General features: G+C 65.3%; 45 protein-coding genes. 14 read left to right on the forward strand and 31 right to left on the reverse strand.

The window, feature by feature from the left end; translation table 11 throughout:
• The coding region (locus tag AB4Z10_RS28515) for an integrase core domain-containing protein (RefSeq protein WP_441473775.1) at positions 1 to 246 on the forward strand (246 nt) is incomplete at its 5' end.
• A gap of 100 nt (positions 247 to 346) precedes the next feature.
• Here AB4Z10_RS28515 and AB4Z10_RS28520 read toward each other — a convergent pair.
• A complete protein-coding gene (locus tag AB4Z10_RS28520) occupies positions 347 to 1,285 on the reverse strand; it encodes a helix-turn-helix domain-containing protein (protein ID WP_441473776.1) in 939 nt (312 codons plus the stop codon).
• A 270-nt stretch (positions 1,286 to 1,555) separates the two neighbouring features.
• Between AB4Z10_RS28520 and AB4Z10_RS28525 the strand changes: the two genes are divergently transcribed.
• Positions 1,556 to 1,933, forward strand: coding sequence for a MarR family winged helix-turn-helix transcriptional regulator (locus AB4Z10_RS28525; RefSeq protein WP_441473777.1), 378 nt, complete (start codon positions 1,556 to 1,558; stop codon positions 1,931 to 1,933).
• Positions 1,934 to 2,333: 400 nt separating this feature from the next.
• Positions 2,334 to 3,524 carry an MFS transporter gene (locus AB4Z10_RS28530; RefSeq protein WP_441473778.1) on the forward strand — a complete coding sequence of 397 codons (1,191 nt, stop codon included), beginning with the start codon at positions 2,334 to 2,336 and terminating at the stop codon, positions 3,522 to 3,524.
• Between the two features lie 200 nt (positions 3,525 to 3,724).
• Here AB4Z10_RS28530 and AB4Z10_RS28535 read toward each other — a convergent pair whose 3' ends face one another.
• Positions 3,725 to 4,615: a LysR family transcriptional regulator gene (locus AB4Z10_RS28535; protein ID WP_441473779.1), complete on the reverse strand. Its 891-nt coding sequence runs from the start codon at positions 4,613 to 4,615 to the stop codon at positions 3,725 to 3,727.
• Between the two features lie 258 nt (positions 4,616 to 4,873).
• Between AB4Z10_RS28535 and AB4Z10_RS28540 the strand changes: the two genes are divergently transcribed.
• Complete coding sequence (locus AB4Z10_RS28540) at positions 4,874 to 5,983, forward strand: alkene reductase (RefSeq protein WP_441473780.1); 1,110 nt, start codon at positions 4,874 to 4,876, stop codon at positions 5,981 to 5,983.
• 135 nt (positions 5,984 to 6,118) lie between these two features.
• Here the strand turns inward: AB4Z10_RS28540 and AB4Z10_RS28545 are convergent, their stop codons facing one another.
• The 10 genes from AB4Z10_RS28545 to AB4Z10_RS28590 all read right to left on the reverse strand — a co-directional run bounded on the left by AB4Z10_RS28545 (position 6,119) and on the right by AB4Z10_RS28590 (position 16,579).
• Positions 6,119 to 7,090: a tripartite tricarboxylate transporter substrate binding protein gene (locus tag AB4Z10_RS28545; protein WP_441473781.1), complete on the reverse strand. Its 972-nt coding sequence runs from the start codon at positions 7,088 to 7,090 to the stop codon at positions 6,119 to 6,121.
• Positions 7,091 to 7,114: 24 nt separating this feature from the next.
• Complete coding sequence (locus AB4Z10_RS28550) at positions 7,115 to 8,623, reverse strand: aldehyde dehydrogenase family protein (protein WP_441473782.1); 1,509 nt, start codon at positions 8,621 to 8,623, stop codon at positions 7,115 to 7,117.
• Between the two features lie 187 nt (positions 8,624 to 8,810).
• The gene (locus AB4Z10_RS28555; RefSeq protein ID WP_441473783.1) at positions 8,811 to 9,824 is read right to left on the reverse strand and encodes a LysR family transcriptional regulator; all 1,014 of its coding nucleotides are present in this window, start codon (positions 9,822 to 9,824) and stop codon (positions 8,811 to 8,813) included.
• A 90-nt stretch (positions 9,825 to 9,914) separates the two neighbouring features.
• Positions 9,915 to 10,874 carry a D-2-hydroxyacid dehydrogenase family protein gene (locus AB4Z10_RS28560; RefSeq protein ID WP_441473784.1) on the reverse strand — a complete coding sequence of 320 codons (960 nt, stop codon included), beginning with the start codon at positions 10,872 to 10,874 and terminating at the stop codon, positions 9,915 to 9,917.
• A gap of 82 nt (positions 10,875 to 10,956) precedes the next feature.
• Positions 10,957 to 12,342 (reverse strand): dicarboxylate/amino acid:cation symporter, encoded by a 1,386-nt coding sequence (locus AB4Z10_RS28565; protein ID WP_441473785.1) that lies wholly within the window; start codon positions 12,340 to 12,342, stop codon positions 10,957 to 10,959.
• Positions 12,343 to 12,448: 106 nt separating this feature from the next.
• Positions 12,449 to 12,799, reverse strand: a complete 351-nt coding sequence (locus tag AB4Z10_RS28570; RefSeq protein ID WP_441473786.1) for a cupin domain-containing protein — start codon at positions 12,797 to 12,799, stop codon at positions 12,449 to 12,451.
• A 4-nt stretch (positions 12,800 to 12,803) separates the two neighbouring features.
• The gene (locus AB4Z10_RS28575) at positions 12,804 to 13,844 is read right to left on the reverse strand and encodes a quinone oxidoreductase family protein (RefSeq protein WP_441473787.1); all 1,041 of its coding nucleotides are present in this window, start codon (positions 13,842 to 13,844) and stop codon (positions 12,804 to 12,806) included.
• A 25-nt stretch (positions 13,845 to 13,869) separates the two neighbouring features.
• Positions 13,870 to 14,784 (reverse strand): beta-keto acid cleavage family enzyme, encoded by a 915-nt coding sequence (locus AB4Z10_RS28580; protein WP_441473788.1) that lies wholly within the window; start codon positions 14,782 to 14,784, stop codon positions 13,870 to 13,872.
• A gap of 10 nt (positions 14,785 to 14,794) precedes the next feature.
• Complete coding sequence (locus tag AB4Z10_RS28585; protein ID WP_441473789.1) at positions 14,795 to 15,601, reverse strand: SDR family NAD(P)-dependent oxidoreductase; 807 nt, start codon at positions 15,599 to 15,601, stop codon at positions 14,795 to 14,797.
• 39 nt (positions 15,602 to 15,640) lie between these two features.
• On the reverse strand, positions 15,641 to 16,579 hold the full coding sequence (locus tag AB4Z10_RS28590; protein WP_441473790.1) for a dioxygenase family protein: 939 nt from the start codon (positions 16,577 to 16,579) through the stop codon (positions 15,641 to 15,643).
• Between the two features lie 144 nt (positions 16,580 to 16,723).
• Here AB4Z10_RS28590 and AB4Z10_RS28595 point away from each other — a divergent pair, with 144 nt between their 5' ends.
• Entirely contained in the window at positions 16,724 to 17,764 is a 1,041-nt protein-coding gene (locus AB4Z10_RS28595; protein WP_441473791.1) for a LacI family DNA-binding transcriptional regulator, read from the forward strand.
• A 279-nt stretch (positions 17,765 to 18,043) separates the two neighbouring features.
• Here the strand turns inward: AB4Z10_RS28595 and AB4Z10_RS28600 are convergent, their stop codons facing one another.
• Both AB4Z10_RS28600 and AB4Z10_RS28605 read right to left on the reverse strand, forming a co-directional pair.
• Positions 18,044 to 19,006: an LLM class oxidoreductase gene (locus AB4Z10_RS28600; RefSeq protein ID WP_441473792.1), complete on the reverse strand. Its 963-nt coding sequence runs from the start codon at positions 19,004 to 19,006 to the stop codon at positions 18,044 to 18,046.
• A gap of 39 nt (positions 19,007 to 19,045) precedes the next feature.
• Positions 19,046 to 19,714: a DsbA family oxidoreductase gene (locus AB4Z10_RS28605; protein WP_441473793.1), complete on the reverse strand. Its 669-nt coding sequence runs from the start codon at positions 19,712 to 19,714 to the stop codon at positions 19,046 to 19,048.
• 98 nt (positions 19,715 to 19,812) lie between these two features.
• On the opposite strand from AB4Z10_RS28605, the gene AB4Z10_RS28610 reads away from it, so the two are divergent.
• From AB4Z10_RS28610 to AB4Z10_RS28645, 8 genes are all read left to right on the forward strand, one after another.
• Positions 19,813 to 20,736: a LysR family transcriptional regulator gene (locus tag AB4Z10_RS28610; RefSeq protein ID WP_441473794.1), complete on the forward strand. Its 924-nt coding sequence runs from the start codon at positions 19,813 to 19,815 to the stop codon at positions 20,734 to 20,736.
• Between the two features lie 98 nt (positions 20,737 to 20,834).
• Entirely contained in the window at positions 20,835 to 22,016 is a 1,182-nt protein-coding gene (locus AB4Z10_RS28615; RefSeq protein ID WP_441473795.1) for an FAD binding domain-containing protein, read from the forward strand.
• A gap of 204 nt (positions 22,017 to 22,220) precedes the next feature.
• Entirely contained in the window at positions 22,221 to 23,438 is a 1,218-nt protein-coding gene (locus tag AB4Z10_RS28620; RefSeq protein WP_441473796.1) for an ABC transporter substrate-binding protein, read from the forward strand.
• A gap of 34 nt (positions 23,439 to 23,472) precedes the next feature.
• Positions 23,473 to 24,363: a branched-chain amino acid ABC transporter permease gene (locus tag AB4Z10_RS28625; protein WP_441473797.1), complete on the forward strand. Its 891-nt coding sequence runs from the start codon at positions 23,473 to 23,475 to the stop codon at positions 24,361 to 24,363.
• Positions 24,364 to 24,380: 17 nt separating this feature from the next.
• The gene (locus tag AB4Z10_RS28630) at positions 24,381 to 25,358 is read left to right on the forward strand and encodes a branched-chain amino acid ABC transporter permease (RefSeq protein WP_441473798.1); all 978 of its coding nucleotides are present in this window, start codon (positions 24,381 to 24,383) and stop codon (positions 25,356 to 25,358) included.
• The gene (locus tag AB4Z10_RS28635; protein WP_441473799.1) at positions 25,355 to 26,107 is read left to right on the forward strand and encodes an ABC transporter ATP-binding protein; all 753 of its coding nucleotides are present in this window, start codon (positions 25,355 to 25,357) and stop codon (positions 26,105 to 26,107) included. The genes AB4Z10_RS28630 and AB4Z10_RS28635 overlap by 4 nt, the downstream gene beginning before the upstream one ends.
• Positions 26,107 to 26,811, forward strand: coding sequence for an ABC transporter ATP-binding protein (locus tag AB4Z10_RS28640; protein WP_441473800.1), 705 nt, complete (start codon positions 26,107 to 26,109; stop codon positions 26,809 to 26,811). The genes AB4Z10_RS28635 and AB4Z10_RS28640 overlap by 1 nt, the downstream gene beginning before the upstream one ends.
• 241 nt (positions 26,812 to 27,052) lie before the next feature.
• Complete coding sequence (locus AB4Z10_RS28645) at positions 27,053 to 27,298, forward strand: DUF2188 domain-containing protein (protein ID WP_441473819.1); 246 nt, start codon at positions 27,053 to 27,055, stop codon at positions 27,296 to 27,298.
• Positions 27,299 to 27,511: 213 nt separating this feature from the next.
• Here the strand turns inward: AB4Z10_RS28645 and AB4Z10_RS28650 are convergent, their stop codons facing one another.
• The 10 genes from AB4Z10_RS28650 to AB4Z10_RS28695 form a co-directional block, all read right to left on the reverse strand.
• On the reverse strand, positions 27,512 to 28,600 hold the full coding sequence (locus AB4Z10_RS28650; RefSeq protein ID WP_441473801.1) for an alkene reductase: 1,089 nt from the start codon (positions 28,598 to 28,600) through the stop codon (positions 27,512 to 27,514).
• Positions 28,601 to 28,628: 28 nt separating this feature from the next.
• The gene (locus AB4Z10_RS28655) at positions 28,629 to 29,039 is read right to left on the reverse strand and encodes a cupin domain-containing protein (RefSeq protein ID WP_441473802.1); all 411 of its coding nucleotides are present in this window, start codon (positions 29,037 to 29,039) and stop codon (positions 28,629 to 28,631) included.
• A 45-nt stretch (positions 29,040 to 29,084) separates the two neighbouring features.
• Positions 29,085 to 30,338: an FAD binding domain-containing protein gene (locus AB4Z10_RS28660; RefSeq protein WP_441473803.1), complete on the reverse strand. Its 1,254-nt coding sequence runs from the start codon at positions 30,336 to 30,338 to the stop codon at positions 29,085 to 29,087.
• A 77-nt stretch (positions 30,339 to 30,415) separates the two neighbouring features.
• Complete coding sequence (locus tag AB4Z10_RS28665; protein WP_441473804.1) at positions 30,416 to 31,138, reverse strand: ABC transporter ATP-binding protein; 723 nt, start codon at positions 31,136 to 31,138, stop codon at positions 30,416 to 30,418.
• Positions 31,128 to 31,865 carry an ABC transporter ATP-binding protein gene (locus AB4Z10_RS28670; protein WP_441473805.1) on the reverse strand — a complete coding sequence of 246 codons (738 nt, stop codon included), beginning with the start codon at positions 31,863 to 31,865 and terminating at the stop codon, positions 31,128 to 31,130. The genes AB4Z10_RS28665 and AB4Z10_RS28670 overlap by 11 nt, the downstream gene beginning before the upstream one ends.
• Positions 31,862 to 32,848: a branched-chain amino acid ABC transporter permease gene (locus AB4Z10_RS28675; RefSeq protein ID WP_441473806.1), complete on the reverse strand. Its 987-nt coding sequence runs from the start codon at positions 32,846 to 32,848 to the stop codon at positions 31,862 to 31,864. Before AB4Z10_RS28675 ends, AB4Z10_RS28670 begins: the two co-directional genes overlap by 4 nt.
• A complete protein-coding gene (locus AB4Z10_RS28680; RefSeq protein WP_441473807.1) occupies positions 32,845 to 33,696 on the reverse strand; it encodes a branched-chain amino acid ABC transporter permease in 852 nt (283 codons plus the stop codon). Before AB4Z10_RS28680 ends, AB4Z10_RS28675 begins: the two co-directional genes overlap by 4 nt.
• 47 nt (positions 33,697 to 33,743) lie before the next feature.
• On the reverse strand, positions 33,744 to 35,285 hold the full coding sequence (locus AB4Z10_RS28685) for an aldehyde dehydrogenase (protein ID WP_441473808.1): 1,542 nt from the start codon (positions 35,283 to 35,285) through the stop codon (positions 33,744 to 33,746).
• Between the two features lie 17 nt (positions 35,286 to 35,302).
• The gene (locus AB4Z10_RS28690; RefSeq protein WP_441473809.1) at positions 35,303 to 36,286 is read right to left on the reverse strand and encodes an amidohydrolase family protein; all 984 of its coding nucleotides are present in this window, start codon (positions 36,284 to 36,286) and stop codon (positions 35,303 to 35,305) included.
• Between the two features lie 36 nt (positions 36,287 to 36,322).
• Positions 36,323 to 37,549, reverse strand: a complete 1,227-nt coding sequence (locus AB4Z10_RS28695; RefSeq protein ID WP_441473810.1) for an ABC transporter substrate-binding protein — start codon at positions 37,547 to 37,549, stop codon at positions 36,323 to 36,325.
• A gap of 167 nt (positions 37,550 to 37,716) precedes the next feature.
• Here AB4Z10_RS28695 and AB4Z10_RS28700 point away from each other — a divergent pair, with 167 nt between their 5' ends.
• Positions 37,717 to 38,415, forward strand: coding sequence for a TetR/AcrR family transcriptional regulator (locus AB4Z10_RS28700; RefSeq protein ID WP_441473811.1), 699 nt, complete (start codon positions 37,717 to 37,719; stop codon positions 38,413 to 38,415).
• Between the two features lie 153 nt (positions 38,416 to 38,568).
• Here AB4Z10_RS28700 and AB4Z10_RS28705 read toward each other — a convergent pair whose 3' ends face one another.
• The 7 genes from AB4Z10_RS28705 to AB4Z10_RS28735 form a co-directional block, all read right to left on the reverse strand.
• Positions 38,569 to 38,868 (reverse strand): helix-turn-helix domain-containing protein, encoded by a 300-nt coding sequence (locus AB4Z10_RS28705; RefSeq protein WP_441473812.1) that lies wholly within the window; start codon positions 38,866 to 38,868, stop codon positions 38,569 to 38,571.
• Between the two features lie 181 nt (positions 38,869 to 39,049).
• Positions 39,050 to 40,234: a trans-sulfuration enzyme family protein gene (locus AB4Z10_RS28710; RefSeq protein WP_441473813.1), complete on the reverse strand. Its 1,185-nt coding sequence runs from the start codon at positions 40,232 to 40,234 to the stop codon at positions 39,050 to 39,052.
• A gap of 84 nt (positions 40,235 to 40,318) precedes the next feature.
• Positions 40,319 to 41,479 (reverse strand): amidohydrolase, encoded by a 1,161-nt coding sequence (locus tag AB4Z10_RS28715; protein ID WP_441473814.1) that lies wholly within the window; start codon positions 41,477 to 41,479, stop codon positions 40,319 to 40,321.
• Positions 41,480 to 41,499: 20 nt separating this feature from the next.
• Entirely contained in the window at positions 41,500 to 42,159 is a 660-nt protein-coding gene (gene ehuD, locus AB4Z10_RS28720; protein WP_441473815.1) for an ectoine/hydroxyectoine ABC transporter permease subunit EhuD, read from the reverse strand.
• Positions 42,149 to 42,808, reverse strand: coding sequence for an amino acid ABC transporter permease (locus tag AB4Z10_RS28725; protein WP_441473816.1), 660 nt, complete (start codon positions 42,806 to 42,808; stop codon positions 42,149 to 42,151). Before AB4Z10_RS28725 ends, ehuD begins: the two co-directional genes overlap by 11 nt.
• A 17-nt stretch (positions 42,809 to 42,825) precedes the next feature.
• Positions 42,826 to 43,707 carry an ectoine/hydroxyectoine ABC transporter substrate-binding protein EhuB gene (gene ehuB / locus AB4Z10_RS28730; RefSeq protein WP_441473817.1) on the reverse strand — a complete coding sequence of 294 codons (882 nt, stop codon included), beginning with the start codon at positions 43,705 to 43,707 and terminating at the stop codon, positions 42,826 to 42,828.
• A 32-nt stretch (positions 43,708 to 43,739) separates the two neighbouring features.
• Positions 43,740 to 44,222, reverse strand: a 483-nt coding sequence (locus tag AB4Z10_RS28735; RefSeq protein ID WP_441473818.1) for an amino acid ABC transporter ATP-binding protein, incomplete at its 5' end; no start/stop codon positions are given.

Consider the following 44,222-nt stretch of genomic DNA (forward strand, 5'->3'; position numbering starts at 1 on the left):
ACGCTCGACACGCTCGACTTCTCCCGCCCGGGAAAGCCGACCGACAATGCCTTCATCGAAGCCTTCAACGGCCGTTTCCGCAGCGAGTGCCTGAACACGCACTGGTTCCTGACGCTTGCAGATGCGGCCGAAAAGATGGAGGCTTGGGTCAGATACTACAACGAGGATCGGCCGCACGGGGCCATCGGCAACAAGCCACCGATCCTGCTGCAAAATCCCGGCGGGACACCCAGCTCACCGCCGTGATCGAAGGCCGGAAACTCCAGCCTCCGGCGGTCCAGCAAACGGTCTCGGATCAACCCAACTCAGGACTCTCCCTCAGACCGGAGGAGAAAAGGGTCTCAGGTCAGGCGTCTTCGGAGAGCTGAGCGGTCCGCGATCGCCGCCATGCGCCGGGGCTTTCCCCGGTCATCTGCCCGAAGACGCGTGTGAAGTGGCTCTGGTCGCCGAACCCGCAAACGAGAGCGATATCCGATAGCGGCAAATTTCCCTTTGTCAGGAGCTTTTTTGCCTCTTCGATACGGAGTTGCGTGAGATAGCGCTGTGGCGCGACGCCCATGCTGCGACGGAAGGCTCTGGCGAAATGGCTCGGGCTTAGCCTGCACTCGTCGGCGATCTGCGCGATTTTCAGGTTGGAAGCGAGACGGGCGGCCATCATTTCCGTAGCTCGCCGTCTCTGCCACGGAGCCAATCCAGTCGCATGTTCTTTTTCAGGAGGCTGCAGATGTCCGTAGCTCTCCATAAAATGCGTCAGGAGCGCGATGGCCAGCTGATCGATCAGGAGCTGATTTGAGTTCGGCGCTGCGGCGGCGTGGATGAGGGCGTTGGATAATCCCCAGAGAACGTTGTCAGGAATCCCAGTCTGCCAGCTCAACGACGTGATTGCTCCTACGCTGCACTGTTTGGCGAATGATGCCAGGCCAGCGACGGAGACGTAGAACTGGAGGGCGTGGAACTCGCCGCTGAACTGCCATTGTGGACGATCGCGTAGATCGACGATCTCCACCTCCCTGGCGTGGACAGGGCTAGAGATATCCAGGTGTCCGCGAAGCCAACGCGAGCGGCGTTGTAGATCGCTGAACTGATAGAGGATTGAAAACGCCGCATCGGAGGCAATCGGCAGGGTTCGTTCCCTTGATTGCCGACAGCAACGCAGGTGGGTTGCGACGAGCGCCGGCTGTCCCTCGACCTCGAAGGAGGCGAGGGCGTTCCCTGTCATACCGAAATGGTCCACGGCACTCTGGCCGTAGAAGCCCCGATGAAGGGTCGACAGCGCTTCGCCCATGACCATCACACCATGACCGTTGCCGGCATCCCGACACGTAGAACCGCGCGATCCGGACGCGGCGGCCTGCCTCACAGAGCAATCCGGAATGTCACCAGAAACACTTGACGTCGGCACGATTATTTATCCCGCGACATAATTCGGCCGTCAAGTTCCAATTTGATGGGAATGCGCTAGCCTGACGAGAATGAATCGAGTGCCAGCCGGCTGGGACGGAACATGCTATCGCTAGACCAACACATCTGCTTCGCGGTCTATTCGACCGCACACATGTTCAATCGCGTCTATCGTCCATTGCTCGACGAATTGGGGCTGACTTACCCGCAGTATCTGTGCCTTGTCGTGCTCACCGACGAAGGTGCGCAACCCGTTGGCGCGATCGGAGAGCGTCTTAAGCTTGAATCGAGCACGCTCACGCCGATGCTCAAGCGTTTGGAGAAGGCGGGGCTTATCTCTCGCGCTCGGGCCGTGACTGACGAACGTGTCGTCACGGTGGATTTAACCGCCTCGGGTAGAAAACTTCTCGAAAAGGTCCCTCCGATCAACATTGCGATTGCAGACGCCATCGGCGAGACCGAAGAACAGCGTGAAAAAATTCGGCAAGCCATTCTCGCAATCCGGGATCGGCTGGAGGCGAAGGCCGGATAGGCGCTGCCGCGGTCCGGTAAGTCGAAACCTACCAGGACCGAAGATGCCAGACCCAATGGCAGCCCAGCAATTTGTCGCTGAGAATTTTAGGGACCTCCTGCGCCGCTGGCACGGCTTTGACGCGCATGTCGGTCATTGGTTTCGATCATGATGGCTAAGGAGCCGCGCCGCGAGGCTGACAAGGGTCGCCGCGTCGAACCGACGGCCCAACGCTAAAAAAGGGCTCAGCAACCTTGGGCAGCCGCCGCAAACGCTAGCGGCAGCACGGGCATTTCGCGTCCTTATTCCATCAAAGCTCGATGTATAGGACCATCAATCTGGGTCAGTAAATCGAAGCGTGCAGGGCAGTTAAGTTCCGAAACACAAGGCCAAGATGACATCGGAACGAAAGAGATCCCCCATGGCTAGCATCACTGTCGAGACCCCATCGAGAGGTCTCTCGCCCCTCACGACCTTCGCGATGGCCGGTGCCGCCGGCATCGCGGTCGCCAACATCTATTACAACCAACCCATGCTCGGGCTGATTGAAGCCGACATCCCTGGCTCGCTGACAGCGCTCGTCCCGACCGCGACCCAGTTGGGGTATGCAGCAGGCTTGTTTCTGCTGGTACCTCTCGGCGATGTCGTTGAACGCAGACGCCTGATCGTTCTTCAATTCGGACTGCTCGCGCTTTCCCTGATTTTGGCGGCTATGGCGCCGAACGCGGCGATGCTCGTGCTCTCTTCGGTCGCCGTGGGTCTGACGGCGACCGTCGCCCAACAGATCGTTCCATTTGCCGCGCATTTGGCGTCGCCGGAGCGACGGGGAGCGACGGTTGGAACCGTCCTCGCCGGAATTTTGACCGGTATTCTTCTCAGCCGAACTTTGGCTGGTATCGTCGCAACTCACGGCGGCTGGCGTGAGATGTTCTGGCTGGGCGCTCCCATGGCGCTCCTGGCTGCCGGTCTCGTGATATTGGCCCTGCCTCGCAGTGAGCCCGATTCTCAACTCAGCTACGGGCGGCTGCTCCGCTCGATCGCCGGTCTTTGGCGCGAGTTTCCGCAGCTGCGGCTGGCAGCCACGACGCAGGCCCTGATCTTCGCGGCCTTTACAGCCTTCTGGACCGTGTTGGCGTTCCGTCTTCAGGCGCCTCCCTTCGGCATGGGTGCTGATGTTGCAGGACTGTTTGGGGTTGTGGGCGCAGTCGGCATCTTCGCAGCTCCGCTGGCCGGGCGTTTCGCGGACTCGCATGGGGCGGCGCCGGTGGTTGCGCTGGGAGCCGTGCTCACCGTCATGTCCTGGCTGGTGTTCGGGCTGTGGACCTCCTTGCTGGGTCTGGTCGTCGGCGTGATCCTGCTCGACTTCGCCATGCAGTCGGCGCTCGTCGCGAACCAGCACATCGTCTTCGCCCTGCGGCCCGAGGCCCGTGCACGACTGAACACCATCTTGATGGGCGCGATGTTCCTGGGCGGGGCGGCCGGATCGGCCGCGGGCACTGCGGCCTGGCAGTTCGGAGGCTGGACCGGTGTCGTGGCGCTGGGACTCGTGCTCGGGCTTCTCGCGGCGCTGCTGCAGGTTGTTAGAACCCGCCCGCTTGCACGCAAGCACTGACCGTACGACGCGGCGCCTCGACGAACGCCGAGGCGCCGCCCAAATCTCCAATGTCTACCCGCCCGCAAGTCGAGAATAGCAGTGTTCCGGCCAGGAGGTGCGCTGTTCGGCCCTGCTGGAATGCTGCAATTTAGGGGCGCGAAAAACGCACGGTGAAAACAACTCGCCGCGTCCGAAAAAAAGGCAACGAAGCGAGCTGCTCAGTCCAGTGGCCAGAGGTTGTCATCAAGCCTGGCTCGAAGCTGCTCGACGAATAGTCTGACCTTTGACGGCAGAAATTGGCGGCTCGGATAGACTGCGGAGACTGACAGGGTTTCGGCAATTGCATCATGCAACGGCAGGGGAACCAGCGAGCCGTCCTTTATCTCGCTGTGCACGTCCCATTCGGAGAGAAGCGCGATACCGAGGCCTTCGACGCATGCACGGTGCAGTATCTCGATCGAGTTCGCCGTAAACCGCCCGCCGGCAAGCTGTGTAACCTGCTTGCCTCCTTGACGAAACGACCAATGGGTTTGGCCGGCGAGCGACAGGCATTCATGGTTCGCGAGGTCGCTTAGCTGTCCCAGGGGGCCCGCGCGTTCCAGATAGCTGGGGGCGGCGACGAGTATCCGCGTACTGTCGAACAAGCGCCGGGCGATCAGGTCGCTGTTTCGAAGCTGAGCGATTCTGATCGCAAGATCGTAGCCCTCGCCAACGAGATCGACCAAGCGGTCTGTAACCAGAAGGTCGACCTTGATCTTCGGGTGCTGGTTCATGAACGTGGCGATGAAGGGCACGATGACCTTTCGCCCGAATGCGGCCGAGGCGGTCACGCGCAAAAGACCGCTCGCGTCCGTGTTGCCGGCGATGCTCGCAATGGCCGCCGCTTCCGCTTCCAGCATGGCTTGCGCGTGGGGAAGAAATGCCACGCCAGCTGCGGTCGGAGATAGGGACCGGGTGTTGCGCTGGAGGAGACGGACGCCAAGCCGTTGTTCCAGTGAAGCCAAGCTGCGCCCAGCGGCCAACGATCCGAGACCCAAGCGACGCGCCGCGCCGGCAAGGCTCCCGGCGGAAACCGCTTCAACGAAAACGGCGAGAGAGACTGAGTCCATTCAGGTTTTCCGTAAAGCAGGGCGCCAAAACTGGCGCTGACGCGCTGTGACGATCGCCCGGCGCAATTGCCCCGTCATCGATCAAGACTTGTCGCCTCAAACGCCCTGACGATACCGGGAGGGAGTTGATGTTCCCGTGGGGCGACTGCCCGGAGCGTCTGCCTTTGCTCGCCACGCAAAAATGAACTCCGGCAACGTTGGATTATCATGCAGGCCCGACGGTTACATCTCTTGGCGACATCAGCCGAGAGATGAAGCATGACCCAGATCTTTGAACCTTTGACACTGCCTTCGCTGCAGCTGCCGCACCGGATTGCAATGGCTCCTCTGACGCGATCGCGCGCTGGCAAGGGGAACGTGCCGACCGCGATGATGGTCGAATATTATAAGCAGCGAGCGAGCGCGGCGCTTATCGTGACCGAAGCGACTCAAGTATCTCAGCAGGGTCAGGGCTATGCCTGGACGCCTGGCATTCATACGCCTGAGCAGGTTGCCGGGTGGAAGGCTGTCAGCGATGCCGTTCACGCCGCGGGCGGGCGGATATTCTTGCAGCTCTGGCATGTGGGGCGCGTGTCGCATCCGAGTTTTCAGCCAGGCGGAGCAGCTCCGGTTGCGCCGACCTCTATGGAAGTCCAGGGCAAGACCTTCATCGTCGATGAAAACGGGCAGGGGGCTTGGACCGATATTCCCGTCCCGCAGGAACTTGCCATCGAAGGTATCGAGGCGATCGTCGAAGACTATGTGTCTGCCGCGCGAAATGCGCTCGCTGCCGGAATGGACGGGGTCGAAATTCACGCCGGAAACGGTTACCTCCTCGATCAGTTCATCAATAGCGCCAGCAATCGCAGGACCGACCGGTATGGCGGGAGCTCGGAAAATCGGGCCCGGCTGCTCATCGAGGTGGTCGATCGGATCAGCCAGGTCGTGGATTCGCGGCGAGTTGGTGTTCGCTTGACGCCGATGGGCCGTTTCATGGGAATGGACGATGAGACGCCTGAGAAAACCTTCGGCTACATCGTGGACGAGCTCGACAAGCGCAACCTCGCCTATCTGCACCTCGTCGAGCCGGAAATCGTCGGGACCGAGAAGCACGCCGTTCTCGATCCGCGCTGGGATGCCATCATTCGCGATCTGCGCCGACGCTTTCATGGCGTCCTGATGCTGGCGGGAGGCTATGACGGTTCCAAGGCGGCAGAGGCGCTTGAGACGGGCAGGGCGGACATCATCGCCTTTGGCCGGCTCTTCATTGCCAATCCGGATTTGCCCGAGCGTCTGAAGCAGGTCGCGGAACTCAATGTGCCGGACAGCGCGACATTCTTCGGAGGCACGTCGCGTGGGTACACGGACTATCCGTCGCTCTCCGCTTAGAGCGCTTTCGCGCGAACTGGACACCGGTTCGCGTGAAAGACAATGCGATAAAACAAAGCCTTGGAGCATTTCCTTGATGCACGGAAATTCTCCAGGGCACGATCGGATCGGCACAGGCGGGAGGCCGCGCTCCCCTCAGTCCAGCTTCAGCTTGCGCTGGGTGACGAGGCGCGTCCACTTGCCCTGCTCGGTCCGGAGCGTGCTGGCGAACTGGTTCGGCGTGCTTGCCACGCCGGTGAGGCCCTGCTCCTGGAGGCGCGCTGCCAGGGCGGGCTCCGTCACGATCTTGCGGATTTCGGCGTGGAGCCGGTCAATGATCGGCTGCGGCGTGCCGGCCGGAGCGAGCAGGCCGACCCATGAGTTGACGGTGAAATCGGGATAGCCGCTCTCCGCCACGGTCGGCGTATCCGGATAGGCGGGAACCCGTTCCGCTCCCGTCTGTGCCAGTGCGCGCAGGGCGCCCGCCTTGACATGCGGATGCGCGAGCGAAGCCGACAGGAACATCATCTGCACCTGCCCGCCGACCAGGTCCTGCTGGGCCGGGCCGCCGCCGCGATAGGGCACATGGGTGATGGTCGTGCCGGTGGCTTCTTGGAACAGCTCCGCCGTCAGGTGATTGCTGGAGCCCGCGCCGACCGACGCATAGTTGAACTTGTCCGGCTGCGCCTTGAGCAGGGCGACGAACGCCTTCAGGTCGTTAGCCTGGACACGCGGATTGACGACCAGGACCAGCGGATTGCTGGCGATCTGCGTCACAGGCTTCAGATCCTTCAACGAATCGAAGCTCAGCTTCGGAAAGACCAGCGGATAGGTCGCATAGCTGTCAAAGATCATAAGCAGCGTGTGCCCGTCCGGCTCCGAGCGGGCGACCTCGGCCGATCCGATCGTGCCGCCCGCGCCGCCGCGATTGTCGATCACGACAGGCTGCCCGAGCGCTTGTTGCAGGGAGGGCTGCAACTGGCGGGCGACGGTGTCGACGAGGCCTCCGGCGGGGAAGGCGACGATCAGGCGGATCGGCTTGCTCGGCCAGCTTTGCGCCTGCGCGAGTGCGGGCAGCATCAGCAGCAGGGCGCCTGCGGCAGCCAGCTTGAGAGCCTTGCGGATCATGGGGTGGTTTCCTCCCTGGTGTTTTCAGCGCTGGAAATGGGGTGGGATCTCGGCGTCCACGTTCACCCAAACGCTCTTGACCTGCGTATATTCGTGCATCGCGTCGAAGCCCATCTCGCGGCCGTAACCGCTCTTGCCGACGCCACCGAAGGGCGAGCCGGGGTTCACGCGCTTGTAGCTGTTGACCCAGACCATTCCGGCATTGAGATCGCGGGCGACGCGATGCGCGCGGCTCAGATTCTGTGTCCACAGGCCGCTGCCCAGGCCGTAATCGGTGCCGTTGGCGATCTGCAGCGCCTGCTCGTCGGTCGAGAAGGTCAGCACGGTGGCGAAGGGGCCAAACACCTCCTCTTGTGCGACCCGGTCGCGGAAGGACTTCGCCCTGACCACAGTCGGCTCGACATAGCAGCCCCCGGCAAGCGCGCCTGCCGGTGCCTTGCCGCCGGCCAGGATATCGCCACCCTCCTGCATGGCGGTGTCGACATAGGACAGGACACGTTCGCGATGCTGCATGCTTGTCAGCGGACCCATCTCGGTGGCCTCGTCCAGCGGGTTGCCGAGCCGGATCGAGCGTGTCAGCGGCAGGAACTGGTCGAGGAAGGCGTCGGCGATCTTCTCGTGCAGCAGTAGGCGCGCTCCGGCGATGCAGGCCTGACCCTGATTGTGGAAGATCGCCCAGGCGCTGCCGTTCACGGCAGCTTGCAGCGGCGCATCCTCGAAGATGATGTTGGGGCCTTTGCCGCCGAGTTCGAGCTGGACCTTCTTCAGATTGCCGCTGCTGGCCTGGACGATGCGCCGGCCGGTGGCGGTGCTGCCGGTGAAGGCGATCTTGGCGATGTCGGGATGCTCGGCGATGTATTGTCCTGCGACGCTGCCGAGCCCCGGCAGCATGTTAACGACGCCGTCGGGTAGGCCGGCCTGCGCCATCAGTTCGGCGATCTTGAGCGAGGTCAGCGGCGTGATCTCGGCCGGCTTCAGGACGATGCAATTGCCGGCCGCAAGCGCCGGGGCCATCTTCCAGCTCGTAAACATCAGCGGGAAGTTCCAGGGCACGATCTGCCCGACGACGCCGACCGGCTCGCGCAGGGTGTAGTTGAGGAAGCCCGGCTCGACGGGAATGGTCTCGCCCTGGAACTTGTCGGCCATGCCGCCGAAATAGCGGAAGCAGGCAGCGGTGCGGGGAACGTCGAGACGCCGCGAATCCCGCAGCGGATGACCGGTGTCGAGCGTTTCCAGCCGCGCGAGGTCTTCCGCATGCGCCTCGATCAGATCGGCCAGGCGCAGCAGGATGCGCCCGCGTTCGGCCGCCGCCATCCGGTTCCAGGCCGGGAAGGCGCGTTGGGCAGCGACGACGGCGGCGTCCACATCCTCCCGCCCCGCGACCGCGACCTGCGCGATCACGCTGTTGTCGTGCGGATTGAGCGTTGCGAGGGTTTCGCCGGAGATTGCGTCGGTGAAACGGCCGTCAATGAAGAGCTGATGCCGGATGGGCGTCGTCAACCCGAGTTTCGCTTCGAGATCGGCGAAGCTCATGGGGCGACGTCCGATTGCGGGATCGTTGCGCGATTGCCGTATCTCATGACCCCTCTCGCGACATGACAGTGCCTGTCACGGCCGCTCGGGGGCGGTCATGTCCGATCGGTGAAGGTGCCTTCGCCGGGCAGCTGTGTTGTGGTGACCGGCCGACCTTAGGGGAGGCGCGCAGTGTTCGATAGCTGCCTCACGCCGAGCGCATTGTTCGGTGATCCCGACTAATCGCCATGAGGTCCGCGGCGAGTGCGGCGCCGTTTTCATCGTGCGGCGTCGCCGGAAGTAGACCCGCTTCGATCAGGGCCTCGTCCCAGGGCGGCAACCCGCCGAAGGTTGCGCGGATATGGTCGATGAACAGCTTAAGCTTGAAGGTCTGGCGTGACGTCACTGCATAGACCGCGTTCAAGGGGAAGGACGACAGGGAGTATTGCGGCAGCACGAGCTCCAACCGGCCCCTCTGGATCTGTTCGCTGGCGAGCAGCGTCGGCAGGCAGACAATGCCGGCCTGTTCCTGCGCATATTCGCAGAGCAGATGAACGCTGTTGGTCAGCAGCGTCGGGGCAAGGTCGACGATCTCGGCCTGCCCGTCGCGGTGAAACGTCCAGCGGTCGCGCGTCGGATAGCCGGAATAGAGGCCGAGCCGATGATGATGCAGATCGCGCGGGTGCAGCGGCGTGCCATGAGCTGCAAGATATTTGGGCGCCGCGCAGAAGACGCGCCTGACGAAGAACAGAGTTCGGGAGATGAACTCGCCGGATGTCGGCTGGAACATCTGCAGCGCGCAGTCCACGCCTGCCTTGATCGGGTCGACGACGACGTCGCTGACCGTCAATTGCATCTGGAGCTCGGGGTGAGAACTCTGGAAATCCCGGAGCAGCGAGGCGAACCGCCCCAGAACCAGCCCCGTCAGCGCATGGACCTTCAGAGTGCCGGCCGTTCCAGCCGGATCGATGCGCATCTCGCCGAGCAGATCCTTCGCCTGCCGGACAAGCGCGGCGCATTGAGGCAGGAAGGACTGCCCCAGCTCGCTGAGCCGCACCGCACGGGTGCTGCGATGGAGCAGCGGGCCGCCGACGAACTCCTCAAGCTGCTTGATGCGGTCCGTCACGACGGAGCGGGAAACACGCAGCTGTCGCGCCGCCTCGACGAAGCTGCCTGTCTCCGCGACGCGGACGAAGGTTTCGATACTCTCAAGCCGATCCATGATGCGCAACCCAGGAGAGCAAATTGCCGGAGAAGCGCGAACCGATCATGCGCGCTCGGTTCAATTCGGCCACTGCGTCTCTCGCCGCCTTCAGGGCGATGCGCGATCGTCCAACCATTTCAGGATGTTCGCGACGGTATCGCCGTAGAAGCGCTCATACAGGTTCTGCGAGACGTAACCGATATGGGGGGTGGCGAGCAGGTTCGGCAGGTTGCGGAACGGATGGTCCGGGGGGAGAGGCTCCTGATCGAAGACGTCGATGGCGGCGCCGGCGATCGTCTTCTTCTCCAGAGCGGCGATCAAATCGGCCTCGACGACGATCGGCCCGCGCGACGTGTTCACGAGCCGGGCGGTAGGCTTCATCAGCGCCAGCTCCGCCGCGCCGACGAGCCCGCGGCTGCGGCCGCTCAGGACCAGATGGACGCTGAGGAAGTCCGCCTGGCGGAACAGATCCTCCTTCGAGACCCAGGTCGCACCCGCTTCCTCGGCCCGTTCCGCGGTCAGGTTCTGGCTCCAGGCAATCACGTTCATGCCGAAGGCCTGGCCGATCCGGGCGACGGCGGTGCCGATATTGCCGAGGCCGAGAAGGCCCAGGGTCCGTCCGCTGAGATCGCCGCCGATACGGCGCTGCCAGCCGCCGGCACGAAACGAGGCGTTCTCGTCGACCAGTCCACGTGCGCTTGCCAGGATCAGCGCCCATGTCATTTCGATGGTCGGCGCTGTGGAGTAGCCGGTAAAGGCGACCTGTATACCGCGCTCCTCAGCCGCCTTGGCATCGATCGAGGCGTTGCGCGCGCCGGTCGAGGCGATCAGGCGCAGCCTCGGGAGGCTTTCAATGATCGCGCGCGTCATCGGCGTGCGCTCACGCATGATGCAGACGACATCGAACGGCTGAAGGCGCGCGATGACTTCAACCGGATCGGCGAGATGGTCGTTGAACACGGTGATCCGCGCTCGCCCGTCGAGCGCGGACCAAGCCGCCATCGACAAGGCCACGTTCTGATAGTCGTCTAGCACGGCGACGTTCACGGGGGTGGAGGGGGCTGGCATGCGCTCGTCCTCATGATCTCGGGCAGTGCTTTGGCTCGCGGGACGCTAGCCGCCCCGCAAGCTTGCGACAATCGTTGACGCCTCAGGCTTGCCCCGTGGCGCCGCTCAGCGCCTCGCCCGTGCGGACGGCGAGGCCGTGCGTGCCGGGGGCAATCGCTGGATGCTCCTCTGTCGCCGTATCGGGCAAGGCTTCTCCCGACAGCGCTGCCTCGAGCTTCGCCTGATCGAGCTCGCCCTCCCAGCGGGCCATGACCAGCGTCGCGACCCCGTTGCCGATCATGTTCACCAGGGCGCGGGCCTCGCTCATGAAGCGGTCGATGCCGAGGATCAGCGCCATGCCGGCGACGGGGATCGCGGGCACCACCGAGAGCGTGCCGACCAGCGCGATGAAGGAGGCGCCGGTGACGCCGGAGGCGCCCTTCGAGGTCAGCATCGCCACGGCGAAGATCGCGAGCTGCTGGTGCAGGCTGAGGTCGGTATTGGTCGCCTGCGCCACGAAGAGCGCGGCGAGCGTCATGTAGATCGAGGTGCCGTCGGTGTTGAAGACATAACCCGTCGGCACGACCAGCCCGACGACCGGTTTCGAGCAGCCGGCGCGCTCCAGCTTCTCCATCAGGCTCGGCAGGGCCGAGTCGGAGGAGGAGGTGCCGAGGACGATCAGGATCTCTTCCTTGATGTAGGCCAGGAACTTCAGGATGCTGAAGCCGGCCCAGCGGGCGATGAGGCCGAGGACGCCAAGGACGAAGATCGCGCTGGTCAGGTAGAAGGTCGCAATCAGCAGGAAGAGCGGCCCGAGCGAGCCGACGCCGTAGCGGCCGATCGTGAAGGCCATGGCGCCGAAGGCGCCGATCGGGGCAAGCTTCATGATGACGTTGATCGCGCCGAAGACGAGCTTCGCGCCGGCATCGATGACATCGCGCACCGGCCGCGCCCGCTCGCCGAGATGGGAGAGTACATAGCCGAACAGGATCGAGATCAGCACCACCGGCAGGATGTCGCCCTTGGCGAAGGCGTCGACGACGGTGTTGGGGATGACGTTGAGCAGGAACTCGGTGATCGTCTGCTCGCCGGCCTTGCCAGCATAGGCGGCCACGGCTTTGGCATCGAGCGCCGAGGGGTGCGCGTTGAAGCCCGCGCCCGGCTTGACGACATTGGCGACGACGAGGCCGATGACCAGCGCCAGCGTCGAGACCACCTCGAAATAGATGAGCGCCTTGCCGCCGACGCGGCCGACCTTCTTCATGTCGCTCATGCCGGCGATGCCGGAGACGACGGTACAGAAGATCACCAGCGCGATCACCATCTTGATCAGCTTGATGAAGCCGTCGCCGAGCGGCTTCATCTCGACGCCGATCGACGGCCAGAAATGGCCGAGCACGATGGCGAAGGCGATGGCGATCAAGACCTGGATGTAGAGAATATTGTACCAGCGCTTGGCCGGGCGGGGTGAAGGATGATCTGCAGCCATTTTGGTCCTCCCTGGGCGCACGAGGGCGCCGCCGCGGACGGACGCGCCCGCGCTTGGTTGTGTTTCTTGGCTAGGCGTTTCGCAGTCTCTTCGTGGTCGCGCCGATTCAGGCCGGCGTCGGAGGCTGGAGCGACATGACGAGCAGGATCGAGGCGGGCGCGTTCGTTTCGTTGCTGAGCTGGCGCCCCTCGCCGGGCGCGATCCGGCAGGAATCCCAGCGGCTCAGGCTGACTCTGTCCTGTCCGTTCGAGACGGTGACGGTGCCGTCGAGCACGACATAGAGCTTCTCGACGGCGGAAGCGTCGAGCGTCGTGCCGCCGCCGGGCGCGATGGTCGAGACGCCAAGCCACGCCGTGTCGGCCGGGCCGGCCTCGCGGCCCTGCAGCCGAACCATCTTCATCAGCGCATGGCCGGGGGCGTCATAGGGCGGGGCCTCGCCGAAGCGCACGACATGCATGGCGTCAGGCTCCCGGCACCAGCACGACGCGTTCGCGTGAGGAGCCCATCACCGCCTGATAGGCGGCGTGGGCGTCCTTGAGCGCATAGACCGCGCTGTCCTTGATCGGGAAGGGCTTCAGGAAGCCGACAGCGAAGCCCGGAGCGAGATCGCGCAGGATCGCACCGGTTTCGACCGAGCTCAGCGCGATGGTGTCGATGCCGACATAGGTGTGACGGCCCTTGTAGAAGGCCAGGATATCGAAGGTGACGAAGCGGTCGATCACGGCGATGAAGATCGCCCGGCCGCCGACGGCCATGGATTTCTGCCCGATCTCGTAGAAGGGGTCGCCCACCGTGTTGAAGACGATGTCGGCGCCCTTGCCGCCGGTGAGCTCGCGCACCCGCGCCGGCACATCCGTGCCGCTGGCGGAAATGACCTCGACCGGGCCGCTGGCATGGCCGGCATAGGGTTCCTGCCGGCGGGTGATGCCGATGACCTTGGCGCCGCGCCAGCTCGCGATCTGCGCAGCGGCCTGGCCGACCTTGCCGTTGAGGCCGAGGATCAACACGGTCTCGCCAGCCTTGGGCAGGCCGGCGCGCCGCAGACCCTCCCAGGCGGTGACGAAGGGCACGCCGATGCCGGCGGCCTCGCGCATCGTGACACCCGCGGGGATCTCGACGACCGCATCGGCCTCGACGATCAGATGGCTCGCCTGGGCGCCGTCCTGGCGGATGCCGAGATCGCCGGAGGAGCCGAAGACCTGCTTGCCGAGGAGGCCGGCCGGCCCGGCGACGACCGTGCCGGCGAAATCGCGGCCCGGCGTGCGTGGGAACACGGCATAGGGCATCAGCCCCGTCGCAGCCTTGGCGTCGGACGGGTTGACGGCCGCGGCCTGGATTTCGACCAGAACCTCATGGGCGGCGAGCGGGCGTAAGGGGCGTTCCTCGATCGGCAGCGCGATCTCTTCATAGCTCGCGGCCTTGGTATGGAGCCGCAGGCCGCGCACGGTCTGCGGGCGGGTGGCCTGGGCTTCGCGAATGAGGGCTTGGGTGGCAGGGGACATGATGGTTCGCTTCCGATGAGAGAGGTCAGGCCACCCGCTTCGCGCCGGCGGCGTGGTCGGGCAGGCCGATGAGGGCGCGGGCTTCCTGCGGGGTGGCGATCTGGCCGCCGAGGTCCTCAACGATACGGCGGGCCTTCTGAACCAGCGCCGCGTTCGAGGGAGCGAGGACGCCGTGGTCGATATAGACACCGTCCTCCAGTCCGACGCGGACATGGCCGCCGGCGAGATAGGAGAGCGCTACGCTCTGGAAGGCCGAGCGGCCGATGCCGATCGCGGTGAAGAGCGCGCCTTCAGGCAGAAGGCCGCGGGCATAGAGCACGGTCTCGGGCGAGGGCTGGAAGCCGTAGCGCACACCCATCACGAAGGAGGTCAGCGGCTTCGGCTGCAGCGTGCCGTCCTTGATCAGGTCGGTGAGCAAGGCGATGTCGCCGGAATCGAACAATTCGATCTCCGGGCGCACACCGGCCTCCGCGATTACCCTGGCCATGCGGCGGACGTTGCCGGGCGTGTTGATCACGACCTCGCCGCCGGAATTCATGGTGTTGAGGTCGAGCGTGCAGATATCGGGCTTCAGCGCCGCGACGTGGGCGACGCGCTCTTCAGGCACCATCAATGTCGTGCCGGGGCCAGCGACTTTCGGATCCTGTTCGGAGGGTACGAAGCGCCCGCCCGGACCGGTCGTGAGGTTGATAATGAGATCGGGATTGCCGGCGCGGATGCGCTCGACCACCTCGCGATAGAGCGCAAGCTCCATCGAGGGCCGGCCACTCTGCGGATCGCGGACATGGATATGGGCGATCGCCGCACCGGCTTCCGCCGCTTCGAGCGCGGAATTGGCGATCTGCTCCGGCGTGATCGGCAGATGCGGGCTCTGCTCGGGCCTGGTCAGGTTGCCGGTGATCGCACAGGTGATGAAGACTTTCGGGAGGGGCGCGCGCATCGGTTCGCCCTCAGAGCGCCCGGCCGCCATCGACCTGGACGGTATGTCCGGTCGAGTAGCCAAGCATGGTGGCGCAGGCGGTGATGGCGGCGGCGATGTCCTCGGCCGCGCCGATGCGCTTCAGCGGCGTCGAGGCGCTGACCTTGTCGTTGAAATCCGCGCCGCGGCCAGGGACGAACTCGGTGTCGACCACGCCCGGCGAGACAGCGAGCACGCGGACCTCCGGCGCTAGCACGCGGGCCAGCGCCTTGGTCATCACGTCGATGCCGGCTTTGGCGGCGCAATAGGCGATCGAGGAGCCGACGGCGGTGAAGGCGGCGATCGACGAGATCGAGACCACCAAGCCGTCACCCGAGGCCTTTAGCATCGGCGCGAAGGTGCGGATCGTCGCGAATTGCCCGCGCCAATTGACCTGCAGCATGCGGTCGATCAGCTCGTCGGTGAGCGCGTCGAGGTCGGCATGGGGCACCGGCTTGGTGTAGCCAGCCGCGTTGATCAGGATGTCGAGCTGGCCGAAGCGGGCCTGAATGGCGTCGCGCAGGGTGATGAGCGAGGCGGTGTTGGCGACGTCGGCGACATAGGCGGCGTGTCCGTCGCCGAGATCCGCGATGAGGGCTTCGGCGGCCTGCGTATCGCGTTCGCTGTCGAGATGGGTGACGATGATGGTCGCGCCGGCGGCGGCGAGCATGCGGCTGGTGGCGGCGCCGATGGCGCCTGCGCCACCGACGACGAGTGCGACCTTGCCGTCGAGCGAGCGTGGATAGAGCTTCCGGATCGGTGCCGCGGCGAGGGCATCCGGTTGGGCGAGATGAGACATGGCTGTCCCTGCTCCTGACTGTGAAGGGGAATGCGCGGATCAGCGTATCGGGGGGACCGGCAGCTTGGCTTCGCCGGGTTCCATCACGAAGGTGTAGTCGAAGAGGTACCAGGGCCCATCGACATCGGCGGCGGGCGCGGGGCCGGTGCCGGGCCGAAAATCGCCGATGAGATGGCGGGTCACGCCGAAGACGACGTCCGTTTCCAGATGCTCGTCGTCATCGACGAAGACCTGCGTGATCAGCGTCTTGTAGCCCGGCTTGAAGCCGAGGAAATGCAGATGGGCCGGGCGGAACGGGTGGCGCTGCTGGGCCCGGAGCAACTCGCCGACCGGGCCGTCGGTCGGGACCGGATAGCCGGCGGGCTTCACCGAGCGGAAGGCGATGCAGCCATCGGCATCCGTGGTGAACTTGCCGCGCAGGTTCATCTCGGCTTGGCCGGGATCCTGGTTCTCGTAGAGCCCGACCGGCGAAGCCTGCCAGACATCGACCTCGACGCCGGCGAGCGGGCGGCCCTCGGGATCGGTGATCCGGCAATTTGCGAAGAGGGCGGGGCCGGGCGTCTCTGAGCGGATGATCGAGCCGCCGTTCGGTGTCGTCGGCGAATGCATCCGCCAGAACGGGCCGAGCAGCGCAGCGGCCGTTTCGGTTGCGCCATTCTGGCCGTTGTTCAGCAGGCAGACCAACGTCGAGAAGCCGATCGCGTCGGAGAACAGCACGGCTTCGTTATGGCTGTCATTGGTCGCCTGGCCGATGCGGTTGAGGACATCGAGGCCGAGTTCGAACTCGTCCTCGGTCAGCCGGACCTCCCGGGCGAAGGCATGCATATGTCGCACGAAGGAGGCCATGACCTCCCTGAGCCGGGCATTCGGGGCTCGCGACATCGCGTCGAGCACGACCGGCGTCACGGCATCCTGGGTCTCGATGATGTGGGAGCGGAGTGCGGTCTCTGCTCCCACGGGGGTTGCCCTCGCATTCATCGGTGTTTCCTCCGTCGCCTGTGCCGCGTCAGCGGTGCATTGTTGTGCGATCGATTGCATTAACAGTTATGCGATCGATTGCACGTTGTCAAGCGAGCCAAAAAATGCTCAGTTGCAGGCGACGATTCAGCCGGCGGAAAACTGATGAAATCCATGACCTTGGCGTCTGGCGGGCCACGTGTGGCGACACTCCAGTCGATCGCCGAGGCAGCCGGCGTGCACCGCTCCACGGCGGCGCGCGCGCTCGATCCCGCCCAGGCCCATCGGATCTCGCCGGAAGTGGTGGAGAAGGTGCGGACGGAGGCGCTGCGGCAGGGTTATCGCCGCGACGCCATCGCGGCCTCGCTGCGGACCGGCCGGTCGCGCCTGGTCGGCGTCGTGCTGCCGGACCTCGCCAATCCGGTCTTCGCGCCAATCCTCGATGGCATCGGCGCCGCCTTGGCCCAGGGTGGCTATTCGATGCTGGTGGCGGAAGGCGGGGCCGACGAGGGACGCCAGGTCGCGATCGTCGAGGAGTTGATTGCGCGTCGGGTCGACGGGCTGGTGCTCGCGACGGTGCGGCGCTCCGATCCGGTCCTGACCGTCTGCCTCGGCGCCGGCGTCCCGACCGTGCTGGTCAACCGGGCGGAGGATGATTTGCGCGCAGCGACCGTGGTTTCCGACGATATCGGCGGCATGCGGCTGGCGGTCGAACATCTGGTCGCGCTCGGCCATCGCCGGATCGGACACCTGGCCGGTTCCGAAGCGCTCTCCACCGGTGTTCTGCGTCGGCGGGGCTTCGAGGCGGCGATGGCGGCGGCGGGGCTCGATGCTTCGGCCGTTTCGGTGGCCCCCGCCTACAGCCGCCCCCTGGGGCAGGCGGCGACGGCGTTTCTCCTAGACACATGGCCCGGCCTGACCGCGGTCGCGGCGAGCAACGACTTGCTCGCGCTCGGCGCCTATCAAGAGCTGAAGCAGCGCGGGTTGTCCTGCCCCGACGATATATCGGTCGTCGGCTACAACGATATGCCGCTGGTCGACATGGTCGATCCGCCGCTGACCACCGTACGGATTGCTCATGCCGAGATGGGCCGGACCGCAGCGCAACAACTGTTGGAGCGTCTCTCGGACGCGGATGTTGCTGCGCGCATGCAATTCATGCCCGTCGAACTTGTCGTGCGCGCTTCGACGCAGGAGCCGAAATAAGGTTCCTCGCGACGCGGTCGCGTCCATCCCACTCGCTGTCATTCAATCGGAACGCGGTCGAAGAACTGCCTTCGGGCATGGTCGAAGGCTCAGCTCGGCCGGACTAAACCACTGTATGATTTCGTTCGGCACGAGATCAGCGCACTTGTCTGCAGACCACATCCACCATCGGCTGGATCGAAATGCGGATAAGAGGATCGAGGCTTCGCGAAAGAGCGGCAACGAAGCGCCGGCCCTGGCTGACACCCCTCGTCGCTCTTGGCCTGAAGGCCCCGGCAATCACCTGTYGGCGTGAGACGGAAACCCTGGCAGCACGAATTCCGCAAGCTCTTGCAGAACCCCCTTAGCCGGGCGCTGACTATGGCGCAGGTTGAAGGCGACGTGATGAACACCTTGCGTAGAAAAAGCAACGAGTCGCTCGATCAGGCGTTTCCGGCCGATTTGGTAGCCGAGAAAGATCGGTGACGGCTCGGTGTCGGGACCGTCTGTCAGGTCGATGAACATGGATTGTGCGAAGGGCCGAAAGGCGCCGCCGCCTTGGGTCTCGACCGCACGCTGCCAGAGATCGATGCGGGGCTTCTGCTCGGCGACGGGCCTGAAATAGGAGACCCAGCCATCGAGATGGCGCGCGATCCACTGGATGCTCTGCTGGGCGCTGCCCACTGCCAGGATTGGCAGGTGGCGCCCCGTTGCCTTCGGAAGCAGATCGAGGCCCTGCATCTCGCCGAAAGACCCGGCCAGGGCAGGGTAGTCCTCGGAGGTCGTCCGGCGGATGACCTCGACCGCCTCGCGAAAGATCGTGCCGCGCTCCTCATGGGAGCGGCCGAAGGCCGGAGATTCCCCCGCGCGATCGCCCGAGGCGGCGCCGAGCAGGAACCGCCCCCCGCTGATCACATCCACCGACGCCGCCGCCTTGGCGGTATGCAGCGGGTGGCGCAGCGGCAGGACGATTCCGGCGGCGCTGAGCGCGATCCTCTGCGTCACCGTCGCGAGCTGACCGAGCCAGACCCAGGGGTCGTAGATCTGCCCGGCGTCGTTGAAATCGGGATCGAACAGCGGCACGTCGCGGATCCAGAGCGTGGCGAAGCCGGCCCGGTCGGCCGCGACGGCAAGGTCGAGCTGGCCGGTCATGTCGGGCACGCCGTTGGTCAGCGGCGCCATCGGCAGCATCAGACCAAGCGTCATGCCGCCCGGCCGGAACATGCGCGCAAACCCTTTGTGCTGGAACGGTGTATCGGGCACGCGCATGTCTCCTTGGCGAGGTGGCCGGGATCGGGATCGTCAGCCGATGCTGCAAGCGCCGTCGACAAAGGCGGCATCCTGTTCGGCGGCGCGTCGCAGCGCGGCCTCGAAGGTCGCGACCGATTGTGCCCCGGAGATGATGTCGCCGCCGATGATGAAGGTCGGCACGCTGCGCAAGCCGGCCGCGCCTTGCGCCTCTTCATGGGCACGCACATCGGTGGCGGCTTCGCCATCGCGCAGGAAGGCCTCGGCCTCGGCCCGGTCGAGCCCCTGTTCGGCAGCGATTTCGACCAGTGTATCGAGATCACCGATGTCGCGCCCTCGCTCGAAATAGCCCGACAGAAGTGCTTCTGCGAGCAGCGTCGCGACGCCGTGACGCTCGCCGAGGTGCATCAGCCTGTGGGCTGCGAAGGTGTTCGGCGTCTTCTCCATGGCGGCATAGTCGAAGGCGGCTTCACCGTCCTTGGCAGCCGCGACCGTTTGCGCGTCCAACATGCTGCTGCGCTCCCAACTGCCGAATTTGAGCGAACGATAGGTGCGCCGGTTCATGCCTTCGGCCGGCATGGTCGGATTCAGCTCGAAGGGCTTCCATTGGATGTCGACGGCGACATTCTCGGGCAGGGATTCGATCGCCCTGGCCAGCCGGCGCTCGCCGATGAGGCACCATGGGCAGATGAAATCGGAAACGATCGTGACGGGAATGGACATGGTGGGTCTCCTTCTGCGACCCAATGTCGGTGTTGCTCCCTTCAGTGATAATAGACTGGTTGGCGAGATCATTATTGCTCACAAGGCAAAGGTGGGACATGGACAGATTTGCCGCGGCAAGCGCCTTTGCAGCCGTCGTCGAGCATGGTGGCTTCGCCCCGGCGGCTCGCCGCCTCGGCGTGGCCCCATCCTCTCTGACCCGGCAGCTCAATGGCCTCGAGGAGGCGCTCGGCGCGCTGCTTCTCAACCGTTCCACGCGCAGCGTTACGCTCACGGATGCCGGGCGGCGCTATTATGAGGATGTCCGCCGCATCCTTGAGGATCTTGAGAAGGCCGATCGGGCGGTAGGCGAGCGGGCCGGCCCGCCGAGCGGGCTGTTGCGGGTGACGATGCCGGTCGCCTTCGGCCGCCTCCATATCGCCCCTGCCTTGCCAGGCTTCCTGCGGCGCTGGCCGCAGGTTCGGGTTGATATCCAATTGACCGATGCAATGACCAATCTGGTGGAAGACCGGATCGACATCGCGATCCGCTTAGGGCCGCTGCAGACATCGAGCCTCGTCGCGCGCAAGCTTGCGCCGCATCGCCGCGTCATCTGCGCCAGCCCCGATTACCTGGGCGAACGTGGCGTGCCGCGCGAACCCCTCGACCTCGCGCACCACAATTGCTTGCTGTTCGACTATCAGACGCTCGACAACAGCTGGACGATGGCGCGCGACGGCAAGAGCGAGAAGGTACAGGTCTCCGGCAATCTGCGTGCCAACGGCTCAGAGGTACTGCGCGAGGCCGCGATCGGCGGCGCCGGCCTGATCCTCATGCCGACCTGGCTCGTCGGCGGCGACATCGCGGCCGGCCGGCTCCAGCCGGTGCTGGAGGAATGGTCGCCATCTCCCGGCGCTGAGGAGGGCGCCATCTCGGCCGTCTATCTCCACAATCGGCGCGGCTCCAAGAAGATCGGGAGCTTCATCGACTTCATGGCGGACCATTTCGGCGCGCCGCCCTATTGGGATCGTTACGCGCGCTAGCGATCTTTGCGCAAATCGCAACGAAGAAGCGCATCGAAGGCGAATTATCATAGCCGCGTGGGGTGATCATCTTGCTGTCGTCGAAAAGGAGACGACCCGTGCAGACATCACCTTCGTCGGCGCAATCGAAGCACCGCGCCCTGATCATCGGCGGCTCCCTCGCTGGCTTGTTCACCGGCAATATGCTGCGCAGCATCGGCTGGAACGTCGATATCTACGAACGCTCGCGCCATGACCTCGACAGCCGCGGCGGCGGCATCGTGCTGCAGCCCGACGTGGTCGAGGTGTTCCGCCGTAGTGTCGCTTCGCTCGCCGGAGGCGAGCTCGGTGTCGCTTCGCGCTATCGCACGGTCCTGCGGCCGGATGGCACGGTCCAATCCAAGCAGTTTGCCCCGCAGGTCCAGACCTCCTGGTCACTGATCTATACGACGTTGAAGCAGGCTTTCGGCGAGGCCCATTATCATTGCGGCAAGGTGCTGGCCCGTGTCGAGCAGAACGCCGGGGCCCGAACGGTCACCGCGTTCTTCGACGATGGCTCCAGCGAGACGGGCGATCTGCTCATCGGCGCCGATGGCGGCAACTCGACGGTCCGGGCGCAGATCTGGCCGCAGGAGCAGCCGAGCTATGCCGGCTATCTCGCCTGGCGCGGGCTCGTGCCCGAGGATGAGATGCCCCCAGTTGCGCGCGAGACGCTGCGCGGGGATTTCGGTTTCGCCAATAATCGCGGCTCGCACATCCTCGGCTATCTGGTCCCCGGTCTAGACAACGACCTGCGCCCCGGCCACCGGCTCTACAACTGGGTCTGGTACCGCGTTGCGAGCGATGACGAGATTGCCGGCATCATGACCGACCGAGACGGCCGCCAGCGCGGATACGCGATCCCCGAAGGGCTCCTGGCGCGGAAGTGGATCGCCCATCTCGGCCGCGAGGCGAGGGCGCTGCTGCCCCCTGCGTTCCGCGAAATTGTCGAGGCGACAGCGGAGCCTTTCGCGCAGGCAATCCGCGATCTCGCTTCTGACAATATGGTGGCGGGGCGGGTGATCATCCTCGGCGATGCCGCCGCGATCCCGCGCCCCCATACCGCGGCGAGCACATCGAAGGCGGCGGCGAACGCGCTGGCGCTTGCCGAGGAGCTTGAGCGGTCGCCGGATGATATCGAGGCCGCGCTCGCGCGCTGGGAGCCGGCGCAGGTCCGCTACGGCAAATTCCTGAAGCGGCAGGGCGTCGAGACCGGGGAATATCTGCTGTTTCACAGGGTTCACGCCTTGTCGCAGGCATAGACCGCCTTCGACACCGAGCCTTGCCGGGCAGGCATGAAGGATCGGCGGCGGCTGTCCAATCGCCCTCGCTCATTTCTCGAATTGATCGTTTGATAAATAGTTGTTGACAGGAGCGCGTCGCTGCGAAATTGTTTATCAAAAGATAAATGAAGACAGCAGACCTGCCGCCCGCAGAACAACCAGGGCCAACGAGCGAGGAACGCCATGAAGATCGACCGTCGCCGGCTGCTGGCCGGAGCTGCTGCTTTGTCTCTCCCCGCTTACATCCCCTCGTTGCGGGCGCAGCCGGCGACCATCAAGATCGGTTTCCCGACCTCTTTGACCGGCCCATTCGGGGCCGAGGCGCAGGACCAGGTCCGCGGCGCGCAGCTCGCGGTGCAGCAGTTCAACCAGGGCGGTGGGCTCGGCGGCCGGATGGCCGAATTGCTGGCGCGCGACGACAAGCTCAATCCCGGCGAGGCGGCGACCCGCACGCTGGAGCTGATCGAGAAGGATCAGGTCCAGTTCATGGCCGGCAGCCTCTCGGCAGCCGTCCAGCTCTCGATCAACAACATCACCAAGGAAAGGAGGGTCATCTTCAATTCCTGCAGCCAGTCGGATGCCATCAACGAGGCGCGTGACTGGTCGCGCTACACCTTCCACGAGGCGCTGAACCCGCACATGACGACGGGCCCGGTCGCGCGCCACGCCTTCAAGAGCTTCGGCAAGCGCGCCGCCCTGCTGACGGCGGATTATGCCTTTGGCCATGAATTGTCGCGGGCGGTGCGCCGCGTCGCGCAGGAGGCTGGCGCGGAGATCGTGACCGAGATCCGCCACCCGCTGGGGCAGGCGGATTACTCGACCTTCATGCCGCGCATCCAGGCTGCGCGCCCGGACGTGCTGTTCCTGCTGAACTTCGGCCGCGACCAGATGATCTCGGCGAAGCAGGTCGGCGATTTCGGTCTGAAGCGCCGCACGCGCGTCGTCGCCCCGGTGCTGGCCTTCTATGCCCGCGTCGCGGGCGGGCCGGACGCCTTCGACGGCGTGATCGGCGGCGCTCCCTATTTCTGGCGGCTGGAGGAGACCTCGCAGACGGCGCGCGCCTTCAATGCCGGCTTCCGGGCGGCCAATGCCAATCTCGACCCGTCCGACTATGCCGCCGTTTCCTATTCCGGTGTGCGGGCCATTCTCGAAGCCGCCAAGGTCGCCGGCAGCACCGACAGCGAGCGCGTCGCCGCGGCGCTGCGGGGGCTGCGCTACGACCATTACAAGGGGCCGCAATATTACCGCGCCTGCGACCACCAATCCGTACAGAGCGTGCTGATCCTGGAATCGAAGCGCGGCGGCAGCAGCGCCAACGACGTGTTCCAGATCATCGGCAGCGAGGGCCCCGAAGAGGCCATGCTGCGGAGCTGCTCCGAGCTCGGCCACGCCGGCAACTGAACCGCCGCAACGCATGCAAAAACGGGAGGCGCCCATGCCGCTCTCCGAGATGACGCTCGACCTCTTCCTGCTGCAGCTCTTCACCGGGCTGGCGTTGGGAGCGATCTACGCGCTGATGGCCATCGGCCTTTCGCTGATCTTCGGCATGCTGACCGTGGTGAATTTCGCCCATGGCGCGATGTTCATGGTCGGCGCCTATGCCGGGCTGGTGATCTTCAATGCAACCGGGAGCTTCTGGCTCGCCGTCCTCGGCGGTCCGCTCGCGGTCGCGGCGATCGGCCTTCTGGCCGAGCGCTTCCTGATCCGGCCGCTCTACGGCAAGGGCATCGACTATCCGCTGCTCGTCACCTTCGGCCTCTCCTATGTGATGGTCGACAGCATCCGCATGATCTTCGGCAAGGTCGGCATGCCCTTCGCCCAGCCGGAATGGCTGCAAGGCGCGACCGATATCGGGATCGGCTTCTTCCCGACCTATCGGCTGTTCGTGCTGGCGGCCTCGGCCGCGATCCTCGCCGCGCTCTATCTCTTGGTCGAGAAGACGCGCTGGGGTCTAGTGATCCGCGCCGGCGCCCGCGACGCCACGATCATGAAGGTGCTCGGCGTCGATGTGGCGCGGGTCTGGCTCGTCGTCTTCGGCATCGGCGCGGGGCTTGCGGCGCTGGCCGGCGTGCTGGCGGCGCCGCTGCAGGGCGTCACGCCCGAAATGGGCAATGCCATGCTGATCGAGGCTTTCGTCGTCACCGTGATCGGCGGCATGGGCTCGCTCGCCGGCGCCGTGCTGGCCGGGCTCATTGTCGGCGTCGTGGTCAGCATGACCTCGCTGCTCATGCCCGAGATGGCGCAGGTCTCGATCTTCATCCTGATGGCTTTGGTGCTGATCGTGCGGCCGCAGGGCCTGCTCGGCCAGACCGGGCTGATGTCGTGACGCGCAGTGAGGTTCCGATGAGCACCCTCTCGACACCGACCGTTGCCGCACGCTCGAATTGGCGCGACGCGGTCGCCCGGCACCAGCTTCTGATCGTTCTCGCCGTGCTCTGCGTGCTGCCTTTCGTACTGCCCTACAAGGCGCTCGCGCTCAACGTCCTGATCTTCGGGCTGTTCGCCGTCGGCTTCAACCTGATGTTTGGCTATCTCGGCATGCTCTCCTTCGGCCATGCCGCCCTGTTCGGGGCCGGGGCCTATGGCGCGGGTATTGCCATCGTCCGCTTCGGCCTGCCCTGGCCGCTTGCCGTTGCACTCGGAACCCTGCTCGGCGGCCTGACGGCGCTTGCCATCGGCACGCTGGCAGCCCGCACGCGCGGTATCTATTGCGCCATGGTGACGCTCGCTCTGTCGCAATGCGTCTACTACATCGCGCATCAGGCGGTGGACTGGACCGGCGGCGAGAATGGGCTACGCGGGGTCAATGTTCCCGCGACCTCGGTCTTGGGCGTGGCGATCGACTTCCACAATCCGACGACCAAGTATTTCGTCGTGCTGGGTTTCGTCGCGGTCGCGCTCTATGTGCTGTCGCGCATCCTCGGCTCGCCCTTCGGGGCGGTGCTGGAGGCGATCCGCGAGCGTGAGGCCCGCGCCATCGCCTGCGGCTACGATGCCCGCATCACCAAGCTCGTCGCCTTCGTCATCTCGGGGCTGTTCTGCGGTCTGGCCGGTGCGCTCTATGCGATCCATCTCTCAGTCGTGCCGCTGGAGACGCTGCATTACGAGACCTCCGGCATGGTGGTGATGATGACGCTGCTCGGGGGGATGGGCACCTTCATCGGGCCGTTCATCGGCGCCTTCGTCTATCTCGTGCTGAAGGATGTGGTGACGCTCTGGACCGAATACTGGCAGTTCGCCGTCGGCCTGGTCTTCATCGTCATCGTCCTGCGTTTCCCTGGCGGTGTCCTTGGCACGCTCCTGCAGAAGGTGAGACCATGACGGACGCGACCATGATCGAGGCCGTCGGGCTGACGCGCCGATTCGGCGGCTTCACCGCGGTAAAGGACGTCTCCGCCCGCTTCGAGCGCGGCAAGATCACCTCGGTGATCGGTCCCAACGGCGCCGGCAAGAGCACCTTCTTCAATATGCTGTCTGGCTCGCTTAAGCCGAGCAACGGGCGCATCCTCTTCGAGGGGCAGGATATCACCGGCCTGGCGCAACATCGCTTTGCTCCGCTCGGCATCGCCAAATCCTTCCAGATCACCAGCGTTTTCCCGCAGCTCTCGGTGCTGGAGAATGTGCGCCTCGCCTCTCAGGCGCTGGTCAGCCGCTACGACTTCTGGACGCCGCGTGCGCGATTGGAGGGGCTGCGCGAGATCGCGCTCGGGCTCCTGTCGGAGGTGGGGCTGGAAGCTCGCGCCGATGGTGTCGCTGGCACGCTCGCTCATGGCGAGCAGCGTGCGCTGGAAGTCACGATGGCGCTGGCCTCGCGGCCGCGCCTGCTCCTGCTCGACGAGCCCACCGCTGGCATGAGCCCAGAGGAAACCGTGGCGATGATGGCGCTGATCCGCAAGCTCGCGAGCGAGCGCACGATCATCCTTGTCGAGCACAAGATGAAGCTCGTCATGGGCGTCTCGGATGCGATCGTCGTGCTCCACCATGGCGAATTGATCGCAGCCGGCACGCCGGACGAAATCCGCGGCAACGAGCAGGTGAAGCGCGTCTATCTGGGCGAAAGGCAGCACTGATGCTGGAGATTGCCGGACTCAATGCCTGGTACGGGCGCTCGCACGCCATCCAGGACGTATCGCTGAGCGTGCGCCGCGGCGAACTGGTCTGCCTCATCGGCCGCAACGGCGCGGGTAAGACCACGACGCTCAAATCAGTGATGGGGCTCGTCGCAAACTGCGCCGGCAGCATCGTCTTCGATGGGCAGGAGATGACCGGGCAGCCGGTCCATGCCCGCTATGCCGCGGGCCTCGCCTATGTGCCCGAGGAGCGCCGGATCGTGCCGGGGCTGACGGTGCGCGAGAATTTGATCCTCGGCGTGGTCGCCTCCCCCCGGCGGGCCGAGGCCGAGGACATGATCGAGCAGGCGACGGCGATGTTTCCGCGCCTGAAGGAGCGGCTCTCCCAGATCGCGGCGACGATGTCCGGCGGCGAGCAACAGATGCTGGCGATCGCGCGCGCCATGATCGCGGAGCCGAAGATGGTGCTGCTCGACGAGCCGAGCGAGGGCATCATGCCGCTGCTGGTCGACGAGATGTTCGAGCAGTTCGAGCTGATGAAGCAACGCGGCACCACCGTCCTGCTGGTCGAGCAGAATGTCGGGCTGGCGCTTGCGATCGCCGACCGCGCCTATGTGATGGAGAGCGGCGCGGTCGTCCACGCCGATACGGCGCAGGCGATGCTGGCGGATCAGTCCGTTCAGGAGCGCTATCTCGCCGTCTGACGTGCCGGTTGCCGGCCAGCTCGTTCAGGGCGCTGCAGATGCCAACGCTGTGAATAGACGACGGCAGGCTGCCAATGGCAACGACGATTGGACGTTGAAGCCGGATTGTCGAATCTGGCAGACCTTAACAGGAATGCTTGCCACGATGTCGAAAGGGGCCCTCGATCCGCAGGAGCGAGCGGCCAGATGTACTTTTGGCGACTGGTGGAAACCGCAGTCTTCGTCAAAGAAAGGATTTGGGATGGTCAAAGTTAAGTACGAGGTCGTCGAGCACGACGGAGGCTGGGCCTACAAGGTTGGTGACGTGGTCTCTGAGACATTTCCCAGCCATGAGGCAGCACATAAGGCAGCGTCGGATGCCGCCGCTCGGCAGACAGTCGCTGGTCAGACCGGTGGGATCGTCTATGAGGATCGCGATGGTCGCTGGCATGAGGAAGTTGCTGATGGACGTGATCGGCCGTCGACCGAGGTTGTCGATAAAGACTGAGATCCCTGGCTTCGACCATCTATTCCTCCCTGATCGCCATCTATCGGTCCGATCAGGATGAGAATGTCTTGGAGAGTGCTACCCGGATGGTTCACGGCCGGCACGTTGGATCAGGCAACATCGCAGGCATCGCGACGGCCTTGAATTCGATGAGGTTATGCAGAAATCGGAGTGCGCGTCGGGAACCCGACGCGCACTCTGGAAGCAGTGCTGTCAGGCGGCGGAGGAGGTCAGCGCGGGATAGTCGAGATAGCCTTCGACACCCTGCGAGTACCAGGTCTCCATGTCGTCCGGATTGAGGGCGGCGCCTTTTGCGAGGCGCTGGGGCAGGTCCGGATTGGCCAGGAAGGCGCGTCCGAAGGTGATCGCGTCGGCCTCGCCTGCGGCCAGAGCCGCGCTGCCGCGCGCCAGATCGAAATCCGAGTTCAACACCAGCGGCCCGTCGAAAGCTTTGCGGATCACCGGCGCGATCGGCGGATGGTCGGGCCGGCCGCGCGTGCCGTTCGGCGGCGGCTCGCGGAGTTCGAGGAAGGCGATGCCGAGCGCCGACAGAGCCTGCGCCGCCGCGGTGAAGAGCGGCACCGGCTGCGGATCGTTGATGCCCTGGGATTCGCCGTTGGGCGAGAGCCGTACCGCGAGCCTCTCGGCGCCGACCACGCCGGCGACCGCCTCGCTGACCTCGCGCAGCAGCCGCGTCCGGTTATCGATCGAGCCGCCATAGGCGTCTGTGCGCAGATTGGCGCTGGAACGCAGGAACTGGTCGATCAGATAGCCGTTGGCGGCATGGAGCTGAACACCGTCGAAGCCGGCGCGCAGCGCGTTGTCCGCCGCCTTGCGATAATCCTCGACGATCCGCGGGATTTCCTCGATCGCCAGGGCGCGGGCCTGGACGTAGGGCTGCTTGCCGTCATAGGTGTGGGCGAGCCCCGGTGCGGTCGTCCGTGAGGACGAGACCGGCGCGGCGCCTTCGCGCAGGCTCGGATGCACGACGCGGCCCATATGCCAGAGCTGGCAGAAGATGCGCCCTCCGGCAGCATGGACCGCGTGGGTGACGCGGGTCCAGCCGACGACCTGCTCGTTCGACCAGATGCCGGTGGCGAAGGGCCAGCCGAGCCCTTCGCGACTGATGCCGGTCGCCTCGCTGATGATGAGGCCGGCACCGGCGCGCTGCGCGTAGTACTCGGCCATCATCGGGGTTGGCAGATGGTCGCGCGTCCCGCGGGCGCGTGTCAGCGGCGCCATGAAGATGCGGTTCGGCGCCTGCACCGCCCCGATGAGGATCGGATCGAACAAGGTCGGCATACAGTTTCCTTGAGGGTTGAGGACGGCGTCACGCGGAGGGCAGGGGGGCGTTAGCACCCTGCTTGAACTCGACCGTGGTGAAAACGAGTTCGGTGTCGCCTGTATTGGTCAGGTCGTGGATCATGAACTCACCCGCGCCATAGGCATGGTGCTGGGTGTCGCCCGGCTTGTACGAGACCTCGGCGACGCGGCCGTCGGCATATTGCGAGCGCGCGCTGCCACCCGTTACGGCGGTCCAGAAATAATCCAGGACATGGGTGTGGAAGCCGATGCGCTCGCCGGGCTGCAGGGCCAGTGCCCAGACCCGGACGCGGTCGGTCTCGGACACGAGCTGCGTACCGACGAGGCCACCGCCAAGATTGGCTTCGAACTCGGCGCGCTCATGGGCCGAGAGGTTCGCAGGAGGGTTGGGCCAGACGAAATCGCTGTTCTGGGTCATCGTTCTCATCCTTTCTGTCGCTGTTGCAAGGAAACGGTCGTCGCGTCAGGCGGCGATGCCGGTCGAAACTGCGGTTTCCGTCATCACGGCCTCGGGCTTGCGGTGGCGTTCGGCCAGCTCGCGCTCCGCCGGCGTAAGGAGCTGGGCCTGCATGTAGGCGCCGAGGTCGCGGGCGCGCTTGATCACCGCCCGCCCATAGGGCAGCCGCTCGGCCTCGAAGGCGGCCAGGCCGGCAGCGATGTCGTCGCCATGGGCCTCGAGGGCGCGGGCGAGCGACCAGGCGTCGGCCGCGGCCTTGGTTACGCCCATCCCGACATGCGGCCGGGCGACGAAGGCGGCATCGCCGATCAGGGCGACGCGGCCCTCGATCGCCATCCGCGGCGTCTCCAGATCCTGGATCGCCTGGATGAAGGGCTGCGAGGTCTTCTCGACGACCTCCGCGAACTGGGGCGACAACAGACGCCGCGCCGCCTGCCGCATCTCCTGCTGAACCGCCGGGCGGATCTTGTTGGGAGGGATGGAGAGCTCGTGCTGCACGCCGTCCACGTCGGTCAGCAGTTCGCGCAGCGCGCTTCCCTGCGCGGCCGGCCGGTACCAGACGAAGTTGAAGCGGCGCTGGCCGGGCTCCATCGACTCGCCGGCTCCCGCGACGGGATAGCCGAGCATCTGCTCGCCCGGCGGCAGCGAGAAGGCGAAGCTGTCGAACAGGGCCTCGCGCGTCTGGGGCGAGAGATCGGCTTCGTCTACCAACCCGCGCCAGGCGATGTAGCCGACATAGGAGGGCATGGCCTCGGGCAGCAATTGCCTGCGGACGGCCGAGAAGATGCCGTCCGCGCCGATGAGGAGGTCGGCGCGTGCCGTCTCACCATAGCCGAAGCGGGCGGTGACGCCCTCGGCATCGACGGCGAGCGCTTCCAGGTTCCTGCCCCGGTGATAATGCGCGGCCGGCAGCGCCTCGCGCAGCAGACTGTAGAGCCGTCCCCAGGAGGTCAGGACTTGCGGCAGGGCATGTTCGCCGAGCAGGCTGCCGTCGGGAGCGAAGACGCAGCGTCCGCGCACGGCGACGCCAATCCGGGCCGTCTCGCTGTCGATCCCGCAGAGCCGCAGGACCTCGAACAGTTCGTCATGGGTGACGATGCCGGCGCCACGCCCCGAAAGCTCGTCGGCGATGCGCTCGTAGATATCGACCTGCCAGCCCTGGCGCAGCAGCAAGAGTGCCGCGAACAGGCCCGCCATCGAGCCGCCGATGACGATTGCGCGGCGCGATGGCGGGCGCAGCTCATGCGTTCCTTCGGACATGGGGTCGTTCCCTTTTCATATTTAATTGATCAATCGATCAATTGATGGCGCTGATGATGCCTTTGCCGTGGTGGTGGTCAGTGCACGCCGAGATGCTCTTCGAGGCGGGCCGGCTCGGCCAGGAAGTCTGAGGCCGGACCCTGTTCGACGACGCGGCCGGTGCTGATCACCACGACCTCGTCCGCGAGTTGCAGGGCGAATGTCATGTGCTGCTCGACGAGGATCACCGAGAGCCCGGCCTCACGCAGGCGTCGGACGATCGAGCCGACCTCGGCGACGATCTGCGGGGCGAGGCCTTCGGTCGGCTCGTCCATCAGCAGGACGCGCGGCGCCGTCATCAGCGCCCGGCCGATCGCCAGCATCTGTTGCTCGCCGCCGGAGAGCAGGCCGGCCGGATGCCGATGCCGCTCCTTCAGCCGGGGAAAGAGGCCGTAGATGTCGTCATTGCTCCAGACGACCCGGCCAGCGGGCGCCGACGCCCGGCGCGCCACGGCGAGGTTCTCCTCGACGCTCAGGCTGCGGAATATCCGCCGTCCCTGCGGCACCAGCGCGATGCCGGCCCGGCAGATCGCCTCAGGCGAGAAGCCTGAGACGTCACGACCCTCCAGCGTGATGCGGCCGGAGCGCGAGCCCAGCAGGCCGGCGACGGCGTTCATGCAGGTCGTCTTGCCGGCGCCGTTGCGTCCGAGCAGGGCGAGGATGCCGTTGGCCGGAACCTTCAGCGACAGGTCGTGCAGGATGTGGCTGTCGCCGTAGAAGGCGTTCAACGCTGAAAGGGAGAGGATGGGTTCACTGCGCAAGATAGGCCTCCCTGGTACGGGGATCGGCGATGACCTCGTCGCGCGTGCCGTCGACCAGCAGGCGGCCGTGATGCAGCAGCGCGATCTTTTCCGCGAAGGCCAGCGCGACGTCCATGTCGTGCTCGATCATCAGAATGGTCAGGGCGCGGGGCAGTTCCTCCAGCAGCGTGCTCACCGTCTTGCGTTCCTGCTTCGAGAGGCCGGCGAGCGGCTCGTCGAGGAGCAGGATCTCTGGATCCTGCGCCAGCGCCATCGCGATTTCGAGACGGCGCTTCTCGCCATAGGAGGTTTCCTGCACCGGACGATCGGCGAGGCTCTCCAGCTTGACGCGGGCGAGCACCTGCATGGCCTCGCGGCGCAGCGTGGCGTCGGCCGCGACCGCGCCGTATGGCCGCCAGCGCTGGCGGCGATTGCCGAGGAGCGCCATGATGACGTTGCCGATCACGGTCTCCCGCCCGAACAGCGTCAGGATCTGGAAGGTGCGGCCGATGCCGCGTGCCGCCCGGCGGAAGGTCGGCAGGGTCGAGACGTCCTCACCTTGCAGGAGAATCTGCCCGGCGCTGGCGCGCAGATCGCCGGCGATCAGGTTGAACAGCGTGGTCTTGCCGGCTCCGTTCGGCCCAAGCAGCAGTCGCCGCTCGCCGGGCTCGACCGTGAAGGTCACGCTCTGGATGACGTTGAGGCCGCCGAAACTCTTGCGGAGATCGTTGACTTGGAGCGCGGTCACGGGCGGGCCTCCTCGATGCGCGCGGCGGCGTTCGTCAGCCGAGCCCCCATCTCCCGGCGCGCCACCAGCCGTGCCCGCAGCAAGCCGGTCAGCCGCCTGGCGCCGGGCAGGAGACCCTCGGGCACGACGATGATGATGAAGAGGAAGATCAGCCCGAGCAGTGTCGGCCAGCGATCGGTATAGGCGCTGGCGACGTTCTTGAGCAGGACGACGAGGGCAGCGCCGAGCACCGGCCCGAAGGTCGTGCCGAGACCGCCGGCAATCACCATCAACACCGCTTCCGACGATACGGTCAAAGATAGCGAGTGCGGGCTGATGAAGCGGAAGACCAGCACGTAGAGGATGCCGGCGACGCCAGCGAGGACGGCCGAGAGCACATAGGCAGCGAAGCGGATCGCCCAGACATCGTAGCCGAGCGTGCTCATCCGCCGCGACTGGTCGCGCACGCCCTGCATCGCGGTGCCGAGCGGCGAGCGCGCCAGGGTGGCGACAAGGAAGAGGCAGCCCGCGGTGACGGCGAGACAGAGATAGTAGAGGCCGGTGCCGTGGCCGAAATAGCCCTCGATCCGCGGCAGGCTGATGCCGTTCTCGCCATTGGTCAGTTCGACATAGCGGAAGGCGACGCCCCAGACGATCTGCCCGAGCGCGAGCGTGATCATCAGGAAGCTCAGCCCCGAGGTGCGCAGCGCAACGAGACCGAACAGCGCGCCGACGATTCCCGTGAGCAGCAGGGCGGCGAGGATGGCGGCCGGGACCGGCCAGCCGGAATTGACCGTCAGCAGCGCGAAGGCATAGCCGGCAATGCCGAGGAAGGCGGCGTGACCGAGCGAGACCATGCCGCAATAGCCGGCGATCAGGTTCACGCTGACGGCGAACAGGCCGTAGACCAAGATCTGCGTGGCGATGGCGAGATAGAACTCGCCGGGCAGCACGAACGGAACCGCCAGCGCGCCGAGGAGGAAGAGGAGGCCGAAGGTCTTCATGCCGGCTGCCTTCCGAAAAGGCCCTGGGGGCGCAGCGCGAGCACCGCGACCATGGGCAGGAACAGGATAACGTAGGCGAGGTCCGGCACGAGCATCTGGCCGAACGTGTAGATCACGCCGATCAGCATGCTGCCGACGAAGGCGCCGGATAGAGAGCCGATGCCGCCCAGGATGACGACGAGCAGCGCCAGAGGCAGCATCTCGGCATCCAGCCCAGGGTAGACCGACATGATCGGCGCGGCGAGCGCCCCGCCCATGCCCGCGAGCGCCACTCCGACGCAAAAGACCGTGGTGAACAGGCGCGAGACCGGGATGCCGGTGGCGCGCGCCATTTCGCGATCGTCAACGGCAGCCCGGATTCGGGCGCCGAGCGTGGTGCGCTCGACCAAAAGCCAGATCGCGACGAAGGCGACGATGGCGATGCCGATCAAGGCGAGGCGATAGGCCGGGAAGGCGATGCCGGCGATCTGTACGGCACTGCGCAAAGCCGTCGGGGCAGGCTGGGCGATCGGATCGCCGGACCAGATCAGCAGGCACTGGTCGGCGATGATGAAGGCGAGGCCGAGCGTGCCGAGCACCTGCGCCAGCTCGCGGCCGGCGAGGCGGCGCACCAGCGTCCGCTCAATGATGCCGCCGAACACGGCGCAGACGACGCCCGCCGCCAGCACCGCCGCGGTGAAGCCGAAGCCGATCATCGAGGTCGCGATATACCCGCCCAGCATGAAGAAGGCACCGTGGGCGAGGTTCGCCACCCGCATCAGGCCGAAGATCAGCGAGAAGCCGATCGCCAGCAGGAACAGGATCGCTCCGAAGGCCAAGCTGTTGAGCAGCCCGTTGATCCAGAACATGATAGATATCTCCCGGCGGCCGGCCGCCGGAGCGGCCGGAGTTCAGCTCAGTTCAGGCGGGGGGCGGCGGCGTCCATGTCGAACCAGTCGAAGGGCCGGTCGCCGACATTCACCATCACCGCCTTGACGTCGAAATAGGCGTCGAAGGATTCCTTGCCGAATTCGCGTCCGATGCCGGAGAGCTTGAACCCACCCCAGGGCGAGGCGGCATCGACGCGGTGATGGTCGTTGATCCAGACGATGCCGGCCTCGATCCGGTCGGCGACGCGATGAGCGCGGGCCACGTCGCGGGTGCGGATCGCGGCGGCGAGGCCATAGGGGCTGTCATTGGCGATGCGGACCGCATCCTCTTCCGTGTCGAAGGGAGTCACGACGGTGAAGGGGCCGAAGACCTCCTCCTGGAAGATCCGCATGGAGGGATCGACATCGGCGAAGACCGTCGGCTCGACATAGAAGCCCGGCTTGCCGTCGAAGGCAGGCGGAACGCGGCCGCCGGCGACGAGGCGCGCGCCTTCCTCGAGGCCGATGCGCGCGAAGTCGAGCACGCGCTGGCGCTGCCGCTCCGAGATCACCGGGCCCATCTGCGTGGCGGCGGCGAAGGGGTCGCCGACGGCGATCGCCTTGGCCTTAGCGGCCAGCTTCTCGACGAAGGCGTCGTAGATGCTGCGCTGGACGATGTGGCGGGCGGCGCAGACACAGGTCTGGCCGGCGCCGACGAAGGCGCCGAAGGCAGCGTAGTTCACCGCCTGGTCGAGATCGTAATCGTCGAACACGACGACGGGGGTCTTGCCGCCGAGTTCCAGCGTCTGGCGGGCGAAATTGCTCGCCGCCGCGGCGCCTGCCCGCCGGCCGGCATCGGTCCCGCCGGTCAGCACGAGCTTGCGGATGCGCGGGTGCTCCGAGAGCGCCCGGCCGGTGATAGCGCCCGTCCCGGTCACGACGTTGAAGACGCCGGGCGGCAGGCCGGCTTCCGAGAAAATCTCGGCGAGGCGCAGCGTGGTCAGCGGGGTGTATTCCGAGGGCTTCACCACGGTGGTGCAGCCCGAGGTTAGGGTCGGCGCGATGTTGCGGCTGGCGATCAGCAGCGGATGGTTGAACGGCGTGACATTGGCGACGACACCGACCGGGAGACGCCGCGCATAGGTCAGATACTCTCCCTCGACGGGGATGACATCGTCCCGCCGGGCGATGGCGAGGCCGGCATTGTAGCGGAAGAGGTCGGGCACGCGGGCAAGCTGCGCCCGGGTTTCGCGGACGGGCCGCCCGTTGTTCAGGGTTTCCAGCTCGAACAGCTCTTCGAGATGAGCTTCCATGACGTCGGCGAGCTTGTTGACGAGCCTCGCCCGCGTCCGCACCGACATGTCGCGCCACTCCTTCGAGCGGAAAGCGGCATCGGCGCTCAGCACCGCGCGATGGACATCGTCCGCGCTCGCCTCGATGACTTGGGCGATCGTCGCGCCGGTGCCGGGCGAAGCGATGTTCATCAGCTCGCGCGGGCCGGGATCGACCATGCGGCCGTCGATGAACAGGCCCCGGGGGGAGGCATGGGAAGTCGTCCCGGCCGAGGCCGGTTGCGTCTGCGTAGCCATGTTCGTCTCCGTTTCGATCAGGCGCCGGTCAGGCGCCAGGCGTTGCGGCCGGTAATGTTCGCACGGTCCTCCACCGAGAGGCCGGGAACCGCGTCGAGCGTGCGCAGCGGCGTCTCGTCGGCCATGTCGAAGGGGATGTCCGTCCCTAGCAGGACATGCGCGGCGCCGACCAGATCGATCAGATAGGCGAGAGCGCCGGCATCATGGGTGATGCTGTCGAAATAGAAGCGCTTCAGCAGCTCCTTCGGCGAGCTTTCGATCGACTGGGCCTCGCGCCGGACCTTCTGGCCATGGACGAGGCGGCCGATCTGGTAGGGGATGAAGCCGCCGCCATGCGAAAGGCAGACCTTGAGGTCGGGCAGTTCGTCCATGACGCCGCCGAAGATCAGATCGGCGGCCATGACCGCGGTATCGAGCGGGTTTCCGACGAGATTGGTCAGGTAGTATTTCTCAAGGCCGGGCTTGGTGCCGAAATAATAGGGATGCGTCAGGATCAGCACGCCGAGCTCGGCGGCGCGGCGCAGCACGGGCCGGAATTTCGGCTCGGACAGCGCGGCGCCGTCGATATGGCAGCCGATCATGATCGAGCGTATGCCGAGTTCGCCGGTGATGCGCTCCAACTCGGCCAGCGCATGATCTGGCGATTGCATCGGCAGCGTGCCCATCGGGCGCAGCCGGTTCGGGGCGCTCGCCGCGAAGGCGGCGATCTCGTCGTTCACCCGCCGCGCGAAGGCGGTCTCGACGGCAGGGTCGATGCGGTAGAAGAATAGCGTCGGCGAGGGCGAGATCAGCGCGGCATCCAGGCCCCGGCGGTCGAGCTGGGCGAGCTTCTCCGCCGGCGTCAGGAATTCCTCGAACAGCGGATAGGCGAAGCCTTCGCGATGGGCGAGGCGCGTGGCGGCGCCGGAGCGATCGACTCTGACGCCGAAAGGCTCCTCGTTCTCGGCGAGGTATCGGACGATGGCGGCCGGGATGACATGGTTGTGAGCGTCTACGATCATGATGTCCGGAGTGTTGTCTTGTGGGGCAGGCAGGGATCAGAGCTTGGTCGGCTCGTTGCGCGAGTAGACCGGGGCTGCGAGGAAGCTCTCCGGCTTGTAGGTCCAGAACTGCGAGACGTTCTCGTAGGTCTTGACGACCGTGTTCACGAGTCGGCCGTCGCTGCGCTCCGTCTTCCGGATGTAGATATTCTGGACTGGGTTGCCGTAGTTATCGAGGCGCCAAGGGCCGCGCGGATCATTGCCGACCTCGACCTTGCGCAGCGCCGCGATGAGAGCCTCCTTGTCCTCGGCCTTGCCGCCGATCGACGTCAGGGCGGCTTCCAGCGCGAGGCCAGCTGAATAGGCGCCGGCCGAGTAGAAGCCGGGATCGACACCAGTCTGCTTGCGCAATTCCGAGACGAAGCGCTGGTTGGCTTCGCCGGTCAGGGCGGCCGAATACCAGCCGGCCGAGACGATGCCGACAGCTTCGTCGCCCATGCTGTGCAGCACGCCCTCATCCACGGTGGTCATCGCGCCGACGACCGGAATCTTCTGCTTCAAGCCATATTCGGCATATTGGCGCAGGAAGCGCAGGCCGTTGGCGCCGGCGAAGGCTGCGAAGACCGCGTCGGTATCGCCGATCTGGGAGATGTAGGAGCCGTAATCGGCGACGTTCAGCGGCGCCCAGAGCTTGCGGATGACCGTGCCGCCGGCGGCTTCGAAGGTGCGCTGGAAGCCGGCAGTCTGCTCCTGGCCGAAGGCGAAATCGTCGGCGATCGTGATGACCTTTTTGTAGCCGAGGTCACGCGCCGTATACTCGCCGAGCGGATGACAAGGCTGGGCCGAGGTCGAGGACGTCCGGACGAACCAGGGATTGAGCCGGCGCTGGGTCAGGTCCTCGGCAGCGGCTGAGCAGCACAGGAACGGCACAGCCGCTTCCTGGAGATAGTCGTTGATCGCGAGCGCCTCGAAGGCGGCGGTCGGTCCGACCACGACATGGACATTGGAGCGCTGGACCAGTTCCTGGGCGCGGGTCTTGGCCAGCGCCGGCTGACCGCCGGTATCGGCGACCACGAACTCCACCGCTCGTCCGGCGATGCGCTCGCCGCGCTCCTTCAGGAACAGGCGGAAACCGTCCTCCATCTGCCGTCCGCCGGCGGCCAGCGCGCCGGATTTGACGGTGAGCATCCCGATCCGCAGCGGCTGCGATTGCGCCAGCGCCGGCAACGCCACGCAGGCGCCGAGGGCGGCGCTTCCACCAAGAAGGTGTCGTCTGGAAATCATGTCTTCCTCCCAGTCTCTTTTATTTATCGTTTGATCAGTAATTGCACGGGAGGAGTGACCCGTCAAGCCGCGGGAAGAAGGAGGTGATGTCAAATTATATAATCCGGATAGGACGACAGGCGCGCGCCTGCGCTTTCCACTGAGCGGTTCACCTGATAAATATAGGTATGGCAAACGACGACGCTGACATCATCATCCGCGCTGAGAGCGCCTCTCGCGGCCGCTCTGCGGAGCGTTCCCGCTCTCCTCTGGAAGGGGCGCGCCGAATGAGTCCGAGCCAACGCGAGGAGGTCATCGTCAAGGAGGCGGTGAGCTTCTTCGCCGAATTCGGCTTCGAAGGTCAGACACGGGAACTGGCGCGGCGCCTCAACATCACGCAGCCATTGCTCTACCGCTATTTCGAGACCAAGGACGCGCTTGTCGAGCGCGTCTACCAGGAAGTGTTCCTGCGGCGCTGGAACCCGTTCTGGGACGAACTGATCGCGGATCGCAACAAGCCGCTCAGAGAGCGGCTGGTCGAGTTCTATCAGGATTATGCTCGCGTCATCCTGACCTATGAGTGGGTCAGGCTGTTCATGTTCGCAGGTCTAAAGGGTCTTGATTTCAATACTCGCTATCTTGAACTCCTCCGCCGCCGGGTCTTTACGGCGTTGGTCGCAGAGTTGCGGCACGAGTTCGATCGGCCGTCGATCGAGAGTCGCCCGGTGACGGAGATGGAGATTGAAGCGGTCTGGAGCCTTCATGCGGCAATCTTTTATCTTGGAGTCAGGAAGTTCATCTACGACATGCCGGTCGGACCCCTGGAGCCGATCATCGAAATGAAGGTACGCTCGTTCATTGATGGCGCGCGCGTCGTTGTAGACTGACGCGATAGGAGAGACCCCTTCTCATTTGCAAAGGGCAGCATCTGTTTGCGCGAAAATCGGCTTAGCGGCAGCTATTTCGGCTGGAAGAAACGCATTTGCCGAGGAGTATTATCAGCGGGATTTAACTGAATTCCCTTGAGAGGAGCGCTCCCGCTAGCCGTATTGTGACGGGTGTTTCCGGCGCCAAGCACCAGGACTTTCGCCAGTTATCTGCCCGAAAACACGAGCGAAGTGGCGCGGACTGCTGAAGCCGCAAATCGGGGCGACATCCGCGCGCGGCAGCTTCCCCGTTGTCAGGAGGTTCTTCGCTTCTTCGACCCGGAGCCGCGTGAGGTAAAGCTGCGGTGTGACCCCCATGGTCCGCCGGAAAGCTTTAGAGAAATGGCTCGCACTAAGCCGGCACTCGTCGGCGATCTGCGCAATCTTCAGTTTGGAAGCAAGTCGAGCGGCCATAATTTCTGTTGCCCGCCGCCGCTGCCACGGAGCAAGCGCTCCTGATGGCCCCGTTTCTGCCGGCTGTAGCTTCTGATGTGATCTGCGAAGACAGTTATGTCGTTGGCTTTCCACTGCGCGCACCCTCCACAGCGCGAAATTCGCGCCGTGCCCTTATCGTCGTGGTCTTCACGATGCCTCGTCAGGCAGCCTTGGTCGCGGTGGCCTGACCGAGCACGGACAACAGCCGGCTCAGATCGGCCCAGAGCTCCCCGGGTTCCTCGAGGCCGATGCTGACGCGCAAGAGCGGGCCTTTCGCGGTCCAAGCCGTGGCGGTGCGGTCCTGCGCGATCGCCTGCGGCGCGACGAGACTGCGCGTGCCGCCCCAGGAGGCGCCGATCGCGAAGACACGCAAGGCGCTCAGCGCCGCGCTCATGGCGTCGTCGTCGACAGGCTTCAGCACGAGGCTGAACAGGCCGGACGAGCGGCCCATGTCACGCTTCCAGATCGCGTGGCCCGGGCACGACGGCAGCGCCGGATGCAGCACGCGTTCGACCGTGGGATGATCGACGAGCCGGCGGGCGAAATCCTCCGAGATCTTGCCCATATGGGCGACGCGCAGCCCCATGGTCTCGATGCCGCGCAAGGCGAGTTGGGCTTCATCCGGCGAGACGCCGACGCCGAAGCCGCGCAGGATCTCCTTCATCTTCTGGCGCAGTGCCATGTCCCTGACGGTGATGGAGCCGAGCAGCAGGTCGGAATGGCCACCGACATATTTGGTCAGCGCCTCGCAGGCGAAATCGGCGCCGTGCTCCAGCGGCTTGAAGATCAGCGGCGTCGCCCAGGTGTTGTCGCAGCCGACGAGCGCGCCCTTGGCCTTCGCCGCAGCGGCGATGGCCGGCACGTCCTGGACCTCCATCGTATTGGAGCCGGGCGACTCGACCCAGACCAGCTTGACGGTATCGTCGATGAGATCGGCGATTCCGGCCCCTATCTTCGGGTCGTAGACGCCATAGGCGATGCCGCGCGGCGCCAGATACTCGGCGCAGAAGCTGCGTACCGGCGGATAGACATGATCGGGGATCAGCACCTTGTCGCCGGGCATCAGCACCGACAGCATCACGATGGTGACCGCCGCCTGGCCTGAGGGGACGAGCACTGTGCGGATCCCGTCGTGCAGCTGGGTCAATTGCGCTTCCAGCGTGCGCGTCGTCGGGGTGCCGTGCAGCCCGTAAGTGTAGCCGTCGAAACCGCGATATTTGCGCGCCATGAAGCTCGCCCCGTCCGGATAGACGATGGTCGAGGCGCGGTGCGTGGGCACGGCGAGCGAGGCATAGCCCTCCTCATTGACGGCCGGGTGGTGAACACAGAGTGTCAGGTCGTGCATGGTCGGTTTCCCTCGTCGGGGTGATATTCAAAGCTTTGAAATCAGGGAGCAATCTGTCGTCTGGCATCGGATGATGCCGGGATGTTATGGATTCGGGCCGTCGTCCCGCAGGGCGCGCTTGGCGACCTCGCGCATCCAGTCGATTGCCACGGGCAGGATCGCGTCGTTGAAGTCGTAGCGGGCGTTGTGAAGCTCGCCCTCGGGGCCGGCCGGGCCGTTGCCGATCCAGATGTAGGCGCCGAGCTTGTCCTTGATCAGGAAGGAAAAGTCGTCGCCTGTGGTGCTGGGGCGCAGGTCGGTTCGCACCTTGGCGCCGATCGCCTCGCCGGCAGCCGCCGCGAGCTTTGCCTCTGCGGGGGTGTTGATGATGGGTCGTCCGGTCGAGAGGATCTCGACATCGGCGCGCATGCCATAGGCTTCGCATGTGCCGGCGATCAGGCTCTCCATCCGCTTGATGACGGCCTCGCGGACCTCCTGTCGATAGGTGCGTAGCGTACCGACCAGGGTGACGCTCTCCGGGATCTGATTGCTGACCACGCCGCCCTGGATCTGGCCGATCGAGAGCACGACGGCATCGCAAGGGTCGACATTGCGCGAGATGATGGTGTGGAGGCCCATGATCAGGTGGGCGGCCGCCAGGATCGGATCGCGCGTCTGGTGCGGGATCGCGGCATGGCCGGCAAGCCCGTGCAGAGTGACTTGCCAGCGACCGCCCGCCGCCATGACCGGCCCGTCGTGGACCGCCACGGTTCCGACTTCGAGACCAGGCCAATTATGGAAGGCAAAGATGCGCTCCATCGGGAAGCGCTCGAACAGCCCGTCGGCGATCATCGCCTTGGCGCCGGCCCCATTCTCCTCGGCCGGCTGGAAGATGAACTGGATGGTGCCTGTCCAGTCGGGATCGGCGGCGAGCATCGCGGCCGCGCCGAGCAGAGCGACCGAGTGGCCGTCATGGCCGCAGGCATGCATGACGCCGGCGGTCTGCGAGGCATAGGACACGTCATTGCGTTCTGCGATCGGCAGGGCGTCGATATCGCCACGCAGGCCGACCGAGCGGTTTGAGCCAGGCCGCGAGAGCGTCGCGACGATGCCGGCGCCGCCGATGCCAGCCTCGAAAGGAATGCCGAGTTCGCGCAACCGTTCCTGGAGGTAGGCCGAGGTCTTTGTCTCCTTCTCGGAGAGCTCGGGATGAGCGTGAAGATGGCGGCGCCATTCGGTTAGACGCGGGAGGAGCTTCGTATCCATGGTCAGTCCGTTCGTGGAATTCAGCGCTTTGCGGAGAGCAGCAGATGCTCTTCCAGCCGCCTGACGGGCCAGGCGAGCACAAGGGCGATGGCGAGGAAGATCACGCCGACAACAACCATCGGCTCGGTGTAGCGGAAGGTGTCGGACGAGATGTCGAGCGCCGCGCCGAAGGCTTCGTAGACGGCGATGGCGGCGAGATAGGGCGTCGATTTGAAGATGCCGATGAAGTAGTTGCCCATCGGCGCGGCGATATTGCGTAGCATCTGTGGCGCGATCACCAGAACGACGGTCTGCAAGCGCTTCAGGCCGAGCGCGCGCGCGGCTTCGAACTGGCCGGGCTTCACGCCGTCGATGCCAGCCTTGAAGACTTCGGCCAGATAGCCGCTGTAGTAGAGGCTGATCGCGATGACACCGATCGCGATGGCTGGTAGCTTGATGCCGTAGGACGGCAGCACGAAGTAGAAGAAATAGAGCTGGACCAGGAGCGGCGTCGAGCGGATGAAATCGATCAGGAAGCGCATCGCATAGCGCATCAACCGGTTGCTGCGCCGCGCGATCTCCAGCGTGAAGCCGAGTAGCGAGGCGCCGACGCAACTCAGCAGCGCGACCAGGATCGAGGTCCAGAGGGCGCCGACGATCTTCGGCACGATGGAAAGGGCGAAGCCCGCATCAAACAGCATGGTCGAGCTTCCGTCCCGCGCCGACCTTGCGCTCGACCCAGCGGCCGACGATCGTCGCGGGGTAGCAGAGGATGAAATAGGCGACGAGCAGCGCGAAATAGACCTTCGGCGGATCGTAGACGAGCTGGGAGATTTCCTTGGCCCGGAAGGTCATGTCCGTCAGCGTCACCAGCGAGACCAGCGCCGTGCCCTTCACGAGCTGGATGAACTGATTGATGAAGGTCGGGACCATCGCGAGCAGCGCCTGCGGCAATTCGATCAGCATCAGGATCTGCCAGCCGCGCAATCCGAGCGACCGCCCGGCCTCGCTCTGGCCCTTGTCAAGCGATTGCAAGGCGCCGCGCACCGCCTGGCTGCCATAGGCGCCGATATGCAGGCCGAGCACCATCGAGCCGACGGTGATGCCGGACAGTCGCAGGCCGAAGGACGGCAGGGTGTAATAGAAGCCGTAAAGCAGGATAACGACGGACGTGCTCCGCCAGAACTCGATCAGCGTGGTGATCGCGCCATAGGCGAGGCCACGCCAGCAATGCTGGGCGATACCGGCGGCGAAGGCGAAGGGCACGGCATAGAGCATGCCGAGCGCCGTCACCGCCAGCGTGACGTTCAGCCCCTGGAAAATGCCTGAGAGGACGTCGAGAAAGCTCATGATGTTCGCCGCGCCGCTCAGCCGTTGCCGGCGCAGATCTGCGCAGTGGTGATGGCACCAGCATCCTCATCGGTCGTGAAGTTGTACTTCTCCATGATCGGCTTGAGGCCGCCGCTGGCCCGCAGCTTGGCTAGCTCGGCATTGTAGGCGTCGCGCAGCTTGGCACTGCTCTTGGGGAAGACCGTGCCAGTGTAGAGCTTGGCTGGCTGGCCGTTCGCCTTGATCAGCCCCTTGAACGGCACGGCGCGCTCGATGCCTTCGACCTTCTGCTCGTCGATGACGCCAATGGCGCTGGGCACCGAGAGAGTCGTGACATCGGCCCGGTCGGCCAGGATGGCGCTGACGGCGGCCTCGTTGTTGGGGAAGAGCGCGATCTGCGATTCCGGCACGCCCGCAGCGATGGCGTTCTTGGTGTTCTCCGAGCCGCGGCCGCCGGCGAGGCGCACCTTCGGATTTTTCGCGATGTCCTCGTAGGAATGCAGGTTCAGCGGATTGCCGGTCTTGACGAGCAGGCTGTCGCCGACGGCCACGTCCGGCTCGCTGAACAGCACCTGCTCGCAGCGCGGCGGCGTGATCGCGACGCCGGACGCGATGATGTCGAAGCGTCCCGCCAGCAGGCCAGGGATCATCGCGCCGAAATCGGAGACGACGAACTCGAAATCCTTGACGCCAAGCGGCGCGAAGACGGCGCGGATTACATCGGGATGAATGCCGACGACCTTGTTGTCCTTGTCGCGATAGGCCCAAGGCGTACGATTATGGATCCCGACGACAAGCTTCTTGCCGGCCCATTCGGATTGAGCCTGCGCTTGTGACGACCCCGGGCCGCTGAAGGCCGCGAGCACCGCGACGGCGCCGGCGAGGAGGAGGGGAAGGCGGCGACGCGAGATGGCAGTCATAACGATCTCCGATCCGGAAAGGTTGGATCTGCTCAGTGCAGGATCTGGCTCAGGAAGAGCTTGGTGCGCTCGTGCTGCGGGTTCTTGAAGAACTCGTTGGGGGTGTTCATCTCGACGATCTGTCCGGCGTCCATGAAGATGACGCGGTCGGCGACCTGGCGGGCGAAGCCCATCTCGTGGGTGACGCAGAGCATGGTCATGCCCTCCTCGGCCAGCGAGACCATGGTGTCGAGCACCTCCTTGACCATCTCGGGGTCGAGCGCCGAGGTCGGCTCGTCGAACAGCATGATTTTCGGGCTCATGCACAGCGAGCGGGCGATCGCGACGCGCTCCTGCTGCCCGCCCGAGAGCTGGCCCGGATATTTCGCCGCCTGCTCCGGGATCTTGACGCGCTTGAGATAGTGCATCGCGATCTCCTCGGCGTCCTTCTTGGGCATCTTGCGCACCCAGATCGGCGCCAGCGTCAGGTTCTCGAGGATCGTCAGATGCGGGAACAGGTTGAAGTGCTGGAACAC

Source organism: Allobosea sp. RAF48 (assembly GCF_052114025.1).
Classification (GTDB): Bacteria; Pseudomonadota; Alphaproteobacteria; order Rhizobiales; family Beijerinckiaceae; genus Allobosea.

Bases quoted from the DNA above. Each gene is read 5' to 3' on its own strand.
- AB4Z10_RS28530 (WP_441473778.1), top strand. From the start codon at position 2,334: ATGGCTAGCATCACTGTCGAGACCCCATCGAGAGGTCTCTCGCCCCTC.
- AB4Z10_RS28725 (WP_441473816.1), bottom strand. From the start codon at position 42,808: ATGAGCTTTCTCGACGTCCTCTCAGGCATTTTCCAGGGGCTGAACGTC.
- AB4Z10_RS28590 (WP_441473790.1), bottom strand. From the start codon at position 16,579: ATGAATGCGAGGGCAACCCCCGTGGGAGCAGAGACCGCACTCCGCTCC.
- AB4Z10_RS28585 (WP_441473789.1), bottom strand. From the start codon at position 15,601: ATGTCTCATCTCGCCCAACCGGATGCCCTCGCCGCGGCACCGATCCGG.
- AB4Z10_RS28650 (WP_441473801.1), bottom strand. From the start codon at position 28,600: ATGCCGACCTTGTTCGATCCGATCCTCATCGGGGCGGTGCAGGCGCCG.
- AB4Z10_RS28630 (WP_441473798.1), top strand. From the start codon at position 24,381: ATGAGCACCCTCTCGACACCGACCGTTGCCGCACGCTCGAATTGGCGC.
- AB4Z10_RS28625 (WP_441473797.1), top strand. From the start codon at position 23,473: ATGCCGCTCTCCGAGATGACGCTCGACCTCTTCCTGCTGCAGCTCTTC.
- AB4Z10_RS28570 (WP_441473786.1), bottom strand. From the start codon at position 12,799: ATGCATGTCGTGCGCTTCGGCGAGGCCCCGCCCTATGACGCCCCCGGC.
- AB4Z10_RS28575 (WP_441473787.1), bottom strand. From the start codon at position 13,844: ATGTCCCCTGCCACCCAAGCCCTCATTCGCGAAGCCCAGGCCACCCGC.
- AB4Z10_RS28540 (WP_441473780.1), top strand. From the start codon at position 4,874: ATGACCCAGATCTTTGAACCTTTGACACTGCCTTCGCTGCAGCTGCCG.
- AB4Z10_RS28675 (WP_441473806.1), bottom strand. From the start codon at position 32,848: ATGAAGACCTTCGGCCTCCTCTTCCTCCTCGGCGCGCTGGCGGTTCCG.
- AB4Z10_RS28555 (WP_441473783.1), bottom strand. From the start codon at position 9,824: ATGGATCGGCTTGAGAGTATCGAAACCTTCGTCCGCGTCGCGGAGACA.
- AB4Z10_RS28545 (WP_441473781.1), bottom strand. From the start codon at position 7,090: ATGATCCGCAAGGCTCTCAAGCTGGCTGCCGCAGGCGCCCTGCTGCTG.
- AB4Z10_RS28580 (WP_441473788.1), bottom strand. From the start codon at position 14,784: ATGCGCGCGCCCCTCCCGAAAGTCTTCATCACCTGTGCGATCACCGGC.
- AB4Z10_RS28610 (WP_441473794.1), top strand. From the start codon at position 19,813: ATGGACAGATTTGCCGCGGCAAGCGCCTTTGCAGCCGTCGTCGAGCAT.
- AB4Z10_RS28680 (WP_441473807.1), bottom strand. From the start codon at position 33,696: ATGTTCTGGATCAACGGGCTGCTCAACAGCTTGGCCTTCGGAGCGATC.
- AB4Z10_RS28550 (WP_441473782.1), bottom strand. From the start codon at position 8,623: ATGAGCTTCGCCGATCTCGAAGCGAAACTCGGGTTGACGACGCCCATC.
- ehuD (WP_441473815.1), bottom strand. From the start codon at position 42,159: ATGCTGTTTGATGCGGGCTTCGCCCTTTCCATCGTGCCGAAGATCGTC.
- AB4Z10_RS28655 (WP_441473802.1), bottom strand. From the start codon at position 29,039: ATGACCCAGAACAGCGATTTCGTCTGGCCCAACCCTCCTGCGAACCTC.
- AB4Z10_RS28635 (WP_441473799.1), top strand. From the start codon at position 25,355: ATGACGGACGCGACCATGATCGAGGCCGTCGGGCTGACGCGCCGATTC.
- AB4Z10_RS28715 (WP_441473814.1), bottom strand. From the start codon at position 41,479: ATGGATACGAAGCTCCTCCCGCGTCTAACCGAATGGCGCCGCCATCTT.
- ehuB (WP_441473817.1), bottom strand. From the start codon at position 43,707: ATGACTGCCATCTCGCGTCGCCGCCTTCCCCTCCTCCTCGCCGGCGCC.
- AB4Z10_RS28660 (WP_441473803.1), bottom strand. From the start codon at position 30,338: ATGTCCGAAGGAACGCATGAGCTGCGCCCGCCATCGCGCCGCGCAATC.
- AB4Z10_RS28595 (WP_441473791.1), top strand. From the start codon at position 16,724: ATGAAATCCATGACCTTGGCGTCTGGCGGGCCACGTGTGGCGACACTC.
- AB4Z10_RS28560 (WP_441473784.1), bottom strand. From the start codon at position 10,874: ATGCCAGCCCCCTCCACCCCCGTGAACGTCGCCGTGCTAGACGACTAT.
- AB4Z10_RS28710 (WP_441473813.1), bottom strand. From the start codon at position 40,234: ATGCACGACCTGACACTCTGTGTTCACCACCCGGCCGTCAATGAGGAG.
- AB4Z10_RS28690 (WP_441473809.1), bottom strand. From the start codon at position 36,286: ATGATCGTAGACGCTCACAACCATGTCATCCCGGCCGCCATCGTCCGA.
- AB4Z10_RS28700 (WP_441473811.1), top strand. From the start codon at position 37,717: ATGGCAAACGACGACGCTGACATCATCATCCGCGCTGAGAGCGCCTCT.
- AB4Z10_RS28605 (WP_441473793.1), bottom strand. From the start codon at position 19,714: ATGTCCATTCCCGTCACGATCGTTTCCGATTTCATCTGCCCATGGTGC.
- AB4Z10_RS28705 (WP_441473812.1), bottom strand. From the start codon at position 38,868: ATGGCCGCTCGACTTGCTTCCAAACTGAAGATTGCGCAGATCGCCGAC.
- AB4Z10_RS28525 (WP_441473777.1), top strand. From the start codon at position 1,556: ATGTTCAATCGCGTCTATCGTCCATTGCTCGACGAATTGGGGCTGACT.
- AB4Z10_RS28640 (WP_441473800.1), top strand. From the start codon at position 26,107: ATGCTGGAGATTGCCGGACTCAATGCCTGGTACGGGCGCTCGCACGCC.
- AB4Z10_RS28535 (WP_441473779.1), bottom strand. From the start codon at position 4,615: ATGGACTCAGTCTCTCTCGCCGTTTTCGTTGAAGCGGTTTCCGCCGGG.
- AB4Z10_RS28620 (WP_441473796.1), top strand. From the start codon at position 22,221: ATGAAGATCGACCGTCGCCGGCTGCTGGCCGGAGCTGCTGCTTTGTCT.
- AB4Z10_RS28520 (WP_441473776.1), bottom strand. From the start codon at position 1,285: ATGGGCGAAGCGCTGTCGACCCTTCATCGGGGCTTCTACGGCCAGAGT.
- AB4Z10_RS28685 (WP_441473808.1), bottom strand. From the start codon at position 35,285: ATGGCTACGCAGACGCAACCGGCCTCGGCCGGGACGACTTCCCATGCC.
- AB4Z10_RS28695 (WP_441473810.1), bottom strand. From the start codon at position 37,549: ATGATTTCCAGACGACACCTTCTTGGTGGAAGCGCCGCCCTCGGCGCC.
- AB4Z10_RS28645 (WP_441473819.1), top strand. From the start codon at position 27,053: ATGGTCAAAGTTAAGTACGAGGTCGTCGAGCACGACGGAGGCTGGGCC.
- AB4Z10_RS28565 (WP_441473785.1), bottom strand. From the start codon at position 12,342: ATGGCTGCAGATCATCCTTCACCCCGCCCGGCCAAGCGCTGGTACAAT.